Source organism: Methylobacterium sp. CM6247 (assembly GCF_054817925.1).
This window is the reverse complement of the sequence record NZ_JBTXKX010000003.1, coordinates 504290-560544: the sequence shown is the minus strand read 5'-3', so window position 1 is coordinate 560544 and position 56255 is coordinate 504290. Positions and strand designations below refer to the sequence as shown.

General features: G+C 65.8%; 51 protein-coding genes (2 of these 51 running past the window's edge). 25 read left to right on the top strand and 26 right to left on the bottom strand.

Translation table 11 applies throughout. From position 1 onward, the window contains the following. Positions 1–824 carry the 5' portion of a pyridoxal-phosphate-dependent aminotransferase family protein gene (locus ACYQOP_RS03480; RefSeq protein WP_461221158.1) on the bottom strand. Its footprint begins 352 nt before the window's first position, so only the first 824 of its 1176 coding nucleotides appear in the window; it begins with the start codon at positions 822–824; the stop codon falls past the left edge of the window. Between the two features lie 159 nt (positions 825–983). Between ACYQOP_RS03480 and ACYQOP_RS03475 the strand changes: the two genes are divergently transcribed. Then, on the top strand, positions 984–1742 hold the full coding sequence (locus ACYQOP_RS03475; protein WP_156467659.1) for a GntR family transcriptional regulator: 759 nt from the start codon (positions 984–986) through the stop codon (positions 1740–1742). Between the two features lie 7 nt (positions 1743–1749). Here ACYQOP_RS03475 and ACYQOP_RS03470 read toward each other — a convergent pair whose 3' ends face one another. Beyond that, on the bottom strand, positions 1750–2796 hold the full coding sequence (locus tag ACYQOP_RS03470; protein WP_461221156.1) for a threonine aldolase family protein: 1047 nt from the start codon (positions 2794–2796) through the stop codon (positions 1750–1752). A gap of 126 nt (positions 2797–2922) precedes the next feature. Here ACYQOP_RS03470 and ACYQOP_RS03465 point away from each other — a divergent pair, with 126 nt between their 5' ends. From ACYQOP_RS03465 to ACYQOP_RS03445, 5 genes are all read left to right on the top strand, one after another. After that, a complete protein-coding gene (locus ACYQOP_RS03465) occupies positions 2923–5925 on the top strand; it encodes an FAD-binding and (Fe-S)-binding domain-containing protein (protein WP_461221154.1) in 3003 nt (1000 codons plus the stop codon). Between the two features lie 109 nt (positions 5926–6034). Then, the gene (locus ACYQOP_RS03460; RefSeq protein ID WP_461221153.1) at positions 6035–6418 is read left to right on the top strand and encodes a nuclear transport factor 2 family protein; all 384 of its coding nucleotides are present in this window, start codon (positions 6035–6037) and stop codon (positions 6416–6418) included. Between the two features lie 649 nt (positions 6419–7067). After that, positions 7068–8753 carry a methyl-accepting chemotaxis protein gene (locus ACYQOP_RS03455; RefSeq protein ID WP_461221151.1) on the top strand — a complete coding sequence of 562 codons (1686 nt, stop codon included), beginning with the start codon at positions 7068–7070 and terminating at the stop codon, positions 8751–8753. Positions 8754–9050: 297 nt separating this feature from the next. Further along, a complete protein-coding gene (locus tag ACYQOP_RS03450) occupies positions 9051–9467 on the top strand; it encodes a YeeE/YedE family protein (protein WP_461221149.1) in 417 nt (138 codons plus the stop codon). After that, complete coding sequence (locus tag ACYQOP_RS03445) at positions 9467–9895, top strand: DUF6691 family protein (protein ID WP_461221147.1); 429 nt, start codon at positions 9467–9469, stop codon at positions 9893–9895. The genes ACYQOP_RS03450 and ACYQOP_RS03445 overlap by 1 nt, the downstream gene beginning before the upstream one ends. A 75-nt stretch (positions 9896–9970) precedes the next feature. Here the strand turns inward: ACYQOP_RS03445 and ACYQOP_RS03440 are convergent, their stop codons facing one another. The 9 genes from ACYQOP_RS03440 to ACYQOP_RS03400 all read right to left on the bottom strand — a co-directional run bounded on the left by ACYQOP_RS03440 (position 9971) and on the right by ACYQOP_RS03400 (position 19261). Continuing rightward, positions 9971–12025 carry a family 2A encapsulin nanocompartment cargo protein cysteine desulfurase gene (locus ACYQOP_RS03440; protein WP_461221145.1) on the bottom strand — a complete coding sequence of 685 codons (2055 nt, stop codon included), beginning with the start codon at positions 12023–12025 and terminating at the stop codon, positions 9971–9973. Continuing rightward, complete coding sequence (locus ACYQOP_RS03435; RefSeq protein ID WP_461221144.1) at positions 12012–13403, bottom strand: family 2B encapsulin nanocompartment shell protein; 1392 nt, start codon at positions 13401–13403, stop codon at positions 12012–12014. Before ACYQOP_RS03435 ends, ACYQOP_RS03440 begins: the two co-directional genes overlap by 14 nt. Positions 13404–13753: 350 nt before the next feature. Beyond that, positions 13754–14632, bottom strand: coding sequence for a serine O-acetyltransferase (cysE, locus tag ACYQOP_RS03430; protein ID WP_207409942.1), 879 nt, complete (start codon positions 14630–14632; stop codon positions 13754–13756). Between the two features lie 57 nt (positions 14633–14689). After that, a complete protein-coding gene (locus tag ACYQOP_RS03425) occupies positions 14690–14881 on the bottom strand; it encodes a hypothetical protein (protein WP_056423545.1) in 192 nt (63 codons plus the stop codon). Between the two features lie 494 nt (positions 14882–15375). Continuing rightward, positions 15376–16155, bottom strand: coding sequence for a molybdopterin-dependent oxidoreductase (locus ACYQOP_RS03420; RefSeq protein WP_461221143.1), 780 nt, complete (start codon positions 16153–16155; stop codon positions 15376–15378). After that, entirely contained in the window at positions 16152–16799 is a 648-nt protein-coding gene (locus ACYQOP_RS03415; protein WP_461221142.1) for a cytochrome b/b6 domain-containing protein, read from the bottom strand. Before ACYQOP_RS03415 ends, ACYQOP_RS03420 begins: the two co-directional genes overlap by 4 nt. Before the next feature lie 109 nt (positions 16800–16908). Next, the gene (locus tag ACYQOP_RS03410) at positions 16909–17508 is read right to left on the bottom strand and encodes a hypothetical protein (protein ID WP_461221141.1); all 600 of its coding nucleotides are present in this window, start codon (positions 17506–17508) and stop codon (positions 16909–16911) included. A 120-nt stretch (positions 17509–17628) separates the two neighbouring features. Continuing rightward, positions 17629–18249 (bottom strand): hypothetical protein, encoded by a 621-nt coding sequence (locus ACYQOP_RS03405; RefSeq protein ID WP_461221140.1) that lies wholly within the window; start codon positions 18247–18249, stop codon positions 17629–17631. Between the two features lie 151 nt (positions 18250–18400). Further along, the gene (locus tag ACYQOP_RS03400; RefSeq protein WP_461221139.1) at positions 18401–19261 is read right to left on the bottom strand and encodes a universal stress protein; all 861 of its coding nucleotides are present in this window, start codon (positions 19259–19261) and stop codon (positions 18401–18403) included. A gap of 364 nt (positions 19262–19625) precedes the next feature. Between ACYQOP_RS03400 and ACYQOP_RS03395 the strand changes: the two genes are divergently transcribed. Then, positions 19626–20327 carry a DUF4142 domain-containing protein gene (locus ACYQOP_RS03395; RefSeq protein WP_461225176.1) on the top strand — a complete coding sequence of 234 codons (702 nt, stop codon included), beginning with the start codon at positions 19626–19628 and terminating at the stop codon, positions 20325–20327. 162 nt (positions 20328–20489) lie between these two features. Here the strand turns inward: ACYQOP_RS03395 and ACYQOP_RS03390 are convergent, their stop codons facing one another. The 3 genes from ACYQOP_RS03390 to ACYQOP_RS03380 all read right to left on the bottom strand — a co-directional run bounded on the left by ACYQOP_RS03390 (position 20490) and on the right by ACYQOP_RS03380 (position 22658). Continuing rightward, the gene (locus ACYQOP_RS03390; protein WP_056423555.1) at positions 20490–21161 is read right to left on the bottom strand and encodes a carbonic anhydrase; all 672 of its coding nucleotides are present in this window, start codon (positions 21159–21161) and stop codon (positions 20490–20492) included. 144 nt (positions 21162–21305) lie between these two features. Beyond that, a complete protein-coding gene (locus ACYQOP_RS03385; RefSeq protein WP_461221137.1) occupies positions 21306–21896 on the bottom strand; it encodes an NUDIX hydrolase in 591 nt (196 codons plus the stop codon). 9 nt (positions 21897–21905) lie between these two features. After that, positions 21906–22658, bottom strand: a complete 753-nt coding sequence (locus ACYQOP_RS03380; protein WP_461221136.1) for a DUF429 domain-containing protein — start codon at positions 22656–22658, stop codon at positions 21906–21908. A 114-nt stretch (positions 22659–22772) separates the two neighbouring features. Here ACYQOP_RS03380 and ACYQOP_RS03375 point away from each other — a divergent pair, with 114 nt between their 5' ends. From ACYQOP_RS03375 to ACYQOP_RS03365, 3 genes are all read left to right on the top strand, one after another. Beyond that, entirely contained in the window at positions 22773–23171 is a 399-nt protein-coding gene (locus ACYQOP_RS03375; RefSeq protein WP_056423558.1) for a DUF3775 domain-containing protein, read from the top strand. Positions 23172–23385: 214 nt separating this feature from the next. Continuing rightward, the gene (locus ACYQOP_RS03370; protein ID WP_461221135.1) at positions 23386–24063 is read left to right on the top strand and encodes a transglutaminase-like cysteine peptidase; all 678 of its coding nucleotides are present in this window, start codon (positions 23386–23388) and stop codon (positions 24061–24063) included. A gap of 115 nt (positions 24064–24178) precedes the next feature. Then, positions 24179–24544, top strand: coding sequence for a hypothetical protein (locus tag ACYQOP_RS03365; protein WP_461221134.1), 366 nt, complete (start codon positions 24179–24181; stop codon positions 24542–24544). 69 nt (positions 24545–24613) lie between these two features. Here the strand turns inward: ACYQOP_RS03365 and ACYQOP_RS03360 are convergent, their stop codons facing one another. Further along, the gene (locus ACYQOP_RS03360) at positions 24614–26845 is read right to left on the bottom strand and encodes a putative bifunctional diguanylate cyclase/phosphodiesterase (RefSeq protein WP_461221133.1); all 2232 of its coding nucleotides are present in this window, start codon (positions 26843–26845) and stop codon (positions 24614–24616) included. A 745-nt stretch (positions 26846–27590) separates the two neighbouring features. On the opposite strand from ACYQOP_RS03360, the gene ACYQOP_RS03355 reads away from it, so the two are divergent. From ACYQOP_RS03355 to ACYQOP_RS03345, 3 genes are all read left to right on the top strand, one after another. Continuing rightward, positions 27591–28478, top strand: a complete 888-nt coding sequence (locus tag ACYQOP_RS03355; protein ID WP_461221132.1) for an HpcH/HpaI aldolase/citrate lyase family protein — start codon at positions 27591–27593, stop codon at positions 28476–28478. Continuing rightward, a complete protein-coding gene (gene dut, locus ACYQOP_RS03350; RefSeq protein WP_461221131.1) occupies positions 28475–28975 on the top strand; it encodes a dUTP diphosphatase in 501 nt (166 codons plus the stop codon). Before ACYQOP_RS03355 ends, dut begins: the two co-directional genes overlap by 4 nt. Before the next feature lie 307 nt (positions 28976–29282). Next, entirely contained in the window at positions 29283–30344 is a 1062-nt protein-coding gene (locus ACYQOP_RS03345; RefSeq protein WP_311274287.1) for an HD-GYP domain-containing protein, read from the top strand. 13 nt (positions 30345–30357) lie between these two features. Here ACYQOP_RS03345 and fabI read toward each other — a convergent pair whose 3' ends face one another. From fabI to fabA, 4 genes are all read right to left on the bottom strand, one after another. Beyond that, entirely contained in the window at positions 30358–31185 is an 828-nt protein-coding gene (fabI, locus tag ACYQOP_RS03340; RefSeq protein ID WP_461221130.1) for an enoyl-ACP reductase FabI, read from the bottom strand. A gap of 165 nt (positions 31186–31350) precedes the next feature. Then, on the bottom strand, positions 31351–31473 hold the full coding sequence (locus ACYQOP_RS03335) for a hypothetical protein (protein WP_280136531.1): 123 nt from the start codon (positions 31471–31473) through the stop codon (positions 31351–31353). A gap of 109 nt (positions 31474–31582) precedes the next feature. Next, positions 31583–32809 (bottom strand): beta-ketoacyl-ACP synthase I, encoded by a 1227-nt coding sequence (gene fabB, locus ACYQOP_RS03330; RefSeq protein ID WP_461221129.1) that lies wholly within the window; start codon positions 32807–32809, stop codon positions 31583–31585. A gap of 119 nt (positions 32810–32928) precedes the next feature. Further along, a complete protein-coding gene (gene fabA, locus ACYQOP_RS03325) occupies positions 32929–33486 on the bottom strand; it encodes a 3-hydroxyacyl-[acyl-carrier-protein] dehydratase FabA (RefSeq protein WP_056423573.1) in 558 nt (185 codons plus the stop codon). A 305-nt stretch (positions 33487–33791) separates the two neighbouring features. Here fabA and irr point away from each other — a divergent pair, with 305 nt between their 5' ends. Continuing rightward, positions 33792–34298 carry a Fur family transcriptional regulator Irr gene (irr, locus tag ACYQOP_RS03320; RefSeq protein WP_056423575.1) on the top strand — a complete coding sequence of 169 codons (507 nt, stop codon included), beginning with the start codon at positions 33792–33794 and terminating at the stop codon, positions 34296–34298. A gap of 85 nt (positions 34299–34383) precedes the next feature. Here irr and ACYQOP_RS03315 read toward each other — a convergent pair whose 3' ends face one another. Further along, positions 34384–34953, bottom strand: a complete 570-nt coding sequence (locus tag ACYQOP_RS03315; protein WP_461221128.1) for an SH3 domain-containing protein — start codon at positions 34951–34953, stop codon at positions 34384–34386. A gap of 295 nt (positions 34954–35248) precedes the next feature. On the opposite strand from ACYQOP_RS03315, the gene ACYQOP_RS03310 reads away from it, so the two are divergent. From ACYQOP_RS03310 to ACYQOP_RS03300, 3 genes are all read left to right on the top strand, one after another. Next, positions 35249–36253 carry a 2-hydroxyacid dehydrogenase gene (locus ACYQOP_RS03310; protein ID WP_056423577.1) on the top strand — a complete coding sequence of 335 codons (1005 nt, stop codon included), beginning with the start codon at positions 35249–35251 and terminating at the stop codon, positions 36251–36253. A gap of 167 nt (positions 36254–36420) precedes the next feature. Continuing rightward, entirely contained in the window at positions 36421–37461 is a 1041-nt protein-coding gene (locus ACYQOP_RS03305; protein ID WP_056423579.1) for a sensor histidine kinase, read from the top strand. A 115-nt stretch (positions 37462–37576) separates the two neighbouring features. Then, a complete protein-coding gene (locus ACYQOP_RS03300; protein WP_461221127.1) occupies positions 37577–37999 on the top strand; it encodes a SufE family protein in 423 nt (140 codons plus the stop codon). A gap of 5 nt (positions 38000–38004) precedes the next feature. On the opposite strand, the gene ACYQOP_RS03295 is transcribed toward ACYQOP_RS03300, so the two are convergent. Together ACYQOP_RS03295 and ACYQOP_RS03290 are read right to left on the bottom strand one after the other, a co-directional pair. After that, positions 38005–38859, bottom strand: coding sequence for a DUF6456 domain-containing protein (locus ACYQOP_RS03295; RefSeq protein ID WP_311274283.1), 855 nt, complete (start codon positions 38857–38859; stop codon positions 38005–38007). Between the two features lie 177 nt (positions 38860–39036). Continuing rightward, on the bottom strand, positions 39037–39471 hold the full coding sequence (locus ACYQOP_RS03290; RefSeq protein ID WP_056423588.1) for a Ros/MucR family transcriptional regulator: 435 nt from the start codon (positions 39469–39471) through the stop codon (positions 39037–39039). A 503-nt stretch (positions 39472–39974) separates the two neighbouring features. On the opposite strand from ACYQOP_RS03290, the gene ACYQOP_RS03285 reads away from it, so the two are divergent. Beyond that, the gene (locus ACYQOP_RS03285) at positions 39975–42143 is read left to right on the top strand and encodes a S9 family peptidase (protein ID WP_461221126.1); all 2169 of its coding nucleotides are present in this window, start codon (positions 39975–39977) and stop codon (positions 42141–42143) included. After that, positions 42140–42925 (top strand): polysaccharide deacetylase family protein, encoded by a 786-nt coding sequence (locus tag ACYQOP_RS03280; RefSeq protein ID WP_461221125.1) that lies wholly within the window; start codon positions 42140–42142, stop codon positions 42923–42925. Before ACYQOP_RS03285 ends, ACYQOP_RS03280 begins: the two co-directional genes overlap by 4 nt. Before the next feature lie 28 nt (positions 42926–42953). Here the strand turns inward: ACYQOP_RS03280 and ACYQOP_RS03275 are convergent, their stop codons facing one another. Both ACYQOP_RS03275 and ACYQOP_RS03270 read right to left on the bottom strand, forming a co-directional pair. Beyond that, on the bottom strand, positions 42954–46526 hold the full coding sequence (locus ACYQOP_RS03275; protein ID WP_461221124.1) for an AsmA family protein: 3573 nt from the start codon (positions 46524–46526) through the stop codon (positions 42954–42956). 187 nt (positions 46527–46713) lie between these two features. Continuing rightward, positions 46714–46989 carry a hypothetical protein gene (locus tag ACYQOP_RS03270; RefSeq protein ID WP_461221123.1) on the bottom strand — a complete coding sequence of 92 codons (276 nt, stop codon included), beginning with the start codon at positions 46987–46989 and terminating at the stop codon, positions 46714–46716. A gap of 116 nt (positions 46990–47105) precedes the next feature. Between ACYQOP_RS03270 and ACYQOP_RS03265 the strand changes: the two genes are divergently transcribed. The 3 genes from ACYQOP_RS03265 (at position 47106) to ACYQOP_RS03255 (ending at position 51049) form a co-directional block, all read left to right on the top strand. After that, positions 47106–49511, top strand: a complete 2406-nt coding sequence (locus tag ACYQOP_RS03265; protein ID WP_461221122.1) for an ATP-dependent helicase — start codon at positions 47106–47108, stop codon at positions 49509–49511. Between the two features lie 444 nt (positions 49512–49955). Beyond that, a complete protein-coding gene (locus ACYQOP_RS03260; protein WP_056423599.1) occupies positions 49956–50672 on the top strand; it encodes a PhoH family protein in 717 nt (238 codons plus the stop codon). A 131-nt stretch (positions 50673–50803) separates the two neighbouring features. Beyond that, positions 50804–51049 carry a hypothetical protein gene (locus ACYQOP_RS03255; RefSeq protein ID WP_461221121.1) on the top strand — a complete coding sequence of 82 codons (246 nt, stop codon included), beginning with the start codon at positions 50804–50806 and terminating at the stop codon, positions 51047–51049. A 79-nt stretch (positions 51050–51128) separates the two neighbouring features. On the opposite strand, the gene ACYQOP_RS03250 is transcribed toward ACYQOP_RS03255, so the two are convergent. Together ACYQOP_RS03250 and ACYQOP_RS03245 are read right to left on the bottom strand one after the other, a co-directional pair. Further along, positions 51129–52709, bottom strand: coding sequence for a L,D-transpeptidase family protein (locus ACYQOP_RS03250; protein ID WP_461221120.1), 1581 nt, complete (start codon positions 52707–52709; stop codon positions 51129–51131). A gap of 357 nt (positions 52710–53066) precedes the next feature. Beyond that, on the bottom strand, positions 53067–54029 hold the full coding sequence (locus ACYQOP_RS03245; protein ID WP_207410007.1) for an acetyl-CoA carboxylase carboxyltransferase subunit alpha: 963 nt from the start codon (positions 54027–54029) through the stop codon (positions 53067–53069). Positions 54030–54290: 261 nt separating this feature from the next. On the opposite strand from ACYQOP_RS03245, the gene ACYQOP_RS03240 reads away from it, so the two are divergent. The 3 genes in view from ACYQOP_RS03240 to ACYQOP_RS03230 are tightly spaced (at most 38 nt apart) and all read left to right on the top strand, a layout consistent with a single transcriptional unit that may run on beyond the window. Further along, positions 54291–55427, top strand: a complete 1137-nt coding sequence (locus ACYQOP_RS03240; RefSeq protein WP_461221119.1) for a patatin-like phospholipase family protein — start codon at positions 54291–54293, stop codon at positions 55425–55427. A gap of 38 nt (positions 55428–55465) precedes the next feature. Further along, positions 55466–56209, top strand: coding sequence for an acetoacetate decarboxylase (locus ACYQOP_RS03235; RefSeq protein ID WP_056423609.1), 744 nt, complete (start codon positions 55466–55468; stop codon positions 56207–56209). Positions 56210–56235: 26 nt separating this feature from the next. Then, positions 56236–56255: the 5' portion of a 3-hydroxybutyrate dehydrogenase gene (locus ACYQOP_RS03230; protein ID WP_461221118.1), read on the top strand. The gene runs 766 nt beyond the window's last position; 20 of the gene's 786 nt are visible here — the first part of the coding sequence; its start codon is at positions 56236–56238; its stop codon lies beyond the right edge, outside the window.

Sequence of the window (56255 nt, the reverse complement as noted above, 5' to 3'; positions counted from 1 at the left end):
TGATGGCGGGCGAAAACCTGGGCCAAGCCTTCCTCCATCAACATGGCGATGGCTTCGCGCAGGCCGTAGAGCAGGTTCGTGGCGGGCGTATAAGGGAAGTAACCGCCGGCATTCGGCTTCAGCATGTCCTCCCAATCCCAATAGGAGCGCGGTAGCGTCGCTGTCTTCGCTGCGGCCAGGGCCTTATCCGACACAGCGACGAGGCCGAGGCCCGGCGGCAGCATCAAGCCCTTCTGCGAGCAACTCACAGCGACGTCGACGCCCCATTCGTCATGGGCGTATTCGGCCGAGCCGAGCCCCGAGATCGTGTCGACGAGGAAGAGAGCAGAGTGGTTCGCCCGGTCGATGGCTTTGCGGATGTCCGCGATCCGGCTCGTGGCCCCAGTGGAGGTCTCGTTGTGGACCACCATCACCGCCTTGATCGACTTAGCGCGGTCCTCGGCCAGGATCGCCTCGACCCGCGCCGGATCGACCCCGCGGCGCCAGTCGCCGGGGACGAACTCCACTTCGATGCCCCAGCGCGCCGCCATCTGTTGCCATAGGGTGGCGAAATGGCCCGTCTCGAACATCAATACCCGGTCGCCCGTGGAGAGCGTATTGACGATGGCGGATTCCCAAGCGCCTGTGCCGGAACCCGGATAGATGATCACTGGCGAGCGCGTCTGGAAGACGGACTGGGCGCCTTCCAGCACCGCCTTGCCAAGCCCGGCGAAATCGGGGCCGCGATGGTCGATCACGGGCATGTCCATGGCCCGCAGGACGCGCTCGGGTACCGGACTGGGGCCCGGAATATGCAGGAAATGGCGTCCGGTCCGTGTCGTCATCGAGATCTCCGCGATGGCCCGTCGAGGGAAAGCTGTACCCCGGATCGATGCTTTAAGAGGTAACGGGGCGGAAAATTGCATTCATTTTTTGAGAGGGCAAGAACTATTATGCGGACATCCATCCTCGACCTCCGCGCTTTCGGCTGCTAAGTTCGCATTATGGTGCTTGACCCTGTCACAGAGCCGGAGGCCGATGCCGGCCTCGCCGCGATCGACGGAGCGCGTTTCCCCGCGTTCCCATCACTCGTGAAATCCCTCCACGGCGAGCTTCTGGCCCGCCTGCGGGACTACATCGTCGAGGGCAATCTCGCTGCTGGCGCACGGGTGCCGGAGCGCATGCTCTGCGAGCATTTCGGCATCTCGCGCACGCCCTTGCGAGAGGCGCTGAAGGTGCTGGCCTCCGAGGGGTTGATCGAGCTTCTGCCGAACCGGGGCGCGCGGGTGCGCCAGCTCGGCGCCGAGGAACTGGTGGACCTGTTCGACGTGATGGGTGGTCTCGAGGCCTTGGCCGGGCGCCTGGCCTGCGAAAAGATCACGCCGGAAGCCTATGCGGAGATCGAGCGTCTCCATCACGAGATGTACAGCAGCTACATGCGGCGCGATCTGCATGGCTATTTTGCCTGCAATCAGGCGATTCACGACCGGATCGTTCAGGCGGCCGATAACGAGCCGTTGCGGACGAGCTACGCCAACTTCGCGGGGCGCCTGCGCCGTGTGCGCTACTCCGCCAATCTGGACGAGAACCGAGACCGCTGGGGCGAGGCGATGCGCGAGCACGAGGAAATTCTCGATGCGTTGCGCCGGCGCGCCGGCAGCGAGCTCAGCGATATTTTGTTCAGGCACCTGCGAAATAAGCGCCGCGCGGCGGAAGGGCGGGAGACGGCGCCTCCGCCGGACGATGCCTCCGCCGCGTCGTGATGGCGGTTCAGCGGCGCTCGCCGTGAAATCGCTCGGCTTGGGCCTGGATCACTTCCGCCGCTTCCAGGATTCCGGCCCGATTGACGTCGAGATGGGTGGTCGCGCGGATCTGGTGCTGCCCGATGGCGCGGATGCGGATGCCCTCGGTGAGGCAGGCTTCGGCAAAGGCCGTTGCGGTGATGCCCAGCGGCTCCACCGAGAAGCACAGGATGTTGGACTGGGCCGCATCTGGCGCGATGGCGAGGCCGGGCGCGCCAGCGATGCGGGTCTTCAACTCACCGGCATTGGCATTGTCGAGTTCCAGCTGGTCCACATGGTGATCAAGAGCGTAGAGGCCGGCCGCAGCGAGGATGCCCGACTGACGCATGGCGCCACCGAGCCGGTACTTCCACCGCCACGCCTCGATGATAAAGTGCGACGAGCCGCACAGAACGGCGCCGACCGGGCAACCGAGGCCCTTGCTCAGGTCGATCCAGGCGCTGTCGAAGCCTTTGGCATAATCTCTGGCGGAGATGTCGGTGGCAGCCACCGCGTTGAGCAGGCGCGCCCCGTCGATATGCGCCTTCATGCCCTTGTGATGGGCGAGGTCGCGGATGCGGCGCATGTCGGTGAGCGGCCAGACCGAGCCGCCGGAAAAGCTCGTGGTCTGCTCCACCGAGACCAGGGCCGAGCGCGGCGCCGTGCGGGCGGGCGGGCGGATCGCCGCTTCGAACGCCTCGGGCGTGTAGATGCCGGCCGGGGTCGCCAAGGCCTTCACCGAGACGCCGCCGATGGCCGCCGAGCCGGCGGCCTCGGTGTTGTAGATATGGGACTGATCGTCGACCACGATCTCGTCGCCGGGCCGGGTCTGGACCAGGATCGAGACGAGGTTGCACATCGTGCCCGAGGGCATGAACACCCCCGCTTCCATCCCAAGCAGTGTTGCGACGCGCTCGCACAAGGCGAGGGTCGTCGGATCGGAATCGGATTGCTCGTCGCCGACCTCCGCGCGTGCCATGGCGTCGCGCATGCCGGGCGTTGGCCGCGTCTGCGTATCGCTATACAAATCGATCATCTGCCGGCCCTGTTTTGCATGCAATCCGTGCGGGCCATTCTAGCCGGTCGGGACGATCCCGCCACCCTACCGGAACCTGCATCGCTTTGAAGCCGGCCGACGGCACTCCCACGAGGACGATGGATCATGACCGCAACGGCTGAGCCCGCCACCGGCCCGAACCGCGCCCCTTCGCCCGTCGCGGGGCCGGGGCCGGTCAGTCCGCGCGCCGCCAACCGCCAGGGCGCCGGCCTTCCGCGCCGCCTCGCCGAAGCCCTCGCCGGCGAGGCGAAGTTCGATGCCTTCACCCGGGGGCGCTATTCCAACGACGCTTCGATTTACCAGATCATGCCGGCGGGGGTGGTCCTGCCCCGCAGCGCCGCCGACATTGCAGCGACCCTCAAGATCGCGGCCGAGCACGATGTGCCGGTGATCCTACGCGGCGGCGGCACCTCCCAGAACGGCCAGCCCATCGGGCGCGGCCTCGTGGTCGATTGCTCGCGCCATTTCAACGGGATCATTGCCTACGACGCGCAAGCCGGAACGATCACCGTCGAGCCCGGCATGGTGCTGGAACGGTTGAACACGCGGGTGAAGGCCGACGGCTGGTTCTTTCCCGTGGAACCCTCCACCGCTACCCGCTGCACCATCGGGGGCATGGCCGGCAACAATTCCTGCGGCGCCCGCTCCCTGCGCTTTGGCAAGATGAGCGACAACGTGCTCGGTATGGAAGCTCTGTTGCATGACGGCGAGCCCTTCGGCTTCGGTCTCACCGGCAACGAGGCGACGGGCGTCACCGGCTCGCGGCGGGCCGGCGAGCTCGCCGCCGCCATGCGGGCCCTGGCCGAATCCGAGCGCGACGAGATCCTGCGCATGTACCCGCGCGTGCAGCGCCGGGTCGGCGGCTACAATCTCGATGCGCTGATCGAGGCGAGGCCGAACCTCGCCCATCTCCTCGTCGGCTCGGAGGGCACGCTGGCAGCCACCACCAGCGTCACCCTGAAACTGTCGCGCCTGCCGACGCACCGGGTCATGGGCGTCTGCCACTTCCCCTCGTTCCGCTCCGCCATGGAGACGACGAAGGCCATCGTCGACCTCGATCCCGTGGCGGTTGAGCTCGTAGACAACAACGTGCTGGTGCTCGGGGCCGACATCCCGATGTTCCGGGCGACGCTGGCCGACATCACCCGTGGCACGCCGAACTGTCTGCTCCTGGTGGAATTCGCCGGCGACGACCGGGACGCCCTGATGCGCGACCTCAAGCGCCTCGATACCTGCATGGCCGATCATGGCTTCGCCGCCGCCGTGGTGGAGGTGCCGGAGCCGATCCGCCAGAAATCGGTCTGGGAGGTACGCGAGGCCTGCCTCAACATCATGATGTCGATGAAGGGGGATGCGAAGCCCGTCTCCTTCATCGAGGATTGCGCGGTGCCGCTGGAGCATCTCGCCGATTACACCGACGCGGTGACGGAGGTGTTCACCCGCCACGGCACGCGCGGCACCTGGTACGCCCATGCCTCCGTCGGCTGTCTGCATGTGCGCCCGATCCTCGACATGAAGCAGGGCGGGGACGTCGCCAAGATGCGCGCCATCGCGGAGGCCGCGAGCGAACAGGTCCGCCGCTTCAAGGGCTCCTATTCGGGCGAGCATGGCGACGGCATCTCGCGCTCGGAATACATCGCGCCGATGTTCGGCGAACGCCTGACCCGCGCCTTCGAACAGGTGAAGGACACGTTCGACCCGGAGAACCGGCTCAACCCCGGCAAGATCGTCCGGCCGCTTAAGATGGACGACCGTTCGCTGATGCGGTTCCAGCCGGGCTATTCCGTGAGCCAGCCGAAGAAGACCGCTCTCGACTGGTCGGAATGGGGCGGCTTCGGCGGCGCCGTCGAGATGTGCAACAACAACGGCACCTGCCGGAAGCTCGCGGGCGGGGCGATGTGCCCGTCCTACAGGGCGACGAAAGACGAGCAGCACCTCACTCGAGGCCGGGCGAACTCCCTGCGGCTGGCGATTTCGGGCCAACTCGGTAAGGACGCCTTTACCAGCCCCGAGATGAAGCGGACCCTGGATCTCTGCGTCTCGTGTAAGGCCTGCCGCCGCGAATGCCCCACCGGCATCGACATGGCGAAGATGAAGGTCGAGTTCCTGCACCATTACCATGCCCGCCACGGCCTACCCCTGAAGGAGCGGCTGGTGGCGGCCCTGCCGCTCTATGCCGGCACCGCCGCCTGGCTGGCACCGCTCCTCAACCTGCGCGATCGCCTTCCCGCATTGGCTAAACTGTCGGAGCGGGTGGCAGGGCTCTCGGCGCGCCGCACCCTGCCGCGCTGGCGCAGGCCCTGGGTCGAGCAGGGCGAGCCGGCGCATCCCGGCGACGTGACCGGGGATTTCCGCGACATCGTGCTGTTTGGCGACACCTTCAACCGCGCCTTCGAGCGGGAGAACCTGGAAGCGGCCGAGCGTGTGCTGATCGCCGCCGGTTACCGTCTGCATCGGGTCTTCCCCAACCGTGGACGCCGCCCCCTCTGCTGCGGCCGCACCTACCTTGCATCCGGTCAAACCGACCGGGCCCGCGAGGAGGCCCGTCGCACGCTCACCACTCTACTGCCCTTCATCCGGGCGGGCGCGCGGATCGTCGGGCTCGAACCCTCCTGCCTGCTGACCTTCCGGGACGAGTTCGCGTCCCTGCTTCCCGGCCCGGAGGCGGGGGAGCTGAGCAAGGCGAGCCTGCTATTCGAGGAGTTGCTCGCCGTCGATCTCGATGCCGGGCGGATCGCCCTGCCTCTGGCGGACCAGGGCGGACGCGTCGCTCATCTGCACGGCCATTGCCACCAGAAGGCTTTCGCCGCCATGGGCGCGGTGGAGACGGTGCTGCGCGCGGTGCCGGGGCTCGACGTGCGGGTCATCGAGTCGAGCTGCTGCGGCATGGCGGGCGTTTTCGGATACGGCGCGGAGACCATCGACGTGTCGCTCGCCATGGCCGAACTCTCGCTGTTCCCGGCCCTGCGCAAGGCCGGCCCGGACGATCTCGTCGTGGCCGACGGCACCAGCTGCCGCCACCAGATCCATGACGGTCTCGGGCTCGAAGCGCTCCATGTCGCGCGGGTCCTCGACCGGGCGATGGCGGCGTCGACCGAACGTCACTGACGGCCGGGCCGGGCCGGGTCGCTGGTCATGGTCGCGTGGGCGTGATGGATGGTATCGAGAAAGGCGGGTCGCCGTCACCTGGTGGAATCCGCCTCGCTCAGGGGACAACATGACCGACCTGAAGCAGAACAAAGCGAATGTGATCGCCTTCTATCGGTTGATGTTCGACGAGTGCCGGCCGCGAGAAGCCATCGAGCGTTATGCCGGGGACGACTACATCCAGCACAACCCGCATGTGGCGAATGGCAAGGACGGCTTCATCGCCTATTTCGAGCGCATGGCGCGCGAATGGCCGGGCAAGCGCGTGGAGGTGAAGCGGGCGGTCGCCGAGGGGGATCTCGTGGTGCTGCATTGCCTGCAACACTGGCCGGGCGACCACGATTATGCGGCCATCGATATCTTCCGGCTCGATGACGGCGGTAGGATCGTCGAGCACTGGGACGTGCTGCAGATCCTGCCGGATTCTTCCGCCAATCCGAACGGGATGTTCTGAGCGGCCGGATCGCTCACCTCCTCGGCTATGTCCCCATCCGGCCCCAATCGGCTGTCCGCGCAGCGAGGCCGCCTGACAGGCTCAACGAAATCCCGGTCGCCGCGAACGTGTCCCTACAGCGTTTGAGGGATGTGACAGCTTCGATCGCCCCCGGGATGAACGTCAGTGATTGGAGCCGGGCTGGCACGATCGAGCGATCGCCTTACGCGACCGGGCATTCCTGTCGGCGGGTGAGGTCTGACATGCGGCCTCCCGGCGAGGAGGAAGCGCACCGCCCCGCCGCATCGTCCGGTTCCTGACGACGAGTCCGTCAAGGTCAGTCATGTCCGGCTGCCTTGGCGCTGCACGTTCTGGACGGTGCGGAGGGGGCGAAGTGCCCACGATCGCTGTCCTATCCGCTCTCGCCGTGGCGCCATGTTCCTCTTCCGGAATGGCCGTCTTAGGGGCCTTGGCGGTATCGTCGCCGCGCCGATGGAGACCGCAGGATCAGCCTCCTCGCATCGGCCACCCCGCAGGGGCTGGCGGCGGATCAGCCGGCCAAGTGCGGAACTATATCACCTGAGAAAATGTAAGTCTTGTCTACTGGGTATAGTAATGAAATATCCATATTTTGGCTGATAGACATAATTTATCACTGATGGGTGTTGATATGAAACTTGGAAACTTCAAAATATTTCACAAGGTTTGCATGGTCATCGCACTCATCGGCGTGATCGTCGGCGGCTGCGTCTGGTACGCCCAGTCTCGCATGGCAGCAATCGATAATGCCTATAGCTCGTTCCTTGCACGCGAAACACGCGCCGTTGCAAACTTACGCCGGGTAAACCGGCTCATCGCCGAACTCAACTACAATGTCGTCAGGCTCATCGTCGAGACGGACGAAAAGCAGATGAACGTTGCGATAAACAACTTCGATGCTGCCAGCGCGAAGATCAAAACCGATTTAAAAGCCATTGCCGAGCAAGCACCCTCGTTTTCGGCGCGCGTATCAGAACAAGCGTCCATGGTTGAAGACTATGATCAGAAGATCATCCACGTGCGCGATTTGGCAAAAAACAATGAGAACGCAGAGGCTCTGGACGTTTTTCATGAGTCGATCGATCCCGTAAATAGTAAGATGATTGAATTCGGCGCTAAATTAGCCACCGACCTGGAGGATTTCGTTGCCACAGAAGCCGACGGTCTGACAGCGCAGACCAACACGACCCGCTACACCTTGATCTTTGCCAGTGCCTTTGGGGTGATCCTCGGGATGTTCGCGGCCATCGCCGTCGTGATCATCGGTGTCACCCGTCCGATCGGGCGCCTCACCGACATCATGGGCCGGCTGGCCTTGGGCGATGTCACCACGGAGGTCACCCTCCAGGACCGCCGCGACGAGGTGGGAACGATGGCCGGCGCGGTGCAGGTGTTCAAGGACGGCATGATCCAGGCGCGAGTCCTGGAAGCCGAGACCGTCCAGGCCCGTCTGGCGGCCGAAGAGCAGCGCAAGCTCGGGATGCTCCAGATGGCGGATTCCTTCGAGGCGGCGATCGGTGGGATCGTCGGGATGGTCTCGTCCTCGGCCACGGAATTGCAGGCGACGGCGCAGACCATGACCTCCACCGCCACCGAGACCGCGAGCCAATCCACCACCGTGGCCGCCGCCGCCGAGGAAGCCGCCACCAACGTCAACACGGTCGCCGCCGCCGCCGAGGAACTCGGCGTCTCGGTCCAGGAGATCGCCCGCCAGGTGAGCGGGTCGGCCGATCTCGCCCAGCGTGCCGTCGTGGAGGCCGATCAGAGCGGGGTCCTCGTCCAGACCCTGAGCCAGGCCGCTGCCCGCATCGGCGACGTCGTCGTCCTGATCTCGAACATCGCGAGCCAGACGAACCTGCTGGCGCTCAACGCCACGATCGAGGCGGCCCGCGCCGGAGAGGCCGGACGCGGCTTCGCGGTGGTGGCCACGGAGGTGAAGGAGCTGGCGGGCCAGACCGCGCGGGCGACGCAGGAGATCTCGGAGCAGATCACCCAGATGCAGGGGGCGACCGGGCAGGCGGTCTCGGCGATCGCCACCATCACCACGCGCATTCGCGACATCGACGCCGTGGCCACGACGATCGCCGCGGCGGTGGAGGAGCAGGGAGCCGCGACCCAGGAGATCGTCCGCAACGTGTCCCAGGCCGCGACGGGCACCAGCGAAGTGACGAGCAACATCTCGGGCGTGGCCAGCGCCGCCGAGGAGACCGGAGCCGCGGCCAACCAGGTCCTGGCCTCCGCATCGGAACTCTCGCATCAATCCGAGCACCTCACCGCCGAGGTCAAGCGGTTCCTGGCGACCGTCCGGGCCGCCTGAGGCCGGCACGACCAGCAGGGACGGTCCGGCGGGTGCGGGGCTCGGCGGACCATGAAACGGGGCTTCCGGAGATGAGGCTCCTGTATCTCCAGGCCTTGGGGGCGATCGGCAAGCGAGCCCGGGAATACTGTCTTGACAGCGGCGCTCGCCGGCTCGACCTCTCCTTGAGACGGCGAGCCGCCTCTCATCGAGTTTTCAACCCATGGCAACAGATCCGTCACCGGCCGGCGCCGGTCGTTCCAGGCCGGGATTGCGAGGTTCCCGCCAAATCGCCTCCGGGTGGGCCGGTGGCCGGGCATGAGTACCTTCCTATCTGCCTTAGCCGGTGGTGCCCTGATCGGGACCTCCGCCGCCCTGCTCCTCATCCTCAACGGTCGCATCGCCGGAATCAGCGGCATTACCGCCGGGGCAATGATGCCGTTGAGCCGGGACACGCCGTGGCGTTGGGCCTTTCTCGCCGGCCTGCTCCTCGGCCCGGTCCTGTATCGCCTCGCCTTCGGTGCATGGCCCGTCGTGCAGCTCGACGCGCCGTGGAGCCTGATCGTTCTCGGCGGCCTCCTCGTCGGCTACGGGACGCGGCTGGGCGGGGGCTGCACCAGCGGCCACGGCGTCTGCGGCCTCGCCCGGCTGTCGCCCCGCTCCATCGCGGCGGTGGCGACCTTCATGGCCGCCGCCGCCGGGACGGTGTTCCTCGTCCGACATGGAGGATGGTGATGGAAACCCTGCGCGCCTCGGTGGGGCTGCTCGCCGGCCTGCTGTTCGGTTTCGGCCTCGCGCTCTCGGGCATGATGGACCCGGCGCGCGTTCTCGGCTTCCTCGACGTGGTCGGCGCCTGGGATCCGAGCCTCGCCTTCGTGCTGGCCGGCGCGGTCGCCGTCTCGGCGCTCGGCTACCTGCTCGTGTCGCGGATGCGCAAACCCGTTCTCGCGCAGCATTTCGAGATTCCCCGCAACCGCCCGATCACGGCGAGCCTCATCGCGGGCGCCGTTCTGTTCGGCATCGGCTGGGGCCTCGTCGGTCTCTGCCCCGGCCCGGCGCTGGCGGGCCTGACGCTGGGCCTGCCTCAGGTCATTGGGTTCGTTGCCGCGATGGTTGTGGGGATGCTGCTCCACCGCTTCACCGCTGCGGCATCCGGCAGGTGAGACGCACATGCATTCGGCCCGGTCGGAGAACCGACCGGGCCGAATGATGTCGCATCGCGTTCTCGGATCCCGACGCTATCGGCGCGGCAGGCTGTGGAGCCCCTTCAGGAAGGCGTCGACGTCCGCGCGGGTGTTGTAGAAGGCCAGCGAGGCGCGCACCGACTGGTCGACGCCGAAGCGGCGCAGGGCCGGCAGGGCGCAATGGTGGCCCGAGCGCACGGCGATGCCGCGGGCGTCGAGGTGCTTGGCCACCGCTTCGTTGTCATGCCCGTCGACGACGAAGGACATGACGCTGGCTTTCTGTCGCGCGGTTCCGATCAGGCGCAGGCCCTTCACCTCGGCAAGCCCGGCTTGCGCGTATTCGAGCAGGTCATGCTCGTAGGCCGCGATGCCGGGAAGGCCGACGCTCTCGAGGTAGTCCAGAGCCGCGCCGAGCCCGACCGCTCCCGCGATGTCCGGCGTGCCCGCCTCGAACTTCTCGGGAACGCCCTTGTAGACCGTCTTCGAGAAAGTGACGTCCTCGATCATGTGGCCGCCGCCCTGCCACGGGGGCATCGCCTCCAGCAGCGCGCGCTTGCCGTAGAGGGCGCCGATGCCCGTCGGCCCGAACACCTTGTGCCCGGAGAAGACGAGGAAGTCGGCGTCCAGCGCCTGCACGTCCAGGGGGATGTGCGGCGATGATTGCGCCGCATCCACCAGCACAGGCACCCCGTAGGCATGCGACAGGGCGATGATCTCACGGACCGGGTTGATGGTGCCCAGAGCGTTGGCCACATGGGTGACCGAGACGATCTTGGTGCGGCCCGACAGGAGGGTCGCGAACTGCTCGAAGATGATCTCGCCGCGATCGTCCACGGGAATCACGCGCAGGGTCGCCCCTGTCGCCTGGGTGAGGAGCTGCCAGGGGACGATGTTGGCGTGATGCTCGATGGTCGAGATGATGATCTCGTCGCCCGGGCCGATATTGGCGCGACCGTAGGAGTTGGCGACGAGGTTGATCGCTTCCGTGGTGCCCCGGAGGAAGATGATCTCGTCCGTCGAGGCGGCGTTGATGAAGCGACGCACCTTCTCGCGCCCGCCCTCGAACAGGTCCGTGGAGCGCGCCGCAAGGGTGTGCGCGGCCCGGTGAATGTTCGAGTTGTGGCGGGCGTAGAACTCGGACGTCGCGTCGATGACGCTCTGCGGCTTGTGGGTGGTGGCCGCATTGTCGAGCCAGACCAGCGGATGCCCGTTGATGCTCTGGTGCAGGGCCGGGAAGTCCTTGCGCACCCGCTCCACGTCGAAGGGGGCCGCCACGGGGCTGGAGCCCTGTGACGAGACATGGGGCGCATGGCCGGGGCGAGGCTTGTGGCGAGTCGACGGGGCGGGCGCGGCGTTGCCCGTCCGGCTGCGGTCGGTCAGGAAGTAGTACTCGCCCGACGAGAACGGCTCGTCGGCGATCTCCACCTTCCCACCTGCATTCGGAGAAGTCCGGCCGGCGCGAGAGACCGTCTCCTGCGAGGCGTCCTGATGCGAGGCGTTCTGGCCCCGATGAACGTGCGCTTCCGGCACCAGGGACGGCGCGAACCCATGCGCGAAGGCATTGGCGCGCGGGTGGTCCTTGGCGATCGTGGCGTGGAGATCGTGGCCGCCGGGGAGGAAGGCGGCGGCATCGGCGACGCTCGGCACGAAGAATTCGGGCAGGCCCCCACGGGGAGCCTGCGCCTCGGGATGGACCGAGGGAAACGCCGAAGGCTGCGCGAAGCCCGGACCGGTTAGGCCGGGAAGGCCGACCGGAGGTGCACCGAACGAGCGGGCGGCCAGCGCCGAGGCGTCGGGCTGAAGGCCCGACGGCGCGGAGCCCGAGGGGATCGACGGCGTGCCGAGATCCGCCTTGGGGGCGAAGGCCTGGGGGGCGATCGGGTGGCCGAAGCCCTGGGGCGCATTCTCCAGGGCCTGCGGCAGCTGTGGGGTGGCCTGCGGCGCTTGCGGCGTCTGCGGCAGGGTGGGGGTCAGGGGCGCGGACGCCGCCTGACCCTGACCGTAGATCTCGCGGGCGAGGCGCCCGACGAGATCCGCATGCGCCGTGTCGCCGAACACCCCCGTAGGGAGACTGCCCGTGGGGAGGCCCGGCGCGTTAGGCGTAGTCATGGTAGTTGCCCAGCAGCACGTTATCGAGGCGTGCGATGGCGTCTTCCACCAGCACCGCGGCCGAGAAGTAGCGGGTCACGAGGTGCGAGGCGATGGAATGGTCGTTGGTGCCCATGTAGCGCACCGACAGGCCGGTCTCGATCTCGCCGGTGACGCCGGACTTCTGCAGGCCGACCACGCCCTGTTCGCCTTCGCCGACGCGGAGCAGCAGGATCGAGGTGGTCTGGGCGCCGGTCACCGGGTCGATGTCGATGGGCAGCTTGTCGCTCGGCACGATCGGAACGCCGCGCCAGGTGAGGAAGGGCGAGCCGAACAGGTGGATCACCACCGGGGGCACGCCGCGACGGGTGGCTTCACGACCGAAGGCCGCGATGGCGCGAGGGTGGGCCACGAAGAAGGCGGGCTTCTTCCAGACCAGGGTCAGCAACTCGTCGAGATCGTCCGGGGTGGGCGGGCCGCCACGGGTGGGGATGCGCTGGCGCTGGCTGACTTCGTGGAGGAGGCCGAACTCGGAATTGTTGAAGAGCTCCCACTCTTCCCGCTCTTTCACGGCATCGACCGTGAGGCGGATCTGCTCGCGCAGCTGGTCGATCTCGTTGGAGTAGAGATCGGTGACGCGGGTATGGGTGTGGAGGATCGTCTGGATCGTGGAGAGGTGGTACTCGCGCGGGTTCACTTCGTAATCGACGAAGGTCGTGGGCAGGCGCGGCTCGCCGGTATGGACCGCCAGAAGCTCGATGCCCTGCTCGCCCTCGCTGTTGGTGTGGCCCTTGAGGCGGTCACGCTCTTCCACGAACTGGGAGATGCGCGAGCGGATGCCCTCGTCCTCGATGGCGGAGCGGTCGAGGGTGAGGAGCGTCACCGCCGAGAGCGCCTTCACGGCGGGGGCGGGGGCGTTCTCGCTCACAAGGTCGCTGTCGCCGAAATAGTCGCCACCGGTGGCGAGGCCCTGGCGCAGGCGGTTCTTGAACGGGCCCGACAGGGTCAGCTCGACCGTACCCTCGGCCACGACGGTGAGGCTGCGGCCGGTAGAGCCCTCCTCGGCGATGACGTCGCCCGCCTTGTGCTGGGAGACGCTGAACTTGGAGGCGAGGGCCGACAACTCGTTGTCGCCGAGACGGCTGAACAGCGGGACGCTGCGCAGGGAGGCCGGGCGGACGGTGCGGGTGCCGCCGTCAGTGGCGAGTTCGATGCGGCCGGGCTTGGCCAGCACCACCGCGCGGCGGTTGACCCGGTAGACACCGCCGGCGACGTCGACGAAGGGCAGCAGGCGATGGAACCAGCGTGGCGTATTGGCCGCGTTCTGGACCGAAGTGACGGTCGCCGTCGCGAGATTGCGTGCCGCCGAGGCGCTCACGCTCAGACCGGGTCCACTCATCGGGGTTTATCTCCGTATTCCGGCAGGAGGCAGCGATCAGCCGCGACGCGGCAAGACCGCATCGGAACCGCACCAGTCGCGCGTCCGCTTTCGCCATTGAATGATCTTGGGCTGATCTTGCCCATAATCCGCTGCATCAGACAAAGCGTCGCTGCAGGGATGGGCTGTGTCTAACTCTTGTTACAGAAACGGGTCAACGGAATTAATTTCTATATTTTTTGGGTATCATAGATCGGATATTCTATTCGCTGACTTATATGACAATGCTGATCTCTCGTTCGCCAAATCGAGAGATTTTTAATCCACCCCGAGGGGGTTCGGCGAAAACCAAGAGCTGAAAAATCGTTTCGCTAGATCCCGTCGCCGAAGAACTGATCCATGCTTTGTGCGGGATCTTCGGCCGTGACGATCCGTGAGACGACGCGGGCCGGCACGCCCGCCACAGTGGTGTGGGCGGGAACGTCGTGCAGCACCACAGCAGCGGCGGCGACCTTCGCGCCTTCGCCGACGCGGATGTTGCCCAGCACCTTGGCTCCGACGCTGAGCAGAACCCCGCGTTCGATCTTGGGGTGCCGGTCGCCGCTTTCCTTGCCGTTGCCCCCGAGGGTGACCGATTGCAGGATCGAGACGTCATCGGCGATCACCGTGGTCTCGCCGATGACGACCCCGGTGGCGTGGTCGATGAACACCCCCGAGCCGATTCGCGCGGCCGGGTGGATATCGGCTCCGAACACCTCGGAGATTCGGCTCTGGATATGCAGCGCGAGGGTGACGCGGCCCTGGTGCCAGAGCCAATGGGCGACGCGGTAGCCCTCCAGGGCGGCAAGGCCCTTGTAGAACAGAAAGGGGTCGAGGTAGCGCCGGCAGGTGGGGTCGCGCTCGCGGATGGCGACGAGGTCGCGCACCGCATGGTCGCCCGCGTAAGGATCGGCCTGGAAAGCCGAGAGGCAGAGGTCGCGGGTGGAAAGGCGGGCGAGATCACCGTCGCCGAGACGGTGGGCGAGCCTGTAGGCGAAGGCATGGATCAGGCTCGGCTGGTCGAGGACCGTGGCCTGGATGATCCCGGCATAGAGCGGCTCCTCGATCAGCGCGGCCTCGGCTTCGGCGCGCATGGCGCTCCAGACGTCGGATTCGGCCGTGGTCCGGCTCACATTGCGCAGAGGCGGGCGCAGGATGTTGCTGTTCGGATGATCGCCGGAACGGCGCGAGGCTTGGGCACCGGCAGTCATATGTCTCGCGTCCTGGGCGGGCTCGGACGAGCCCTGTCGTGATCGAAGAGTTAGAGATCAGCCGACGCGCTGGAACAGCGTCGCGATGTAGCCCACGAGCAGGCCGTGGCCTTCGAAGTGGACGTCCACGGCCTGGGCGCCACCGGCGGCGGGAAAGACATCGACGATGCGTCCGGTGGCATGGCGCCAGATTCCGAGTGCTTCGGCGACATCGAGCCTCGCAAACACGACCTGATCTCCGAGAACCATCACTCGCTCCTACGGGCGTCGTCTTCTATGTGGGAGGACCGTCATCCGGCCGGCCTCGGCCTCGAGGGGGCGGCGGCAGGGACGGGATCTGGATTTATGGACCGCTAGCAGCGCCCGCGACGCTGCCGTAGTTTCGCTCCGTCCGGCGCCCGCCTTGCCGGCCGCTCTGCAGCGGCGGCGACGTTCATCGCTGCCGGACAGGCGTTGATATCGGCGGGGGGCGACTCGAAGTGGCTCGGCACGGATATCCCATCGAAGCTCAGCGCCCGGACACGATAGTCCTGGCAAGCATTTCGCGGAGAAACGATGTTCTCTACGGCTTGGATGTAGTGTGCCTATTCTGACCCGTCCGGGTCAACGAGAGGGATTTTCAAAGTCCAGGTGCTTCTGGAAAGATCCTCCCCCATCCTCATCAAGCTGGAGCAGGCTTGTGCTTTTAGAGCCCGAGACGAAGTCTGGACCAACCGCCGGCCCCAGCGCGCCGGGCCCCGGGGTCAGATGCCGCTGAACCAATTGTAGCCCTGATCCTCCCAATAGCCGCCGGGATCATCATTGGTCGCGAAGACCGATACGATGTGTTTGGGGCTCTTGAAGCCGAGCTTCGTCGGCACGCGCACGCGGAGGGGATAGCCATATTCGAGGGGCAGCGGCACACCGCCGAAATCCAGTGCCAGGATGGTCTGCGGGTGGAGGGCGCTCGGCATGTCGAGGCTGCCGTAATAGCGGTCGGCACATTTGAAGCCGACATACTTCGCAGTGAGGTCGGCACCGACCCGTTCGAGAAAATACCTCAAAGGTACGCCGCTCCACTGGCCGATCTGGCTCCAGCCCTCAATGCAGATATGCCGGGTGATCTGGCTCTCCTGCGGCAGGGCGCGCAGCCTTTGTAGAGTCCAGGGTGTCTTGTCGGCCACGAGGCCGCCGACATCGAGCTTCCACGTCGCCTCGTCGATCTCGGGTATATTGTCGGGTGGGTAGTAGGCGTTGAAGCGGAACGGCGTGTCGATCATGCTCGCCGGATAGGTCGGCGCGAGGGTGTTCGGATCGAACAGCCAGGCCTGGACCCGATCGTTGGCCCGCGACATCGCCCAGAGCGCCCGGTCGATCACCGTGCCGTTTGCGCCGGTGGAGAGGTCGCAGCCCGAGAGCAGCGACAGGGCGCCGAGCGACAGGCCGGAGCGTAGGAACAGGCGGCGCTCCAGCTTCACCAGTTCCGGCTGGATCTCGCGGCGGAGCCCGCTCAGGCGTTTCGCCTCGTTCTCATCACGGCTCATGAGCGTGCCTCCACCGGATCGACGGGGATACGGGCGCGGCCGATGATCATTGCCACGAGGGTCCGCGGCACCAGGATCACCAGTGCGAGATGGAGCAGGATGAAGCCGACGAGGCCGGACATGGCGAGGAAATGGACGCGCCGTGCCGCTTCATAGCCGCCGAAGAGATTGGCCAGCCCCTGCAGTTGGACCGGCTTCCATAAGGCGAGCCCCGAGGCGAGGAGCAGGATGCCGAGGAGGAACGCCACCAGATAGGCGAGCCTTTGCACTGCGTTGTACTGGCCGATCCGGTGGGTCAGGCGCAGCTTCAGGGCGGCCGTGGCATCGCGCCAGAACGCCGCCGGGCTCACCGGCAGGAACGAACGCGCGAAGTGACGGGAGAGTAGGCCGTAGAGCGCGTAGATGAGGCCGTTCAGGGCGAACAGCCACATGGCGGCGAAGTGCCAGGCGAGCGCCCCGCCGAGCCATCCGCCGAGCGTCGCCCATTTCGGGAATACGAAGGGGAAGAGCGGAGAGGCATTATAGATCGCCCACCCGCTGAACAGCATACAGAACACCGCGATCGCGTTGATCCAATGTGTCACGCGCACAAGGAGGGGGTGGATCACCACAACGCGCGAGTGGCCAGCGGCAGACGGTGACATCGCGTGTTCGACCTTTGACATGCATCTCGAACGGCGTTTCGCGTACCCCGCCCACTCCCATTTGCTCCGCCGGTACCGTCTCCCAAAGAGAGGGGAGGGCACAACGCCGTCACATCGATGGAACGGTCCCGTTGCGGCCGACGATCAGGATCACGGCGGAGGGCTTTCCATCGGCGCCCTTCTTGGTGAAGGCGACGACCTTCGCCCCGTCGACGACGATGGATTTGTCGCCCGGATCGACCTGGGTCACCGGCACGTCTTCCGGTACGGTCACCTTCTTCTCCCCGCCCTGATACTTGACCAGCAGGCTACGACCCTCGGTGCCGGAGATCGTTCCGATGGCGCCGTTGGTCATGGTTGAGTTGGAGCCGAGATCCCACGGATAATGGCCGTCGGCCGTGCCGCGCAGGGACGAGGCGAAGACGGTGACCTGCAGCGCCTTCTGCGTTCCATCCGGCTGCGGGATCGCCGCCGTGCCGATGTAACTATCGGGCTTGATGTCGGAGAGTCTACCGGTGGAAGCCGCCAGCACCTTCACATCCGGCGCCATGCTCACCGTCAGCGTCTCCCCGACGCGCGGCTTGATGGTGACGACCGCCCCGTCGACCTTCTCGATGGTCCCGCGATAGCGCGTGATGTCACCGGCCCGCGCGGCGGTGGCCGTCATGGCGAGCGTCAAGGTGAGCGTCGTCAGAAAGGACTTGAGCATGGCGTGCCCTCAGGCGTGGGAGTTCGGCGTCGTTGTACCCGAGGCAGGCGGCAGGAATCACACCTCGGTGCCGGGGCTGCGCCGATGCCCCGGACGATCAAAGTCGCGCCGAGGCGCGGGTCACATCGGCGGGACGGTACCGTTCTCGCCGACGATCAACCGGTCGGCCACGACCGCGCCGGTTGCATCCGCCTTGGTGATCGCCACCACGCGGGCGCCGACCTTGATGACGGACTTGTCCGACGGGTTCAGGGCGACGATCGGTACGTCCTCGGGGACAGTGATGGTCTTCTCGCCGCCCTTATAGGTCACGGTGATCGTGCGGCCGGCAGTGCCTGTGAGCGCGCCCACTGCGCCGTTTGTCATCGTGTTTTCCTTCTCGAGATCCCACGGATAATGACCGTCGCCGGTCCCGCGCATGCTCGGAGCGAAGACCGCGACTTCGAGGGCCTTGAGGGTCCCGTCGGCCTGAGGCGTCGCGGCGGTGCCGACATAGCTGTCGGGCTTGATGTCGCCGATCTCGGCCTTGCTGGCGGCCGCTACCTTCATCGCATCGGCGAACTTGACCGATACGGATTGTCCGATCCGGGGCTTGATCGTCACGTGGTCGCCCTCGACGGACTCGATCGTGCCCCGTACGCGAACCACCGCGGGATCGGCGAGGACGGAGGAAGTCGTTGCCGGCAGGCCCGAGAGGAGGCCGAGGCACAGTGTGCCGACCGTGATGATCCGTCGTGTCATGAAATGCCTCGCGGTGGAGCCGTCCCGGTTCTCTGAACCGGGCCGAACGCTTCCCCCATTGCGGCGGAAAGCGCTTCGACAACGCGCAGGGTGGCATCGGGTTCGTATGCGCACAAATCAATTGCGCGCTATCAGGGAGCGACCGATGCTGTCAGTGCGCCATCAGCATCGGCATGGTGGCATGGGCGAGGACATGGCTGGTTGCCCCCCCGAAGATCATCTGGCGCAGGCGGCTCTGCGTGTAGGCGCCCTTGATCAGAAGATCGCAGCCGAAATCCCGAGCCTCATTGAGAAAGATCTCTCCGGGTGTGCGCCGACCCTCGGAGAAGGCCTTGTGGTCTGCGAAGATTCCCTCGCAGGCGAGCGCCTTGGCCAGATCCTCCGCGCTCGGACCCGGTACCATGCCGCCCTCCGCGCTGATGATACGGATGCGGGACGCCTTCCGCAGTAATGGCATGGCGAAGGCCACCGCCCGGGCGGTCTCGCTCGACCCGTTCCAGGCGATGAGGATCGCGTCGCCGACACTCGTCGGAGGAGTGGGCGGCGCCAGCAGGATCGGCCGGCCGCTCTCGAACAACGCCGTTTCGAACGTCGTCATGCGCGGCGCGCCGTCGCCCGTGCCCGGGCGCCCGACCACGGTGGCGGTGAACAAACGGGCGTGATGGCCGAGGAATGCATCGCCCGCCGGTACGTCCGGCCGCCAGCGGTAGCGTGTTCCGGCGCTGGCCACGAATTCCGGGGTGCACGGACCCTCGATAGCGACGGGAACACCGGCGTCGACGAGGAAATCGACGAAGCGCTTCCCGGCGGCCTCGGCCTCGGCCTTGTCGGCTTCTTCGTCGCGCAGCCATGTCATGCCGCCGACCATGTCCACCGGCACATATTCGGCGAGCGCCGGCCGCAGGGAAATTCCCTCGATCAAGCTGCCGAATCGACGTCCGACCAGAAGCGTCGTGGCGAATACCGAGGGCAGGGCGTCATGGAGCGCCACCGGAACGAGCAGGGTCTTCATCGCCGGGAGCCTCCATCCACATCAACGTCGTCGGGGCGGCAGGCTAAAGCGGTTTCGCGTTCGGGAAAACTCCGCCTCCCCGTGAACCCCCGCTTTTTCTGCGGCGTAGGGGAAGATGGCGCGCCGTGGGGGGCTCATCGTAGGTGCCGGATGTATCGATAAAGCTTGGCTATAAGACGGTGTGCATCTTGGGTCTATGATGATGAACGTCAGTAGAATGCCCGCATGCGGAACGACATTTGTTTGGAACCCAACGGTTGACGTATCGTTGTCCGCCAAACGTGGCGTTGTTGGTCATGCCGATCTGCATAACTGCGATCCTGACCGCCGCCCAGACGTTTTCAGATCCTATCCAGAGGTTCTCATCATGAACAAGTACGTTGCGTTCTCCGCTATTGCCGTCGCCATGGCGACCCCCGCCGCCGCACAGACCATGTCCGGTGATTTCCGCCTGCAGGCGATGCAGGCCAATGCGTTCGAGGTTCAGTCCAGCCAGATCGCGCTGTCGAAGAGCCGCAACCCTCAGGTGATCCGTTTCGCCCGTGACGCCGTGCGCGACCACCGCGCCGCCAACGTGGCCCTGGCCGGCGGCGAGCGCACCTTTGCCGGTAACGGCGGCCCCGGTGGTCTGATCGGCGCCCCGCTGGCGATTGCCGGCGGTGCAGTCGGCGCGGCCACGGGCGCTGCCACCGGCGTCGTCGCCGGTACGCTGAGCGGTGGCCCGGTCGGTGCCGTCGAGGGAATCGGTAGCGGCGCGAGCCGTGGCGCTGCCGCTGGTAGCCAGGCTTTCAACGGCGACGTCGACACCACCGCCGGCACCACCATGGTCCCGGTCAGCCCCGAGCAGCAGGCCATGCTCGCGGAACTCGCCGCTGCCCCGGCCGGCCCGCGCTTCGACCGCCTCTACGGCCAGGTCCAGGTAAAGTCGCACGAGATGTCGATCGGCATGTACCAGTCCTATGCCCAGACCGGCACGAACCCTGCGCTTCGCGCCCATGCCGAGCAGGCGCTTCCGGTGCTGCAGCAGCATTACCAGATGGTGCAGCGTCTTCCCGGCGCTCGCTGAAGTCTCGGGACCCATCGCCGTTCTTCGGGGCGGCGGCGCTATCCTTTGCAACGAGAAACGCCGGGCTGGCGAGGCCCGGCGTTTCTTCGTGAATCGACTTGGCTGATCGACTTGGCTGAAACGACCGCCCCCGTATCCATTCAGATACGGGGGCGAATCTGCTCAGACTTCGCTGCTATGCATCAGGGAGGCGGGCGTCATCGGCTTCCCCCCACCATCGACGGCGGGCTCGAAATCCCCCGTCTCGGGATTGCGCAGGCGAAGCTCGCCATGAGCGATGCCGAAATGTGCGCCATGAAGCGCCAAGCGGCCGTCGGCGACCCGCTCGCGGACGAAGGGGAACGTCAGCAGATTCTCGAGGCTCTGAGCCACGGTCGCGTATTCGAGGCGGGTCAGGTGATCCGGCCCCTTCTGAACCTTCAGCTTCTCCTCGGCTCCCTTCACCAGGGATACCCATTTGCCGATGAAGTCGCTCGTGGATAGCGGGCCCGGCGGGTTGGCATAGGCCTTGATGCCGCCGCAGGTGGCGTGGCCCAGCACGACGATGTGCTTCACTTCCAGAGCCTGTACGGCGAATTCGATGGCCGCCGATGTGCCATGATACTCGCCGCCCTCCTCGAAGGGGGGAACGAGGTTCGCCACGTTGCGGATGATGAAGAGTTCGCCCGGTCCGGTATCGAAGATGACTTCCGGCGAAACGCGGCTGTCACAGCAGCCGATCAGCAGGACTTCCGGATTCTGGCCTTTGGCCAGTGCGGCGTAGCGTTTGGCCTCGTCCGACAAGCGTCCATCGAGGAACGACCGGTATCCTGTGGTCAGCTTTTCTGGAAACATGCGTTTGCCTTCCTTGAGCGTTGTTGTTGAGGGCAGCCGTAGCGGCCCGGTTATCGACACGTAGCTTTGGCAGCCACGGCCCGTGCCATACTTGGTTCCGACGCCTGGCCTAGCCCAGCTTCCGGTGGATGGCCCGGTGCGGGTTCACACCTTATGCCAAGCCAGCATGACAGGTGGATCGGGCCGCTCACCGTTCGCGATGCGTCTGGCGATGCGAGCGAGGCCCGCCGGCTCGATCCGTTCGCCGGTGGCGTCCAACTCGTCGAGCGTCCACCAGCGCGTACCGAGGACCGTGCTGTCCTCGGTTTCGGCGAGGCGTGTGGTATCGACTTCGTCATTCGGCAGACGCACCACGAAATAGCGTTCGCGGGCATCGCGCAGCAGCGGGAACAGCAAGAACGGCCCATTACAGGCGGCAACCTGTGGGCCGATCTCGGCATCGAAAACCCCGATTTCCTCGCCCAGTTCCCGGAGACAGGCTTCCGCGTGGCTTTCGCCGGGTTCCAAACCCCCACCCGGCATGAACCAGAAGGTTCGATCCTCCGGCTTCGAGGGATCGATCGGCCGTTGCGCCTCATACGCGATCAGGAGCAGCCGGTCCCGCGGGTCGAAGACCAGGGCACGTGCCGCGTCGCGAAGGGGAGCGGCGAGAATCTCCTCCCTGCGAAACCCATGAATGAGAGTCTCTTCGTTTGAGGAGCGTCCGGGTATTTCGGTCGTCGGAAGGTGAATCATGGTCAAGGTTTAACAGGGAATCGGACCATGACCAACGGGAGCCCAGATCACCACGGGCAGACCGTGCCGGTCGCGTCCCGGCGGATCGGGCAGGGGGATGGCGCGTCCGAGAAAGATGTCGCGGGCCACCACCAAAGCGGCGAGGGCGTCGAGGTGGTCGTCGGCCCCTACGCCCCGTGGTCGCGCCGCATCGACCAGCGGGGCGGGAAGGCCGGCGTTTCGCAAAAGCGCGCGGCGTTCCGCCAGCCCCACCTGCCGCTCGGGTCCCTTCTTGGCGGATGTGAGGGGCCGGTCACCGTTGAGGCGGCGAAACGCCACCTCTGGGTGAACCTCGTGGATCACGAGGCGGGCTTCAGGTCGCGAGAGAAGAAGGTCATCGACCTCGCGGATGTAGCGGGTGATGTTCCAGCATTGGATGGAGGGCGCGAAGGGCGGTGTGCTGGCGGCGCGGGACAGGGCCTTGGCCTCCTCGTAGCTGCCGGCATGAACCGCCGCACGCGGCGGCACCGGGAAGACGCTAGATCTCCCGCCCGCGAGATAGGCCCTGGCTGCGCTGTCGGCCACGCGACCCCCACCTTCAATATGGTCGGGCAGGCCGATCGGCACGTCGATCCCGATGCAGACCGGCGCCTCCGGACCGTCGAGGAGGTCGGCGACGCGGGCGAACCGCATCGCGCGGTAGCGGCTGGGATCATCCAGATCGAGGAGGACGCCCGCCCAGGCGCCTCGGCAGCCATCGAGCCCGGCGATCCAGCGCGTCACGCGAACCGTGGCGGCTCTGGCGGGTTGACGCTGCTCAAGGACGGCGCCCCACAAGGGCCGTCGCGTCCGGCCAGGAAACGCCGCCGCCGGCGGTGCGCATCACAGGATCGTCTCATGGATATCGCCGTCGACAAGGTCACCGAGATCATTCTCCGGGTCAGGGCGCTGGACGTGAAGGAAGGACCGACCGATCCCGATTCGGGGTCCAACCCGATCGATGACGGCGCCACCGACGTCCTCACGTCGAGCGCCGACGATGCCACGGAATCGGAGATACGCTCCATGATCAACGGCCTCAACGACGACGAACGGGCCAACCTCCTGGCTCTTCTCTATGTCGGGCGTGGCGACATGGAAGCCGAGGAATGGGGGGAGGCGGTCCGCTTCGCCCGCGAACGCGAAGCCGTTGGCGAAGGCGCCCTGCGCGAGATCATGGGCTCGCCCGATGCCGGTGACCTCCTCGACGAAGGCCTCGCTGCCCTCGGCATCAGCCAGGACATCCCCGACGCGTAGGGCGTCCCCGGCCGCCGCACTCTGCCACGGCTCAGCCGGGTAGTGTGCGGCGCGCAGTCGGTGCGGGCCTTCGTGGCGCCCGCGCAACGTCCCCCGGCTTTCGCCACGATACCCTGAAATCCACAGCGTTAACCTTTTCTTAACCCGCCGATTGCCGTTCCCCCGTGGCCGTGAGACTTTCGTTAACAGCAGATTAACGGGACGAGCGGCGGCCATGCGGATCGCGATTTCGAAGTTCCACGATGCGGTCGCCTCCCTTAGGCGGACGATCGGGCGTTTGAGCCTGGTTTCGGGTGTCGCGTTCGCGTCCCTCGCCGCCGTGCCGGACGTCGCTTCCGCTCAGACGCTGGCCTCTCTCCCCAATGTGCCGAGCGCCATCTCGACCGCCGGCGCAGCCCGCCCCATCAGCGCCTGGGTCACGTTCTGCGAGACTTATACCGCTGAATGCGCGGTCAATGCCGCCGAGCCGGCCACGATCACCCTGACACCCGGAATCTGGAACACCATCGTCTCGGTGAACCGCCGCGTGAACAAGTCCATCCGCGCCGTCACCGACATGGAGCAACTCGGCGTCGCCGACCGCTGGGACCTCGCGGAATCCGGCGCTGGCGATTGCGAGGATTTTCAGCTTCTGAAGCGTAAGTTTCTCGCCGAGGCCGGCCTGCCGCGCCGGGCCATGCGGATGACCGTGGTCATCGACGAGAAGGGGGAGGGACATGCCGTCCTGACCTTGATCACCGACCGCGGCGATCTCGTCCTCGACAACAAGACCAACAATGTCCTTCCCTGGCGCCAGACCGGCTACACCTTCATCAAGCGCGAAAGCCAGAGCTCCATGGCCTGGGTTTCCCTCGGCCGCGCTGCGTCGCCGGTGACGACGGCCAACAGATAGAGAGCATGGTCCCGGATGCGGCAGCATCCCGTCGAGGGATCGCTTCAAAGGCGATGAATTAGCGACTTGTTAAGCTTGGATGGGCGAGGGTGACCGGGTTCGGGAAACTCTCCTCATGACAAAGCTGAGCCGCGTGTCCGCAGTCATCCTGCTGGCTGCCCTGGTCCCGTTGTCCTGCATATCCCAGGCGTTGGCCGAGAATCCTCATGTCTCAACTCAGGATTCCGAAGTCGCCACCCTGCATTCGTCCTGGCGCGGATGCCTTCAACGCCATTTCGGCCTGCAAGCCGTCCTGACGAGCCGGACATTCGCCGCTGAATCCGCCGTGAAATCCTGCCGCGGCAGTGAAGCGGCGTATCTCGCCGCCCTGTCCACCTCTCCCCTGCTGGACGACGAGGATGTGTCGCGGGTCCGCCCGGCCCTGATCCAGCGCGCCAAGGGCTGGCTTCTCCAGAAGGCCAGCGCGACTCGCCCCCTCTGAGCCCGAGCCGCGCGATCGCCGCCTCTCCGCGTGACCGCTGGGTCCACTGCGGGTTGATACAAGGTTCCGTCAGGCCGCTTTCGGTCCGGTTCTTCCTTCCATCCCCGTGTTCGTGACGAGGGCGGCCAGCGCCTCGGCTGACATGGACCGGCCATAGAGATAGCCTTGCCCCTCGCGGCAGCCCATCATGCGCAGCATCATATCCTGCTCGATCGTCTCGATTCCCTCGGCGATGACGTCGAGGCCAAAACTCTGAGCCATGCCGAGTACCGCCCGCACGATCTCGGCGTCATGGCGGTCGGTGAGGATGTCGCGGATGAAGCCACGGTCGATCTTCAGCCGTGTCAGCGGGAAGCGCTTGAGCGAGCTGAGCGAGGCATACCCGGTGCCGAAATCGTCGAACGCGATGGAGACCCCGTGACGGTGCAAGTCGCGCAACGGGTTCAGCAGGGTGTCGTCGGCCTGCAGGGCGATCCGTTCCGTCACCTCGATCTCGAGGAGGCTCGGTGGCACGGCGTGACGCTCGAGCGCAGCGATCACCTCGCCCGCCAGCCGGCCTTTCCTCAATTGAGCGCCGAACAGGTTCACGGCGATCCGCAGGGGCGGGAGGCCGAGAGAGCGCCAGATGGCGGATTGCCGGCACACATCGTCGACGATCCAGTGGCCGACGGAGGCCGCGAGGGGATGGGCTTCGAGGGCGTCGATGAAGGTGGCAGGTAACAGCAGGCCGCGGCTGGGATGCGCCCACCGCAGCAGGGCTTCCGCACCGATGATCCGACCGGAATCCAGATCGACCTGCGGCTGGTAGTGCAGCACCAGTTCGGAATGCTCCACCGCCCGGGTCAGTTCGTCGTGCAGCGCCCGGCGGGCGACGACCGCGCTACGCATGGATTGTTCGAACAGACGGAAGCAGCGGCGCCCGTCCCGCTTGGCCTGATAGAGCGCCAGATCCGCATCGGCGATCAACTCGTCGCGGGCGGCGCCGGGACCGCCAATCGCCGCGCCGATGCTGAGGCCTACATGGAAGACGTGTCCCGCCACAGGGAACGGGGTCTGGAAGATCTCGAGGATTCTCGCGGAGAGGGTTTCCGCTTTCAGCGGGTTGCCCTGTCCCGGCAGGAGAAGAGCGAATTCGTCCCCGCCGAAACGCGCCACCGTGATTTCGGGCGTGACGCAGGACGACAGCCGTATCGCGACAGCCTGGAGCAACGCGTCTCCGACGGCGTGCCCAAGACTGTCGTTGACTTCCTTGAAGCCGTCGAGATCGAGCAGCATCACCGTGGCGTAGCGGTCCGTCGAAAGGCTTCCATCCAGGCGCTCATCGAAAAGAGCACGGTTGGTAAGGCCGGTCAGCTTATCGTGATGGGCCAGCTGGAGCAGTTTGGCGTCGCGGGCGCGCCACTCGCTGATGTCGCGGATGAGCGCTCCCATCCCGATCCCGCCGGGCTCCTGCCAGAGCGACATCGAGAATTCGATGGGGAACGTGCTGCCATCGCGATGAAGGGCCATCAACTCGATGGTGCGGCCAGCGAGATGTGACGCGTTCCCGGCGGCGATCCGTCGAAATCCCGCCGCGTGAGCAGCCCGGAGCGGTTCGGGAATGATGATTTCGATGGGCCGCCCGAGCATCTCGCCCGCACCATGCCCGAACAGGATCTCAGCCGCGGGATTGCAGAAGGCGATCGTACCCGCGCCATCGACGACCAACAGGGCATATTCGGCAGCCTTGGCGAACCCGAACACCGCGGCGTTGGCCGATTGCGTCCGATGGTTTTCCAGTCTGTCCATCACGAGGCCGGCGAAGTCCGCGAGCCTGTCCCGGTCTGCTTCGTCGAACTCTGCATGCGGCTCGGTATCGAGCACGCAGAGTGAGCCGATCCGGTGGCCGTCGCCTGTAATCAGAGGGGCGCCCGCGTGGAAGCGGACATCCGGCAGATCGCGAAAGAGGCCGCCATCCCGGTGGCCCGGCGTGCCGTCGCCCTCGTTGACGACCACGACATCGGAACGCGCGATGATCCGTTCGCAGGGAAGGCCATGCCGCGGCATCCGCTGCAGGTCGACGCCGATCCGGGCTACGAGCCACGAGAACTCCTCGTCAATGAGAGAAACCCAAGCGATCGGCATCCTGAGGCTCGACGCGGTCAATCTGACGATGCGGTCGAGGCCGGCATCGGAGCCCGCGCCGATCATGCCGCAGGAGCGCAGGGCGGCGAGCCTCGCGGCTTCCTGTGTCGGGCAGTGTCGGTCATCGATTGCGGCGGGTGCCGATGGTCTCGGTAACATGGCGTCGGCACCGATCATGAGCGGTTTCCACCAGCGTACGCTATCAAATGCTAACGGACCTTCCAACGCATCGGGTGGTATCGACGTCGGCGGCCTCGTCAAAGAGCAGTTTCGAGAGATCGGGTGAGGATGACGGGAAGTTTTCGCGCACGGGTCTTTTCGCCTGGCCCACATGACCCCCCAGGTCGAAACGGACCACGCGATATGAACTTAAATGCCGAACCCGATGACGGTTCCGCCGGAGCTTGGCTTTGTGTTCGACCCACCGCTAATGCGCTGACACCATTGCTCTAGCGCTTTTCGCCCGTGGTGGGGCGGGGCTAAAAATAACTGAGATTATATTAAAATCTGTTAACCTTCGAGGAATTTGGCGTCACCACAATCCGCCGGGGCGACTTGAATGATAACTATTGTTCATCCAGTTTTCGTTCAGCGGAGGTCAATCATGGCGCATTCGATCTACGTCCGAAGAATTGGCAGTGACGGCGAAAGCTCCTGGAAGACGCTGGCCCATGCCATTCAGACCCGGAGCGAAGCGGTTTTGCTCGCTCGAAGATTGGCATCCTCGTATCCGGAATCCGGGGCGAATCCGTTCAAGCGGGTGTTCTGGTTTCGAGACCGGACCGGCCTGCACGAAATCCGAGCGGCGCCCGAGCATCGGGTCTCGGACGGTCCCGTCACAGTGTGAGAGCTTGAAACCGGAGAGGGCGAGCGGTATCGCCGGCCGTGCATCACGCCACGGCTTCAGGGAAATCGACGCCCCATGACCGACATCCGTCCGCGTCGCAGCGTCCTTGCCATGCCCGGTTCCAATCCGCGGGTTCTGGAAAAGGCGCGCGGCCTGCCCACCGACGTCGTGATGATCGACCTCGAAGACGGCGTCGCACCCGAGATGAAGGCGGAGGGACGGGACGCCGTCGCCGCCACCGTGGCCTCCCAGCCCTATGGCCGGCGCGAGGTCGCGGTGCGGATCAACAGCCTCGACACCCAATGGGGCGAGGCCGACCTCGCCCGCATCGCGCCGGCGGGACCGGACGCGATCGTGATTCCGAAAGTCTCCGGCCCCGATGCCCTCGTGTCGATCGGCTCTCGCCTGCGCCGGCTCGGAGCGCCGGACCATACCCGCGTCTGGGCCATGATCGAGACGCCTCTGGCCATCCTGCACATCAACGAGATCGCCAGCGCCGCCCGCGACGTGGATACGCGGCTGTCATGCCTGCTCGTCGGGCCGAACGATCTCGCCAAGACCAGTCGAGTCCGGCTCGGAGTGCCGGGCCGTCCGGCCCTGATGCCCTGGCTGATGAACGTGGTCATGGCGGCACGGGCCTACGAAATCGACGTGATCGACGGCATCTACAATGCCTTCCGAGACGAGAGCGGATTCCGGATCGAGTGCGAGCAGGGCCGCGATAGCGGGTTCGACGGCAAGATGCTGATCCATCCCGGCCAGATCGCCACCGCCAACGAACTGTTCGGCCCCTCGGAGGCTGAGATCGAGGAGGCGCGCGCGATCATCGCTGTCTTCGCTGAGCCGGAGAACCGGACGCGCGGGGCCATCGCGTTCCGTGGCCGGATGATCGAGCGGCTCCATGCGGTAGAGGCGTCCCGCATCGTCGCGCTCGCCGACGTCATCGCGGCACGGGCGGCGTGAGCGGCGAGTCCGCCGCCCCGACAGTCGGTCTGCGCATCCGCGACAACCGCCTGCGGGAATGGGGTTTTCCGCGCTGGGGGTCGTCAGTGGCGGCGGGGCTCGACCTCCATGCCTGTCTCGAGGAGCCCCTGCTCCTTACCCCTCAGGCTCCCCCCGTGCTGATCGCTGCGGGGTTCAGCGTACTGATCCGCGACCCGAACTGGTGCGGCCTCGTCTTCCCGCGCTCCGGGCTCGGTCATCGCGAGGGGCTGGTGCTGGGCAACGGGACCGGCGTCATCGACGCGGATTACGAGGGGCCTCTGATGGTCTCGGCCTGGAACCGCAACGCCGACCCGAGGGCGACCATCGTCATCCATCCCGGCGACAGGATCGCGCAACTGGTCTTCACCCGCGTGACACGGCCGGACTTCACTATCGTCGACGCGCTCGATCCAGACGAATCCGAACCCCCATCCGGGCGCGGAGAAAGTGGATTCGGATCGACCGGCCGGCGCTAGAGCTGCGCCCGACCACGTTGGGTCGGGGCACATCTCCAGGCCTTTGTTCTGCCGCGCTCTTTTTCGCCGAACCGGCACCCACTTCGGCGGAGAGCGCTCTAGAAGCGACACGGCAGGCGGGCCGCGAAGTCAGAGAACTGAGGCGCGATCCTCAGCCGCAATTTCCGTCTATGAGCCTTGTATCCGTGCTTCCGGCGATGGAACGTGCGTCCGTCGCGGACTCGCCCGCGTGCGTTCCGTCTTCCGGATCGTCCGGCAGCCGCCGCTGCTTTCGAAGGTCGGGAGAGACCGTGTTCTGATGCCTGCCATGCCCGCATCCGTAGAGACGGCTTCGGCCCTTATCGCCATCGTCTGCGCCTCTGCGCCGGTCCATCTCGTCCTGAACCTGCGAAGTCTCGATTGCGCCATCCGGCTGGTCACCGGGGCGAAGGCCGCCGCGAGCGACGAGCTGTTCCAACCGGCCGATCTCGTCATCGTGATGCACGATCCCGACAGCGGGATCGATGGTTCGGCCGTGATCCGGGACCTGCGCGCCTACGGGGGGCACGCCCGCACGGCAATCCTGTTTCTCGGGTCTTCCCCCGCCCTGCGGCGCCCGGCTGTCGAGGCCGGCGCCACTGACGTGATGACCGGATCGATCGATCCACTCGACCTTCAGATCCGGGTCTGCAACCTGCTCGAACTCGCGCTGGCTCGCCAGGTCCTCGACCGGCAATCGGATGCGATGAGCCGTGACGTCGACCGTGCCGGCGCCGAGGCTGCCTCACGGGAACGCGAGATCATCCGCCGCCTGATGCTGGCGGCCGAGTTCCGCGACGATCAGGCGGGGGACCACCTCACGCGGGTCGCCGGCTGCGCTATCGCCATCGCCGAGGGCCTCGGATTGTCGGAGGGGGACGCCAACGATATCGCCCTGGCCTCGACCATGCACGACATCGGCAAGATCAGCATCCCCGACAGCATCCTGATGAAGCCGGGACCGCTGAGCCACAGCGAGCGCGAGGAGATGAAGCACCACGCGATCCGCGGCTATCGCATGCTGTACGACAGCCCCTCGCATCTGCTGCAACTCGCCTCCGACATCGCCTTGACCCATCACGAGCGCTGGGATGGCGGGGGTTATCCGCAGGGGCTCAGCACGACGCAGATCCCCCTGGCAGGCCGCATCGTCGCCGTCGCCGACGTGTTCGACGCGCTGATTTCGGAGCGGGTCTACAAGAAGGCCTGGACCCCCGAGGCGGCGCGCCGGCACCTCGAAGAGCATGCCGGAACCCATTTCGATCCGGATTGCGTCGCCGCCTTCGTGTCCCGCTGGGAGGACATTCTCGGGCTGGTGGAGAGCAACCCGCCCGAACCGGCCAGCGCCTGAGCCGGGTGGAGGATCAGGCGTCGGCGACGCCGGCCTCGTCTTGTGCCTGAAGCACGTCGGGCCGGGGCATCGAGATGATGTTGTAGCCGGAATCGACGAAATGGACCTCGCCGGTGACGCCACCGGAAAGGTCCGAGAGCAGATACACCGCTGATCCACCCACTTCCTCGAGGGTCACGGTGCGCCGCAGGGGAGCGTGGGCGCGCTGGTGATTGAACATCAGGCGCGCATCGGCGATGCCGGCGCCGGCCAGAGTCCGCATCGGGCCGGCCGAGAGGGCGTTGACGCGGATTCCCTCCGGGCCGAGATCGCCCGCGAGATAGCGCACGGACGCTTCCAGTGCGGCCTTGGCGACCCCCATGACGTTGTAGTTCGGCATGATCCGGGTCGAACCGCCATAGGTCAGCGTCAGCATCGCGCCACCCTTGCGCATCCGCTTGGCCGCACGCTGCGCGATCTCCGTGAATGAGAAACAGGAGATGACCATGGTCCGCGAGAAATTCTCGCGGCTGGTCACGTCGACATAGCGGCCCTTGAGCTGGCCCTTGTCGGAAAAGCCGATGGCGTGGACCACGAAATCGATCCCGTCGGTGAAGCGTTCGTCCAGGGTAGCGAACAGCGCGTCCACACTGGCGACGTCCTCCACGTCACAGGGGACCACGATATCGGAGCCGAGGGAGGCGGCCAGCGGCTTCACGCGGCGGCCGAGAGCTTCCCCCTGATAGGTGAACGCGAGTTGGGCCCCGTGCTCATGCAGGGACTTGGCGATGCCCCAGGCGATGGAATGATCGTTGGCGACCCCTAGAATCAGGCCGCGCTTGCCTGCCATCAAACCCGTCATCCGTATCCTCGCATCCCTCGCGCCGAAATGTCAGACAGTTCCGGCCATTGCGAGGACGCTTAGCGCGGGCATCGATGAACTGTCCAATCCCACAGCGAACCGGGACTCGGGTGCCGGCCTCGTACGGACCGACTATCGCGTTGGACTTGTGAGGAGGGCGAGCGATCAGAAATAGCCGCGCGTCTCGTCGAGTGCGGTGTCGAAGAGCGCCTGCTTAGCCCGAATGCAGGCCGTGGCCGCGACACCGAGGCCAGCCAGCGCACTCAAGGAAATCAGGATCATCACCATCACAGACTCTCGGCTCCATCCCGGAAACGCGAAGTCGAATTCGCGGTTCCGAGAAAATGGCCGATATATGGACAGTATGACCCAAGTAGAGCTCGATAAGCTTAGCCGTTCAAGCGTCGATATGCTTCAGGACCAGTGTGGAATTGGTTCCACCGAAGCCGAAGGAATTCGACACGACGTGACCGAGCTGAACGTTGTCGCGGCGCTGCCTGAGGATCGGCATGTCGGCGAAAGCCGGATCGAGTTCGTCGATATGGGCGCTCTCGCAGATGAAGCCGTTCTGCATCATCAAGAGAGAATAGATCGCCTCATGAACGCCGGTGGCTCCCAGCGAATGACCGGTCAGCGACTTGGTGCCCGAGATCGGTGGGCAATCGTCGCCGCGCCCGAAGACCTCGCGGATCGCTTCGATCTCCTTGAGATCGCCCACCGGCGTCGCGGTGGCATGGGGGTTGATGTAGTCGATCTTCGCGCCCCTGAGCCCTTCCATCGCCTGCCTCATGCAGCGCACGGCGCCTTCGCCGGAGGGGGCCACCATATCGTGGCCGTCGGAGGTCGCCCCGTAGCCCGCGAGCTCGCCGTAGATGCGAGCGCCGCGTGCCTTGGCATGCTCCAGTTCTTCCAGAACAAGGACGCCGGCACCACCCGCGATCACGAAACCGTCGCGGTTGACATCATAGGCACGGGAGGCGCGGGCAGGGGTGTCGTTGTAGCGCGAGGACATGGCGCCCATGGCGTCGAACAGGACGGAAAGCGTCCAGTCCAGATCCTCGCAGCCGCCGGCGAAAATAATGTCCTGACGCCCGCCCTGAATCACCTCGGCGGCGTTGCCGATGCAGTGGTTGGACGTCGCGCAGGCGGACGAAATCGAATAGTTCACGCCCTTGATCTTGAAGAAGGTCGCCAGCGTCGCCGAAGCGGTCGAGCACATCGCCTTCGGCACTGCAAAGGGGCCGACGCGCTTGGGGCCCTTTTCCCGGGCGAGGTTGGCGGATTCGACGATCGCCTTCGTCGAGGGCCCGCCGGAGCCCATGATGATTCCGGTGCGGTCGTTGGAAATGTCACCGGTCTCGAGGCCGGCGTCGCTGATCGCCTGATCCATGGCGATGTGGTTCCAGGCCGTGCCGCCGCCATGGAAGCGCATGGCGCGCCGGTCGACGATCCCCTCAGGATCGATGCTCGGTCGTCCCTCGACCTGGCTGCGGAAGCCGAGTTCGGCATAGGAGGCCGAGTGGCCGATGCCCGACTTGGCCTCGCGCAGGGAGGCAAGGACTTCCTGGGTGTTGTTGCCGATGGACGAGACGATGCCCATCCCGGTGATCACGACACGCCGCATGGAAACGCTCTTCTCTTTCGCCGAAGCGCCGTCGCACCGACGCGTGTCAGGTAGGATGATGTCGGGGCATTCTCAACCACCGCGATGGCGGCCGGCCCCGAGATGCACCGGCAGCGGGGTTAGCTTTGTGCCTGGAACAGGGCAACCCTCAGATCCTTGGCGTCGTAGATCCGGGCGCCGTCCGCCTCCAGCCAGCCATCGGCGATGCCGAGAACGAGCTTGCCCTGGCGCACGCGCTTGATGTCGATGCCGTAGACGACCTTGCTCACGGTGGGCAGCACCTGGTCGCTGAACTTCACTTCTCCGACGCCGAGCGCCCGGCCGCGCCCCGGGGCGCCGAGCCATCCGAGATGGAAGCCCACGAGCTGCCAGAGAGCATCGAGGCCAAGACAGCCGGGCATGACCGGGTCGTTCTTGAAGTGACAACCGAAGAACCAGAGGTCCGGCCGCACGTCGAATTCCGCCAGGACATGACCCTTGCCGAAGGCGCCGCCCTCGGTCCCGATCGAGGTGATGCGGTCGAACATCAGCATTGGCGGCAAGGGAAGCTGCGCGTTTCCGGCACCGAACAGCTCGCCCCGACCGCAGGCCAGCAACTCCTCATGGGAGTAGTGGGAGGCGCGGGGGGCGGTCTGTGCTGAACCGGCGGCGGCGGACGATTCGGGATCGGAAGACATGATCGGTGTGTCGGTCCTTGGTGGAGGGCGCGCTCGAAACGCCGGACATCGCCCTCGAAACATCGGACGCGCATGGCCATCCAGGGCCACGACACGATCCGAGCTCGCGAGCGGCGCTTCGTTAACACAGCGGCTTTGCGCCTCAAAACACCTCGTTTTCGTCGTGTTCAATGGAATGACTTTAAACAAGCCTCATGTTCACACCGCGTGGCCACCCATCAACCAGCTCGGGTTGCGACGAGGGGGGAGGTTCGTATAGAGTTCCCGCTGTATTGTGTTATTTACGTGAGATGTCAGTACCGCCGATGTCCAACTCGCTGCCGCTGCAAGCCATGCTGAACGCTCGTGGCGCTCCCCTCGATGCCGCTTCGGCTGCCGGTCGTCGGGGATGTCCCCTGTCCGACCTGCGCGACCGTTTGCGCCGCTCCGGTCTCCGTCCGACCCGCCAGCGGCTCTCGCTCGGCTGGCTCCTGTTCGGGCGCGGCGACCGCCATCTCACGGCGGAAATGCTCTATGACGAGGCCATGCGCGCCAAGGTGCCGGTCTCGCTGGCAACGGTCTACAATACGCTGCACCAGTTCACCGAGGCTGGCCTGCTACGCCAGTTGGCTCTCGATGGGTCGAAGGCCTATTTCGACACCAACCCGAGTGAGCACCACCACTTCTTCCTGGAAGACGAGGGACAGGTGCTGGACATGCCCGATTGCGGCATCACCGTCGATTCGCTCCCGGATGCGCCCGAAGGCATGGAGATCGCCGGGGTCGAGGTTATCGTCCGCCTGCGCCGCCGGCACGGTGCGCGTCAGTCCTGAACCTCTACGACCTCCTGCCCGCCATCATGAAAAAGGCCCGGCTCAGCCGGGCCTTTTTCATATTCGCCGAACTGCGCGTTCCCGCTCAGTCAATCTTCTCGTTGGGGTAGACCCCCCAGAGGCGGTCCTGGCGGATATAGCCGTCCACGTCGCCGCTCTTCTGGGGCAGCGCGACGATGACCCGGCACCAGCTTCCGGTGCAGCTCTTGACGCTGCCGATGACGCCGGGCTGGAGCTTCGCCTCTACGCTCGCCCCTTCTTCCGCCCGCGCATGGAGCGGGATCGCAGAATCTCCTCCCTTGGCTGCCATGACGATGGAGGTGCGCCGGCCGGAAAGGAGGGAGTGCAGCACCCAGCCCTCGGTCCCCTCGGAATCCCGGATACGGCGCCAGGTCTCGAACTCGGCGACGATCTCAATGGGCAGGCCTGCACGCTGGAACACCCACAGCGTGCGGTGATCCTTCGAAGGTCCCTCGCGCAGGTTGACGCGATCCGTCTTGAGGCTCGCGTAGCGGGGTAGGGGCAGGCCCGTCGCGGGGCCGCGATTCGCATCGCCCGCGCCTGCAGGGGCTGCGATCGCCCTCGAAGGCAGCGCCGCCCATGAGGAGGCCAGCGTCATGCAGGTGAAGAACAGGAATCCAGGCAGGCGCATCATCGGTCTTCCCAAAGGTTCGCGATCGTCATTTTCCCGGACGGCCATGTCTCCATGATCGTCATGGCCACGATCGGCATCGTGAATCCTCGTCTAGCGATCCCCGCGCGATGCTTCGGGCGCGGGGGTACGTTGTGTTCCGTGCCCTCTCTGGTAGAGAAGCCTCGGGAACCGGCAGCCAAGGCGTCGGAGCTATGGGACCTGTCTGGCCGATGCGTGGTTAATGCGAGGTCAAGCCTCGGCATGAACTCCGGCTCACGGCGGAGACCGGCCTAGCAGAAACGTTCGCGGAGGGTGCATGTCGTCGTTGAAGCGCAAGCCACTCGTTGTGGTCACGCGTCGCCTGCCTGAGGTGGTCGAGGCACGCATGCGCGAATTGTTCGATATTCGCCTCAGCCCCGATGACAAGCCGATGAGCAGCGAGGCGCTGGCCGCCGCTTTGCGCGAAGCCGATGTCCTCGTTCCCACCGTCACGGACAAGATCGATTCCGGTCTCCTCGCCCAGGCCGGCCCGAACCTTCGCCTGATCGCGAATTTCGGCAATGGCGTCGACCATATCGACGTGGCGGTTGCACTGGAGCGCGGCATCACCGTCACCAATACCCCCGGCGTCCTCACCGAGGACACGGCCGACATGACGATGGCGCTGATCCTCGCCGTGGCGCGCCGCGTGGCCGAAGGCGCCCGGATCATTCCGGACGACAATTGGGACGAAGGCTGGTCCCCGACCTGGATGCTCGGCCGCCGCATCACCGGCAAGCGCCTCGGTATCGTCGGCATGGGGCGGATCGGTCAGGCCCTCGCTCGCCGCGCGAAGGCGTTCGGCCTGCAGATCCATTATCACAACCGGCGCAAGGCACCGGCGCAGATCGAGCGAGAGCTCGACGCGACCTATTGGGAATCGCTCGACCAGATGCTGGCGCGGGTGGACATCGTCTCGGTGAATTGCCCCCACACGCCCGCGACCTACCACCTTCTCTCGGCCCGCCGTTTGAAGCTGCTGAAGCCGGAGGCGATCGTGGTGAACACGGCCCGCGGCGAGGTGATCGACGAGACGGCCCTCGCGCGCCTGATCGAAGCGGGCGAGATATCCGCCGCCGGCCTCGACGTGTTCGAGCAGGAGCCGGCCGTGAGCCCGCGCCTCGTCAAGCTGGCGCGTTCCGGCAAGGTCGTGCTCCTGCCTCACATGGGCTCGGCGACGCATGAGAGCCGGACCGATATGGGCGAGAAGGTCATCATCAACATCAAGACCTTCATGGATGGACATCGTCCGCCGGACCGGATTCTGCCCAGCATGCTCTGAAGTCGCCGCCTCCGGCCCGGAGTCGGGTTTGCACGAGGCTTGCTAGTTTATCGATCTATGTGCATCGGCAGACCCAAGCCGTAGGAACGGTGCCATGTCCGATACGTTGACCGGCGCCGATAGATATCGTCGGGCGAGCGTCGCGCAGCGGTTAGAGTAGGAGCACCATGGCCGCGGAGACACAGTCGACCGAGGCAAACATCGACGAGGCCGTGCCGTGCGACGATTTCCGTCGCTTCGCGGATTTCGTGCCTCTGATGATGTGGCGCTCCGATACCGAGGGCGGGGCGATCCATCACAACGAATGCTGGCTCGACTTCACCGGCCGGTCCCGCGACGACGAGCTCGGTCATGGCTGGCGACGTGGCTTGCATCCGGACGATTTCGACCGGCACGCGGCGCTGGTCGAAGAGGCCTTTGCATCGCGCGCGCCATACTCCATCGAGTTTCGCCTGCGCCGCCATGATGGCGCCTATCGCTGGCTGCTGAACAACGCCCGACCCCTTACCGAGAACGGGACGTTCCAGGGCTACCTCGCCTCGTGCTTCGACATCACCGACCGCAAGCGCGCCGAGGAGCATGCCGAACACGCGCTCGTCGAGAAGGAGGCCCTTCTCGCGGAAGTGTATCACCGCGTCAGAAACAACCTTCAGGTGATGGTGAGCCTGATCGGCCTTTACGGCCGCGCCGCGCCGGCACCTTGCCGCGGCAGCTTCGAGGCGCTCGGCCAGCGCGTCCGCGCGATCGCCCTCGTCCAGCAGCATCTGCATGAGGCGCCACATATCGCCTCTATCGACCTGCGCGATTACCTCCACCGGCTCGCCTCCGGCCTCGGCCAGTTGCGGCGGGCCGGGCGGATCAGCGTGACGGTGGGAGGGCGCGGCACCAGCCTCGTCGAGCCAAGGACAGCCAACGCATTGGGCATGATCGTCGCCGAGGTCGTCGCCGAATGCCTCGACGCCACGTCCGATTCCGTATCCTGCACGATCTCGATCACCATTGATGCCACGGCTGGCGCTCCGGTTCGACTCACCATCGTTTCCGGCGGCGATCAGCCGGCGGCCAGCGTGGCGGATGTGCCCAATCTTGGCCCCCGGCTGGTGGCGGCCTATGCCGCACAGGCCGAGATCGCGGTGCGAGGCACCGGAACGCATTCGGATCCGATGGAGCTTCAACTGCCGGAAGCGCTGGTCCATCCCTCGGAATAACGGACTTTCGCACCAGCGAGGGTCGCTTGGGTGGCCCCCGCTTCCTATATGGTTGCAACGGGCCGCGCCTTCACAGCGCGCCGTGTCGGCATTCGTAAGAGTTCAGCCCGCCATTATGCTTCCGCCCATCGAAACGATCATCGACAATTTTGAAATCCTCGACGACGGGCCGGACCAGCTCGAGTATCTGATGGAACTCGGCCGTGCCTTGCCGCCCTTCCCGGATGAACTGCTCACCGAGCAGAATCGCGTCCATGGTTGCGAAAGCCAGGTTTGGGTCGATTCTAACATCGATCATTCGCAGCAGCCTCCGCGTCTGTATTTGAGAGGAACCAGTGACTCGTTCATCACCAAGGGATTGATTGCCCTGGTGATGGCCTTGCACGATGGAAAGACGCCGAAAGAGATCGCCCAAGTCGACGTTTTCCAGGTCTTCAAGCAGATCGGCCTTGGCGCCCACCTGACGTCGAAGCGCTCTAACGGAGTTCGGGCCATGGCCGAGCGTATTCACCGGGATGCCGCGCAACTGGCCGCCTGAGCCCTTCAGGCGCGGTCACGCCATAGGCGCAGGCGTGACTGGCTAGGCCCTACTGCTTCCCGCTCCAGCCCGTAATGCTCCGCCAGCCGCGCCAGGGCGATACGGATGACGACCTTGGCCGAACGCGCCGGCCAACGGCGCTCGGCTTCAATCATCTCCAGGCCTTTCACGAAGCCGCAGAGATCGATCAATAATCCGGACAGGTCGCTGCCTACCGCACTGAGTGCCGCGCGGACTCGCTGCCGGGCCGCCAGCATGGCGTCCGACCCAGCCGAGGGATCGCGCGGGCCCCCACCATCCACCTTGACCCCGCTCCAGTCCGAACCCATCCGGGGCATCAATGCCCCCATGGTCATGTCGCGTCGCAGCCGCTCGCCCGCCTCGAAACAGGCGGCGTCGATCAGGGGCGTCCCGTCCCGATCCCGCCGCCGGGCCATCCAGGCAAGTGGACTTTCCGATGTGTCGCGAACCGGTCGGCTCGGTTCCCCGCGGCCTTCGAGATCGAGATGCTGTGCGAGATAGGGGGTGTCCCGGCCGGCCCGTTCCCGCCGTAGCCTGGCCCGGCCCGCGGCGCTGATGGTCAGCCTGGCACGACGCCCGTCCGCCTGTTCGGCGAGATCGCAGGACAGGAGGGTCTGACCGGCCTGCGCGAGGTAGCGCCCGCGACTTACCGAGATCCCGTCACCACCGTTGCGGACGATGATGTCTCCCTCGGTCAAAGGGTCCGCCAACGCGTAGGCCCCCTCCGCGTCGAGGGCCGTGAGAAGGCGGGCCGCGTCGCGGCCGAGTTCCGTCGGAACACTGACCGACACTGGTCGCCGGCTGGTGCTGCGAGTTTGGCCGATCCGGGATATGTTCATGATATGTTCCCTAGCGCGTGACATCGGGTGTCGCGTTGGCTCAGGGAAGAGTAAAGGAAAAATATCCTAGCGCAAGCGACTTTTGTTCAGCGTCGCTCACGGGCACGAACGATCCCCGCTCCTGCGGAACGGGAAAAGGCCGGGCTGCGAGATTTCGCGAATGCCCGGCCAATCGATTTACGCTGCTTCGTCGTAGGTCCCGTTGCGGGTCTGGCCGAGACCGATCGCCTTGGCGAGGTCCGAACGAGCCTTGGCGTAGTTCGGGGCGACCATCGGGTAGTCCGACGGCAAGCCCCACTTCGCACGGTACTGTTCCGGGCTCATATCGTACTTCGCGCGAAGGTGGCGCTTGAGCGATTTGAATACGCGGCCGTCCTCGAGGCAGATGATGTGGTCGGCAGTCACCGACTTCTTGACGGGAACGGCAGGCTGCTGCGGGGCGGCTGCGACTTTGGCCTCGGTTTCACCGCTCGCGACCTGGGTCAGCGAGGCGTGGATCTTGGTAATGAGCTGTGCGAGCTCACCGACAGGCACAGGATTGTTGCTCACATAGGCCGAGACGATGTCGACCGTCAGTTCAACGAAGTCGGCCGAATTCTCAATGTCGCTCATTGTCTAAACGGTTCCCTTAAGCACGATGCCGGTAACAGTCTGTTAAGTATGCGGGCGAGGAGCCAAGAGGCGTTTTGGCAAACCACGGCATTGACTTTCGGCATCGTGGCGTCACGCAGCGGTGTTCCATGATGATGGGCGATGGTAATCGCCATGTCAGTCATTTTATGATATTCAAGTTGGCCCTGCAAGACATAAGTCAAACCTCTGGATATGCCGAATCAAGATTTTTGAACAATAGTTCAATTCAGCGTGATCATGCATTGGCGAAAGTTTGACGTCACTTATGCATGCATGATCGGACGCATTCTGATTCTGCGCATTCCCGATCGGTTGACCGGTCTGGCACAGTTCGGCCGAAGACGGCAGGAAAAGACTTTCCGCTCCACCTTGCCCACAGCGTTCAGCTGGGACACATGCAGACATCGAAGGCGATCACAAGCCGAATTGATCGCCGCTACGCTATTCAGCCGACGATGTTTGGCAACCTTGCAGGTGTATCCATGGACGATCTTTTCCACCTGGAAAGCAAGTCGCCTGTCCCTGACGTGCGCCCGCACACATTCACGGTGCATGGCCGATCAATTTCCGACAATTATGCTTGGCTAAAAGCCGAGAACTGGCGCGACGTCCTGAAGGATCCTACTGCCCTTCCATCGGATATCCGCGAACATCTCAATGCTGAGAATGCTTATACGGAAGCCGCGCTCGGCGATCTCGAGCCCTTGCGGAAGACGCTGGTAGCGGAGATGCGCGGGCGCATCCGCGAGGACGATAGCGGTGTACCCGAGCCGGACGGTGCATTCGCCTATTACACCCGGCATCGCGAGGGTGGGCAGCATCCCCTCGTCTGCCGCCGGCCGCGCACGGTGGTGGTGATCCCCGGTCATGGGGCGGAGACGGCCGGTACGGGTGGGGTTGAGGAGGGCGAAGTCGTCCTGCTCGATGGTGACGAGGAGGGCAGGGGACTCGCCTTCTTCGAGCTCGCGGCGGCGGTGCATTCGGACGACCATGCTCGCCTCGCCTGGAGCGCGGATTCCAAGGGGTCCGAGCTTCACACGATCCGCGTCCGCGATCTCGGCACGGGACAGGATCTTCCGGACCGCGTCGAATCGACCACCGGCGAGGTGGTCTGGGCAGCGAATGGTCTGTCGTTCCATTACGTGGCCGTGGACGAGAACCATCGTCCCGCCCGCGTCATGCATCACGTGGTCGGGACGGACCAGTCCGCCGACAGCATGCTCTATGAGGAGCGCGATTCTGGCTTCTTCGTCCATATCGAGACGACCCAATCGCGCGATTACCTGGCCATCACGGCAAGTGACCACGAAACCTCGGAAGTGCATCTCCTCGATCGCCGGTCGCCGGATGCAACACTGCTATGCGTTCAGCCGCGGGAGCCGCTGCTCATCTACTCCGTGGAGAATTGGGGGAACCACCTCTTCATTCTAACCAATGCGGACGGGGCTGAGGACTTCAAGATCGTCACCACCCGCATCGGTGCGTCGGGCCGCGCCAATTGGACCGATCTGATTCCGTACCGGCGCGGTGTGATGATCCGCCACCAGCATGTCATCGCCCAGCATCTCGTGCGTCTCGAGATCGAGAATGCCCGGCCCCGCATCGTCGTCCGCGATACGCAGGGCAACGAGCACATCGTGGCCTTCGCCGAGGAAGCCTATTCCCTCGGCCTCCAGCCGGGCCATGAATTCGAGACGGCGGTGATCCGGTTCACCTATTCGTCGATGACGACGCCGGCCGAGACCTACGACTACGATTGTTCGACCCGCGCCCGTCAGTTGCGCAAGCGCCAGACCATCCCCAGTGGGCACGATCCCGCCGCCTATGTGACACGTCGGATTTTCGCCACGGCACCTGACGGAGAGAGCGTGCCGATCTCGCTCCTCCACCGTCGTGACCTCGTCCTCGACGGCTCGTCTCCGCTGCTGCTCTATGGCTATGGCTCCTATGGCACCCTGATGCCGGCCGCGTTCCGCACCAACCTGCTGTCGCTGGTGGATCGCGGCTTCGTCTACGCCATCGCCCATGTGCGCGGCGGAACGGAGAAGGGCTGGCACTGGTACATGGACGGCAAGCGGGCCAAGAAGCCCAACACCTTCTCGGATTTCGTCGCCTGCGGTCGCGCCCTGGCGGACGCCGGATACACGACGTCGGGGCGCATCGTCGCCCATGGCGGATCGGCTGGGGGGATGCTGATGGGGGCTGTGGCCAACCTCGCGCCGGACCTCTTCGCCGGGATCGTCGCCGACGTGCCGTTCGTCGACGTGCTCAACACCATGCTCGACGGCGACCTGCCGCTGACCCCGCCGGAATGGCCGGAATGGGGCAATCCGGGCGCGAGCGTCGAGGATTTCGAGAGCATCCTGTCCTACTCGCCCTACGACAACGTCTCGGCGCAGAACTACCCGGCGATCCTGGCGCTCGGCGGACTCACCGACCCGCGCGTGACCTATTGGGAGCCGGCGAAATGGGTGGCGCGCCTGCGCGCCACGATGATTGGCGGAGGCCCCGTCCTGATGCGGATCAACATGGAAGCCGGCCATGGCGGGGCGGCGGGACGCTTCGACCGGCTGGAAGAAGTGGCGCTGATCTATGCCTTCGCCCTCCGGGCGGTGGGGCTGGCTGGTGGCAGCGAGAAACCGCAGCCGTGACGGCCTTCGTCCGAACCGCTGCCGCCGCCGGGTGCCTCCTGGCGACGCTGGTGCCGGGCGCGGCAGCGGACAGGGCGGTGGCCCTCGAGGTTCCCCCCGATCTCGCCAAGGATCTGTCGGCGATGCCGCGGATCGCCAACCCCGTCGACGACGCCGAGCGGCGGATCAACGCCGCCGTTCAGCGCCTAGACGGAGCGGCGCGTAAAGCCGCGGCCGAGTGTCTGGCGCAGGGAGGCAAACATGCCGATTACGGCCGGCATATCGACGTGACGATGCGGGGCCCCCGCTTCCTCAGCTACACGATGACGGACAGCGCCTTCTGCGGCGGCGCACATCCCAATACCGGCACCTCGGCAATCGTCTACGACCTCGTTTCCGGTGCTCCCGTCGATTGGACCGCGCTGCTTCCGCCCGCTCTCACCGGCAAGGTCGCGCTCCAGACCGAGATGGATGGAAGCAGGATGGTGTCCCTGTCCTCCAAGCGGCTCTTCGACCTCTACCTCAAGGCTTATCGCCCCAGGACCGGTCAGGCGAAGGCGGATGCCGACGACGACGAGTGCCGGGAGGCGGTATCGACGCCAGATGGCGATGGGCCGCCTGCGATGACTGTCTGGCTCGATGCGAAGGCGGGCGGCCTCGCAGTCCAGTTCGACCTCGCCCATGTCGTCCAGGCCTGCGCCGACGTGGTGGTCGTTCCGGTGGCGACCCTCAAAGCCGAGGGCGCCAATGCCGTGCTGACCGACGCAATCGTGGCGGCCCGGGCCGCGCTGCCGGTTCCCTGATCGTCTTCGTTCCTGAAACCGGCCGCTATTAGGGCTGCGGTGCGGGCGGTTCGACCGCCCGGCCTGGAAGGACATCCGGGGCCGGGACGCCATCGGCGGCGCGGCGAGCGGCATCGTCTTGGCTCGGTGCAAGTGCGCGAATGCGCGCCTGACGGGCGGCCTCCTCGGCGGCCGCCTTCTCCGCTGCGGCTTTGTCGGCCGCCGCCTTGATGGCAGCGGCTCGGACCTTGTCCATCTCGATCCTGGCGCGACGCCGCTGGCGCTCGATTTGATCGGCCTCGAACACTTCGATCTTATCGAGTTCGCGCTGCAGGACTACGGCGGCGAGGCCGGTGGTCAGGGGCCCGGTATCGACACTGCGGTCGGGCTTCGCGAGCGGGCCGGAATAGGCGAGCTGTATCGAGGGAATCCCTCCGGTCCAGCCCTTCGGAGCGCCGCCACCCGTCAATGTCCCGCGTGCATCGAACCGCCCCGTCGTCAGGTCGACGGAGAGGGTGCCGGCCCAGCGCGGTCCGCCGAGATCGAAGGTGAGAGGCGCGGCGCGCAGTGAGCCGCCCGAGAGGGTCGCGGATGCCTTCACCGTTCCCTTCACTGCCATCGGCGCGGCGGCGAGTTCCTCGGCCACCAGGGCCTGGAGCCGTCCCTCCCGGAGCGGATCGTCTTCCGCGAGCGCCTTGGCCAAAGCGCGCTCGATCCCGCCCGGATCGCCGCCGGGAAGCACCAGATCGGTAAGGCGGAGATCGCCGCTTCCGCCCAGATTGTTCGCCATGTTCGCGAGGCTCTGGCCCGAAGCGCCGAAGCGAAGGGTCGCGCTGGCCCGGCCGGAGATCGGTCCCGGACCGACGAGGTCCGCGATGGAGGCGTCGCTCAGGCTGCCTTCCCCGGAGATCGCTGCCGCGCCACCCTGCCGGGACAACGTGATGTTGCCGACGAGGCGTCCCCCGGCGAGACGTCCGTTGACGTCGCGAATCGTGAGGACGCCGTTGTCGAGCCGGGCACCGAAAGCCGCCCCTTCGGCGGTGAAGCGCCGGCCGAGATCGAGCTTATCCACCCTGACGTCGAGGTCGATGGGCGGTCTGACAGCTGGCGCTGCGCCGAACCGTGCGCCGTCTCCGGCTTCCGGTTTCTTCGCGTCGGGCGGGACGATCAGGGAAGCGGCGAGCCAGGGCAGCGAGAGCCGGCCGAGCGCGATGCTGCCGAAGATGTCGCCGGCGGGCGATCGGTTGACATTGGCGAGAACCGTGGCCCCCGCGATCCGCCCGGTGACGTCGGCATGGGCATCGCGTCCGGCCCGCGACAGACCGACAAGCAGTTCCGCCGGCATCGGCGAGGGTAGGGCATCCGTGCTTCCGGCGAGAATGAGGAAGGGCGCGAGATCCGGCGTCTTCAAAAGGATCTCGCCGGCTTCCGGCGGGGTCTGGCCCGGACCGGGCACGACCGGCTTCACCGTTGCGAGCGTGAGGTCGGCGATGGTGCCGGAGATATCGAGGCCGAGGGCCGGAACCGAGCCGTCGGGCGCGGGCTGACCGCGTGCTCCGCTGATGTGCAGGGCCGCCGGCTTGCGCAGGGCGGCCATGTCCTCGCGCTCGAACCAACGTCCGGCGAGCGGCGTCGTCAGATCGAGGGACAGGCTGTCGATACGCCCGCCCCGCGAGAGCAGGTCGAGTCCGAGACTGCCGCCTGCGGCTGTTCCGCTGGCGCTGGTGCGCAGGGTGTCGGCGGCTCCTGCCTCGCGCTCCAGGGTCACGGCGAGATCGAGGCTGCCCGCCCGCAGGAAACCGGGGATCATCCGAGCCTCGGCGATCCACGTCCGGTCGAGAAGGGCGATGAGGGGGGCGGCCACCGGCGCCCACATCCGGCCCGCGATACGGCCTGACCCGTCCGGCGCGATCCGGCCCGACAGCTTGGCGTTGGCGCCGGCGAGGTCGGTGACGTCGAGGCTGCCGACGTTCAGGCTCGCTCCGTCCGACTGGATGCTGGCGGCGATGGTTCCGTTGCCCGAATGGGCCCCGGCCGGCCCGTAGCGCACGTCCCGCGCTTGGATCGTCAGGCCGAGGTCGTGGTCGTGAAGGCCGGACAAGGCGCTGCCGAAGGAAGGCAGAGCGGCGACATCGATGCCCTGCGCCGAAAGCTGAGCATCGAAGCGCCCGCGCCCGCCCGATTCGGCATGGGTATAGCGGGCGTTGCCGGTGATTCGCGCCTCGCCGAGGGAGAGCCGGAGGTTTCGCAGTGACGAGGACGGGCTCGCCGTCGAGACGTCCGCGGATGCCTGAATCGGGCGCCCGTCCATCACCGCGACAGCCGGGCCGCCGAGGCCGAACTTGAGCAGGTACCGCCCGAACCCGTCGGAGGCGGCGGCGTCCAGGGAGACGTTGCCCGTGAAGCGCAGGGCCGGTTGCGTATCGACCTCTCCGGATGCGGTGAGGGCGGTGTTGCCCGGCGCCGTCACCGAGAAGCGCCGAAGCGCGAGGCCTCCCGTCCGGTCGAACGTGCCGGACAGCTGGAGATTCGTCCATTCGTCGAGGCCGAGGCCGATGCTTTCGAGGGCGAGGTCGAGATCGACCATCATCGGAAGTTCGGATCCGGCGCGGGGCATCCCGCGCGCCAGCATGGCCTGACCGGCCGTTGAAATCAGGAAGGCATCGAGGTCGAGGCGGCGCGCCTCCAAGGTCAGTGCTGCCCGCCAGGAGCGCAGATCGATTCGTCCGGTTCCGGCCAGTCGCATGGCCTGACCGCCAGGATCGATTTCGGCCTTCACGTCGGAGAACCGCACCACCGGTCCCCGCGCCTTGAACGTGCCGCCCAGGGAGAACGGCAGGTAGGCGCCCGCCACCTGAACCGGCGGCCCGACCACGACCCGCGCCGATCCTTCCGCCTTCGGAATCATCGCACGCAGCTGGCCACCCTGTGCGGGAGCCTCGCCGGGCACAGGTTCGAGTCGGATACGAGTGTCGGCCTCGAAGCGCGGACGGGTATCGCCGCCGCCGGAGAATTTCACGGCGACGCTGCCGTCCTCGGCGGGTTCGCCGGTGGCGATCCGGAAGGCGACCGCGCCGCTCGTCCCCTCGATCCGCCAGGGGCCCAGAAGCCGGGGCGCCGAGAGATGCACGGTCTCGGCCCGCACCTGATCGGTGCGGCCGCTCTGCGGGACGACGGTCGTGAGGATGACTTGTCCGATGGACAGGTCCTCAATGGCGAGATCCTGATCGGCGAGCGTCTGATAGAGATCGGCGGGAAGGCGGATCGCGTCGTCGTCGCTGATCGGGAGCTTGATTTCCGCTCGCCCGATCCGCGTCTCGGTGAAGCGGACCTCCCCCGTCAGCAGCGGCGTGAGACCGATTTCGGCCTTGACGAGCGAAAGGTCCAACGCCGGCTTGTCGACCTGTCCGCCGATGCGCAGCCGATCGACGCTCAGTTGCGGCGAGGGGAGAAGCCTGACGGCGATCCGTCCTTCGGTCCGCGCGTCGAGACCGAGCGACCTGCCGATCGTCCGGTCCACCAATGTGCGGTAGCTCTCCCAAGCCACGAGGGGCGGGACCGCCAGGGCCGCGACGAGGATCAGGATGACGGCGCCCGCCAGCGCGGTCAGGATGTCTCGCACCGTCTTGGTTTCCGCCTCGCTCCGGCCCGGTCTCCGGGACTGCCATGGGGCGGGCACTTCGTCTCACCGGACGTCATGCCCGGTCGTGCCCCCACCCTGTGCGGCATAGCACAAGGTGACCGGTTCCGCGCCAGAGGCGTTTCTCGCGGTCAACAGCTGCCGGGCATGCCCTCCGGAGCCGATCTGGTCAGCGACGCGGCGTCAGTCCCGAGCCGATCGGGGCCGGACGGGTGACTTCGTTGCGCTGCATCTGCATGCGGATCTGATTGTTCTCGAATTGCTGCTGATGCCGGACGCCGCGAATCTCGCTTTGGGTCGCGAGTCGGTCGTTGGTTTCGTTCAGCGATCGCGTGCCGGGTGACTGGGCCAGGGCGGGGGATAGGCCAAGGCCGGCGACAACGGTCAGCATCGAGATGGCGGATAGAGCGGTACGCATGGAACGTCCTCTGGTGATGATGTTCACGGTATGGTGAGACGACGCCCGAGAGGAAACCGTGGTTCCCCTCCCGGCTACCCATCTGGGGCCGACCTTTTGTCCCAACCCTCGACGTCGTTCGCGTTTTGGTCCAGGGAAGCAACATGAAACAGCATCCCGACGCGACGACGGCCCCTGTGCCGGCGCCGGCCTCCGGCGTGGCGGCCGAGGCCGCGCAGACCTCTATCGCCGCGCGCGCCATGGCCTCCCTCAGGCCACAGGGTTCGCCTTATCTCGAAGGGCTGAATCCCGAGCAGCGCCGCGCAGTCGAGACGACGGAAGGGCCGGTCCTCGTCCTCGCTGGTGCAGGCACCGGCAAGACGCGGGTGCTCACCACGCGAATCGCCCATCTGGTCTCGACCGGCAAGGCGCGGCCTTACGACATCCTGTCGGTGACCTTCACCAACAAGGCCGCCCGCGAGATGAAGCACCGGATCGGTGCCCTCATCGGCCCGGCCGGCGAGGGGATGCCCTGGCTCGGCACCTTCCATTCCATCGGCACCAAGATCCTGCGCCGGCACGCCGAGATGGTGGGGCTGAAATCGGATTTCACCATCCTGGGGATGGACGACCAGCTGCGCCTGATGAAGCAGGTCATCGTCGACCAGAACATCGACGAGAAGCGCTGGCCCGCCCGCGCCCTGTCCTCGGCCATCGACGGGTGGAAGAACCGCGGCCTCCTGCCGGAGCAGGTCCCCCCCGGCGAGGCGGGGGCCTTCGCCTTCGGCAAGGGCGGCGCGCTCTACACCGCCTATCAGGCCCGGCTCCTGACGTTGAACGCCGCCGATTTCGGCGACTTGCTGCTGCTCTGCCTCAAGCTGTGGCGCGAGAACCCGGACGTGCTGGCGAATTACCAGCAGCGCTTCCGCTACATCCTGGTCGACGAGTACCAGGACACCAACGTCGCCCAGTATCTCTGGCTGCGCCTGCTGGCGCAGGGGCACCGCAACGTCGCCTGCGTGGGCGACGACGACCAGTCGATCTATGGCTGGCGCGGGGCGGAGGTCGACAACATCCTGCGCTTCGAACACGATTTCCCCGGTGCGGCCGTGGTGCGGCTCGAGCGCAACTACCGCTCCACCGGTCATATTCTCTCCGCCGCATCCGGGCTCATCGCCAAGAACGAAGGCCGCCTCGGCAAGACCCTGCGCACCGAAGACGTGGCCGGCGAGAAGGTGACTGTGTCGGGCGCCTGGGATTCGGAGGAAGAGGCGCGCCAACTCGGCGAATCGATCGAGAGCCTGCAGGCCAAGCAGCATCCGCTCTCGGAGATCGCCGTGCTCGTGCGCATCTCGGCCCAGATGCGCGAAATCGAGGACCGCTTCGTTCAGCTCGGTCTGCCCTACCGCGTCATCGGTGGACCGCGATTCTACGAACGTGCCGAAATTCGCGATGCGCTGGCCTATCTGCGCGTCACCATGAACCCAGCCGACGACCTCGCTTTCGAGCGCATCTTCAACACCCCGAAGAGGGGCCTGGGCGACGCCACCCTGCAGATCCTCCACGGCTATTCGCGTTCGCAGCGCGTGCCGCTGCTCCAGGCCGCCCGCAGCCTGATCGAGACCGACGAGTTGAAGCCGCGCGCCCGCTCGGGCGTCCGCGCTTTGGTCGAGAGCTTTTCGCGATGGGCGCGGATGGTCGGCACCCAGCCCCATTCCGAGGTGGCCCAGACCATTCTGGAGGAATCCGGCTACACCGAGATGTGGCAGAAGGACAAATCCGCCGATGCTGCCGGGCGCCTGGAGAACCTCAAGGAGTTCGTGCGCTCCATGGAGGAATTCCCCGACATGGCTGCCTTCCTCGAACACGTCTCCCTCGTGATGGAGGCGAGCGAGCAGGAAGGGGCGGACCGGGTCTCCTTGATGACCCTGCATGCGGCCAAGGGGCTCGAATTCGACACCGTGTTCCTGCCCGGCTGGGAGGACGGATTGTTCCCGAACCAGCGGGCGCTCGACGAGAGCGGCCGCGCCGGGCTGGAGGAGGAGCGCCGTCTCGCCCATGTGGGCCTGACCCGTGCCCGAAAACGCGCCAAGCTGTCCTTCGCGGTGAACCGGCGCATCCATGGGCTGTGGTCCTCGACGGTGCCGAGCCGGTTCATCGACGAGTTGCCCGCCGACGCCGTCGACGTGGTCGACGCCCCGGCGCATTTCTCCGCCGGCGCCTCGCGCTTCGACCGCAACCCGGCGCCGTTCGGTTCCTCCTACGCGACACCGGGCTGGCAGCGGGCGCAAGCCAACACTGCCGGCAACCAGGAGTTCGGAGGCGGGAATCGGCAAGCTTTCGGACGGTCCTCGCCGCCCGGACGAGGCAATGCTGGCCCTCGCCAGATCGAAGGCGAGCTCGTCGCGAAGTCGACGGGTGCGCCCTCCGCGTTTTCGGATGGTATGCGAGTCTTCCACACCAAGTTCGGCCCCGGCAGCGTGGCGGCTGTCGACGGCAACAAGCTGACCGTTGACTTCGATAAGGCCGGCCGCAAGATGGTTCTCGACAGCTTCATCCAGCGCGGCTGAAGCACCCTGCCGGCTCCACGCTCGATAAGCGATGTGGTCCGGCCGGTTCAGCCCTTCAGCAGGGCAGGAGTGTCATGGTCGAGATGGATGCGCCGACATCCCGCCTTCTCCATCCGCATGACCCGCTTCAACTGTCGCCGCCGAGTCTTCCGAGAGATATTCGGCCACACACTCAAGAATTCGCGCTGTCACGCCCCTGTCGCGACGGGAGCGGCATGGTGCGTGCGTAGGTGATTCGTGGGTCGCGCATGCGGGGCCCGCATCATCTTCGAGGCCAGTCGTCCACAGGCGTCGTGGCGACATCCGGAACTGAAAGACCTGCTCTCGAATTGGCGTAGTGTTGATAAAAGTAGCCGTGCAGGAAAAGTTATCGAGGTTAAAAGACGTCAGCAGGTCGAAGATCAGTTAAACCCTAGTTGGCAAGTCCAGTTGGAGTGTTGATCGATGAAAAGACGGCGCACGCGACTTGAGCTGGTAGAAGACCGCCCGGTGCGGCTGCACCGCACCCGGTTCGACGACGAGCGTAACCTGGCCCCGATCCAACCGCTCACGGAGCGACAGGCAGAGTATTTGGACGCTCTCGCCGTCAACAAGCAGGTCATCGTTCTCGGCCCGGCCGGTACCGGTAAGACCTACATTGCTGGAACCCGCGCCGCGGATCAGCTTCGCCAGCGCCGCATCTCCAAGGTCATCATCACCCGCCCCAACGTCCCCGCTGGCCGCTCGCTCGGGTTCTTCCCAGGCAGCTTAGAGGAAAAAATCGCGCCTTGGGTGACCCCGCTCACCGAGACCATGAAGGAGCGAATGGGCGACGCCGCCTACGAGATCGCCATGAAGACCGGCGACATCGAGGTGGTCCCCTTCGAAGTGATGCGCGGACGCACCTTCAAGAACTGCCTCGTGATCCTCGACGAGGCGCAGAACACCACCACCGCCGAAATCAAGATGTTCCTCACCCGGATCGGCGACGATTGCCAGGTCATTATTAATGGCGACGTGTCCCAGACCGACCTGCGCGAGACGTCGGGCCTCAGAACCGTGATCCATCTCGTCAAAAGCCGCATGATGCCGATCCCGATCGTCGAATTCACCCTCGACGATATCGTCCGTTCGGGCATTTGCGCGGAATGGGTACGGGCCTTCGAGGAAACGAAACTCTGACTTGAGTGTTATCAGCGGCGGGTCGAACCGGACCCGCCGCACGTCTCGGCGTGCGGCAATCATCTCCCCGGCGCCAGCGGGGGAGATCAATCCGAGCGCGGAGCTCGGGTCAAAGAGAACGGAAACGCCCGATGAGAAAATTGATCTTCGCGCTCGCCATGGTCGGAAGCCTCGGCGCAGCCGGCCTCGCCACGAGCGCTTCGGCCGCCCCCGGCGCCCCGATGGGTGTGGCCTCCTCCGAGACCGTCACTCCCGTGCGTATGCACCATGCTGAGCGCCGCATGCATCGTCGGATGCACCGCCGTCACCACATGCGCATGCACCGCCACCACATGCGTCACCGGATGATGCATCACCGCCGCATGCACCGGATGTGATTGCAGGAGCGATGTGAATCTGAAAGGGCCCCGATCGGGGCCCTTTTTTGTGCGACGATCGCTTGGAGAGTGCTGCCGTTCAGAGCTTCGGTGTGGCCGCCGTGGCTTTCACCGATGTTTCCTTGAGCGCGGCATCCTTGGCCGGAGGCGTCTTGGCAACAGGTGACGGCGCACCGCTCGTCGTGGCCTTGCCGGTTTTCACGGGGTCGGCGGCGATCTTGGCCTTCTGTCCCACGGCGCCGGTCACTGTCGGCACCGCGATCGCATGGCCAGTATGGGGCCCCTTGCCGGTCTTCGGTGCCGTCTGGATCGTTTCCGGCGCGGATGCGACAGCCGGGATCGTGGCGGCATTGGCCGATGGGGTTGCGGGCGTCGGTGAAGCCTTCGCGGTGAAGAGGCTGCCGAGAACCTTTGTGTAGGCAGGTGAATCCGCGTCGGCATCGGCCACCATGATGCGCGCCGTCGCCGCCGGCTTCTGCGGTTCGGGCGCCGCATCCGTCTTCGCTATGATGCTGCCGGGCTTGGTCTTGTCGGCCCCTGGCTTGAGGGCGGCCGCAGCGGCCTTGGTCGGGATCGGAGCTTCGGCGGCGGCAAGCATCACCGGCCGTCCCTTGGCATCCACCTCGACCTCGCGCTCGCCGGCCGCCAGGCTCTCGGGCCGGCTCACCTCACCGAGATGATGGCGCGCATATTCCTTGGGGTCGTAGGGGGCCTCCGGCTCTTCCTTCTTCGTCAAATTCGCGAAGGCCATCGTCGAGGCGGGCGGCTGCGGCCGGAAGACCGGATTCTGGCCACCATCGTCATAGACGACACGCGTCGCGGGCGTGCCTTTGGCGACGAGCTCGGCAATGTCGTGGTTGTCCCGCGCCCGTTTCTCGGCAACGAGCGTATCCACCTTCGGCGAGCACGAGCCGGCCGCCACATCCTGTCCGCCGAAGACGTAGCGTGTGCCGCAGACGTTCACGCGCGGCTCTTCGCGCAGAGCCTCGAAATAATCCGAGCCTTCCTTCAGGTTCTTCCAGAACGGCGCATTCGGGTCGTTGCGGTACTTGGCGAAATTCGTCGCCGTCATCCGGAACGGGTAGGATTGGAACTGGAACGCGCGCTGCCCGCCGGCGAAGGAATCGCGGGCCAAGGCGTAGATCTCGCCCATCGATTCGTCGGTCATGGCGAAACAGCCCGAGGACGAGCAGGTGCCGTGCACCATGATGTAGTTGCCCGTCCGCCCGTTGGCCCGGTCGTACGTGTTCGGGTAGCCGGTATCGAAAGAGAGATAATAGGACGAGTTCGGGTTCATCTGCCCCGGTGTCACCGTGTAGAAACCCTCAGGGGCCTGCCGGTCTCCCTGCTTGGTCTTGGGGCCGAGCTGGCCCGACCAGCGGCAGATCGGGAAGGTCTTGAGCAGCGCGTATTGGCCATTCGCGCCACGCTTCCACACCTCCATCTCCGCTTCCTTCTTGAAGGCGCGGATCAGGATGGGGTCGTTCGTCGCCATGCCCTTCTGCGCCATGAGCGCCAAGGTTTTCGCGGGGACGGGAGTCAGGGCCCGCAACGGGACGCCGCCGCCCATCGAGCCGTCCTGGCAAGCGGTGAGGGAGAGAGCGAGCGCAACGATACCGGCAGCCGTAGCCAGGCGTAGAGCCAGCGGGCGCAAAGCCATGGGGAACCCCGTCCTCATTCATGCGCTCGCGGGATCTCGCCCGTCGAACGCCACTCCCCAACCCAATAGCGTCGTTAAACTTACCCGGTTGTTACCGCAAGAAGACGCAAATGGCCGGCTCGTGAGGATGTGGATTTCGGTGGCTTCCTCATTGTGGGCAACACCTTGCCGCAAAGTGTCGTCGAGCCTCGACTTTCAGGCATGCCAGTCGGAGAGCAATCGACTTGATTCCGCTGGTATTTCTCTGTGCGATGCGCCCTAAGCCCGTCGTCATAGCGGGGCTTCACGAACAGTCCCGAGGCGGGATTTAACAAACTCTTCAACGGTTCCGCATGAGGGATGCGCTAAAACGACGCATCAGAGTTTGCGGCCGATATCGAGGAACTTCGCGGCCCGGCGGTCGCGAATCTCGTCGGGGCTCAGACCATCGAATTCGGCCAGGGCCTTGGCCACGGCCTTGCCCGTATTGGCGATGGCTGCCTCGCGGCCGCGATGGGCGCCGCCGGTCGCCTCAGGGATGATGCCATCGATGATGCCAAGGCGCAGCAAGTCCTGCGCAGTGATCTTCATGGCGGTGGCCGCATCCGCTGCACGGCCCTGATCGCGCCAGAGGATCGAGGCCGCACCCTCGGGCGAAATCACACCGTAGATCGCATGTTCGAGCATGAGTACGCGGTTGGCGGTGGCAAGCGCGATGGCACCGCCTGAGCCGCCTTCGCCGATGACGACGGCGACATTGGGCACGCCGAGGGCGAGACAGGCCTCGGTGGAACTGGCGATGGCCTCGGCCTGCCCACGCTCCTCCGCCTCGATGCCGGGGAACGCGCCGGCCGTGTCGACGAAGGCGAGGACGGGAAGGCCGAACCGATCGGCCAATTCCATCAGCCGCACCGCCTTGCGGTAACCTTCGGGCTTGGCCATCCCGAAATTGTGGCGCAGGCGGCTCTCGGTGGTGGAGCCCTTCTCCTGGCCCAGCACACAGACGGCACGGCCCTCGAAACGGCCGAAGCCGGCGACGATGGCCTGGTCTTCGCCGAAGGTACGGTCGCCTGCTAGGGGAGTAAACTCGGTGATCAGCCCGGCGCAGTAGTCGATGAAATGCGGCCGCTGCGGGTGGCGTGCTACCTGCGTCTTCTGCCAGGGCGTCAGCGTGGCGTAGATGTCCGACAGGGCGGCGGCGGCCTTGCCTTCGAGTCGGCCGACCTCTTCGCTGATGGAGACCGCACCGTCGCGGGCGGCCATGGTCCTCAGCTCCTCCAGCTTGGATTCGAGCTCGGCCACCGGCTTCTCGAAATCGAGATAGGAGCGCGTCACCGACATCGGTCAGAGATCCTTGTTCGTCGCCATTGGTACGCCGGGATGCCGTGTCGGAGACAACGGCGACGGAAGGCGTCCGGGGCGGGCGGGAAAAGCCGCGATTGGCCGGGGGTGTTGGCGAAGGAACACCGCCTGTCAACCATCCTGGCTCTCAGAGCCGGCCTTCGCCCTACACGACGATAGCCTTAAGCTTGGCCTTGGGTCATGGTGCCGTCATCGTTCGGCGTCCACTCTCCAGCCTCTGTGTATGGCGTCTGGGACGCTATGGAGAGGTCCGCGCCCGTGATAGCGTTTCCCAGCGGCGAATCCCACGTCCTCGTACTCCAGGGCGGTGGCGCACTCGGCTCCTACCAGGCCGGCATCTACGAGACGCTGGCGGCCGAGAGCATCCTGCCCGACTGGGTGGCGGGCATCTCCATCGGCGCGATCAACGCGGCCCTGATCGTCGGTAATCCGCCCGAGCGCCGCGTCGAGCGGCTGAGGGCGTTCTGGGAGCAGGTCTCGTCCGGCGTGATGGGTTCACCCTGGTTTCCCGGCGAGAAGGCGCGTGCGGCCTTCAACGAGGCCAGCGCCAACTGGATCGCCACTTTCGGCGTGCCCGGTTTCTTCACGCCACGCGTTCCCCCGGCGACGTTCTATCCGCCGGGCGCCCCGGAGGCGCTGAGCTATTACGACACCGCTCCGCTCAGGGCGACGCTGGAGCGGCTGGTTGATTTCGACCTCATCAACGAGGGGCGCACCCGGCTCAGCATCGGAGCCGTCAACGTGCGCACCGGCAATTTCGTTTATTTCGACAATCGCTGCGACCGCATCACGCCCGAGCACATCATGGCGTCGGGGGCATTGCCGCCGGGTTTCCCGCCTGTGACCATCGACGGCGAGCAATATTGGGACGGCGGCATCGTCTCGAACACGCCGCTGCAATACATCCTCGACGAGGAGCGCAGCCGTGACCTCGTGGTCTATCAGGTCGATCTCTTCGCCGCGCGCGGGCCGATGCCCCGCACCCTGGTCGAATCGGCCGAGCGCGAGAAGGACATCCGCTTCTCGAGCCGCACGCGGCTCAACACCGACAAGAACCTCGAAGCCCGCCGCGCGAAAGCCGCGTTCCGGCGGCTGGCCGAGAAGCTGCCGCCCGAGCTGATGAGCGACGAGGACGTCGCCTACCTGCGCCAGGTCTCCCACGCCAACTTCACGACCGTGATGCAGCTGATCTACCGGCGGAAAGCCTATGAGGGAAACTCGAAGGATTACGAGTTCTCTCGCGCCACCATGCTGGAGCATTGGGCGGCGGGTGCCGGTGACATGCGCCGCTCTCTGCGCTCTCCAGCCTGGTGCGACCGAGTGCACGACGAAACCGGCGTCGCCGTGTTCGACCTGACGCGGGACGCCCGCGACTGACGTCATCCCGACCGCTTCATCCCGGAGGCCTACACGCCATGACCCGTGACGAGATCCTGCAAGTTCCCTCGATGCCCGCCTTCAGTCCGAGCTATCCGCGCGGGCCGTATCGGTTCCTCAGGCGCGAATACCTCATCATCACCTACGAGACCGATGCCGAGGCCCTGCGCCGGGCGTTACCCGAGCCGCTGGAGCCCCACCCCGAGAACCTCGTCTATTACGAGTGGATGAAGATGCCGGATTCCTCCGGGTTCGGCGATTACGAGGAGAGCGGATCGGGCGCCGTCGCCACCTATAACGGCGAGGCCTGCAACTTCTCGATCCAGATGTATCTCGACGACGAGCCGCCGATCACCGCTGGCCGCGAGATCTGGGGCTTCCCGAAGAAATGGGGCGTGCCTCGCCTCAAGGTGATGAAGGACACGCTCACCGGCACGCTCCATTACGACGAGGAGCGCGTTGCGATGGGCACCATGACCTACAAGCACAAGAGCCTGGAGAACGAGCTCGACACGGTGAAGGCCGGCCTCGGCCGCCTCAACGTCAACCTCAAGCTCCTTCCCGACGTGACCGGCGCGCCGAAAGTGGCCCAACTCGTCGGCTATCGCTTGGAGAACATCACCGTTCACGGTGCCTGGGACGGCGAGGCGCGCCTCGACCTGATCCCGCACGTGAATTGTCGGGTCGCCGACCTGCCGGTGAAGCGCATCGTCGGCGGCCGGCACATGATCGTCGACTTCACCTTGCCCTACGGGCAGGTGCTGCACGACTATCTCGCCTGATCGCCCAGATGACCCGAGAGGCTTCCATGATCCTGACATCCAAGAC

Bases quoted from the DNA above. Each gene is read 5' to 3' on its own strand.
- ACYQOP_RS03475 (WP_156467659.1), top strand. From the start codon at position 984: ATGGTGCTTGACCCTGTCACAGAGCCGGAGGCCGATGCCGGCCTCGCC.
- ACYQOP_RS03470 (WP_461221156.1), bottom strand. From the start codon at position 2,796: ATGATCGATTTGTATAGCGATACGCAGACGCGGCCAACGCCCGGCATG.
- ACYQOP_RS03465 (WP_461221154.1), top strand. From the start codon at position 2,923: ATGACCGCAACGGCTGAGCCCGCCACCGGCCCGAACCGCGCCCCTTCG.
- ACYQOP_RS03460 (WP_461221153.1), top strand. From the start codon at position 6,035: ATGACCGACCTGAAGCAGAACAAAGCGAATGTGATCGCCTTCTATCGG.
- ACYQOP_RS03455 (WP_461221151.1), top strand. From the start codon at position 7,068: ATGAAACTTGGAAACTTCAAAATATTTCACAAGGTTTGCATGGTCATC.
- ACYQOP_RS03450 (WP_461221149.1), top strand. From the start codon at position 9,051: ATGAGTACCTTCCTATCTGCCTTAGCCGGTGGTGCCCTGATCGGGACC.
- ACYQOP_RS03445 (WP_461221147.1), top strand. From the start codon at position 9,467: ATGGAAACCCTGCGCGCCTCGGTGGGGCTGCTCGCCGGCCTGCTGTTC.
- ACYQOP_RS03440 (WP_461221145.1), bottom strand. From the start codon at position 12,025: ATGACTACGCCTAACGCGCCGGGCCTCCCCACGGGCAGTCTCCCTACG.
- ACYQOP_RS03435 (WP_461221144.1), bottom strand. From the start codon at position 13,403: ATGAGTGGACCCGGTCTGAGCGTGAGCGCCTCGGCGGCACGCAATCTC.
- cysE (WP_207409942.1), bottom strand. From the start codon at position 14,632: ATGACTGCCGGTGCCCAAGCCTCGCGCCGTTCCGGCGATCATCCGAAC.
- ACYQOP_RS03425 (WP_056423545.1), bottom strand. From the start codon at position 14,881: ATGGTTCTCGGAGATCAGGTCGTGTTTGCGAGGCTCGATGTCGCCGAA.
- ACYQOP_RS03420 (WP_461221143.1), bottom strand. From the start codon at position 16,155: ATGAGCCGTGATGAGAACGAGGCGAAACGCCTGAGCGGGCTCCGCCGC.
- ACYQOP_RS03415 (WP_461221142.1), bottom strand. From the start codon at position 16,799: ATGTCACCGTCTGCCGCTGGCCACTCGCGCGTTGTGGTGATCCACCCC.
- ACYQOP_RS03410 (WP_461221141.1), bottom strand. From the start codon at position 17,508: ATGCTCAAGTCCTTTCTGACGACGCTCACCTTGACGCTCGCCATGACG.
- ACYQOP_RS03405 (WP_461221140.1), bottom strand. From the start codon at position 18,249: ATGACACGACGGATCATCACGGTCGGCACACTGTGCCTCGGCCTCCTC.
- ACYQOP_RS03400 (WP_461221139.1), bottom strand. From the start codon at position 19,261: ATGAAGACCCTGCTCGTTCCGGTGGCGCTCCATGACGCCCTGCCCTCG.
- ACYQOP_RS03390 (WP_056423555.1), bottom strand. From the start codon at position 21,161: ATGTTTCCAGAAAAGCTGACCACAGGATACCGGTCGTTCCTCGATGGA.
- ACYQOP_RS03385 (WP_461221137.1), bottom strand. From the start codon at position 21,896: ATGATTCACCTTCCGACGACCGAAATACCCGGACGCTCCTCAAACGAA.
- ACYQOP_RS03375 (WP_056423558.1), top strand. From the start codon at position 22,773: ATGGATATCGCCGTCGACAAGGTCACCGAGATCATTCTCCGGGTCAGG.
- ACYQOP_RS03370 (WP_461221135.1), top strand. From the start codon at position 23,386: ATGCGGATCGCGATTTCGAAGTTCCACGATGCGGTCGCCTCCCTTAGG.
- ACYQOP_RS03365 (WP_461221134.1), top strand. From the start codon at position 24,179: ATGACAAAGCTGAGCCGCGTGTCCGCAGTCATCCTGCTGGCTGCCCTG.
- ACYQOP_RS03360 (WP_461221133.1), bottom strand. From the start codon at position 26,845: ATGATCGGTGCCGACGCCATGTTACCGAGACCATCGGCACCCGCCGCA.
- ACYQOP_RS03355 (WP_461221132.1), top strand. From the start codon at position 27,591: ATGACCGACATCCGTCCGCGTCGCAGCGTCCTTGCCATGCCCGGTTCC.
- ACYQOP_RS03345 (WP_311274287.1), top strand. From the start codon at position 29,283: ATGCCCGCATCCGTAGAGACGGCTTCGGCCCTTATCGCCATCGTCTGC.
- fabI (WP_461221130.1), bottom strand. From the start codon at position 31,185: ATGACGGGTTTGATGGCAGGCAAGCGCGGCCTGATTCTAGGGGTCGCC.
- ACYQOP_RS03335 (WP_280136531.1), bottom strand. From the start codon at position 31,473: ATGGTGATGATCCTGATTTCCTTGAGTGCGCTGGCTGGCCTCGGTGTC.
- fabB (WP_461221129.1), bottom strand. From the start codon at position 32,809: ATGCGGCGTGTCGTGATCACCGGGATGGGCATCGTCTCGTCCATCGGC.
- fabA (WP_056423573.1), bottom strand. From the start codon at position 33,486: ATGTCTTCCGATCCCGAATCGTCCGCCGCCGCCGGTTCAGCACAGACC.
- irr (WP_056423575.1), top strand. From the start codon at position 33,792: ATGTCCAACTCGCTGCCGCTGCAAGCCATGCTGAACGCTCGTGGCGCT.
- ACYQOP_RS03315 (WP_461221128.1), bottom strand. From the start codon at position 34,953: ATGATGCGCCTGCCTGGATTCCTGTTCTTCACCTGCATGACGCTGGCC.
- ACYQOP_RS03310 (WP_056423577.1), top strand. From the start codon at position 35,249: ATGTCGTCGTTGAAGCGCAAGCCACTCGTTGTGGTCACGCGTCGCCTG.
- ACYQOP_RS03305 (WP_056423579.1), top strand. From the start codon at position 36,421: ATGGCCGCGGAGACACAGTCGACCGAGGCAAACATCGACGAGGCCGTG.
- ACYQOP_RS03300 (WP_461221127.1), top strand. From the start codon at position 37,577: ATGCTTCCGCCCATCGAAACGATCATCGACAATTTTGAAATCCTCGAC.
- ACYQOP_RS03295 (WP_311274283.1), bottom strand. From the start codon at position 38,859: ATGAACATATCCCGGATCGGCCAAACTCGCAGCACCAGCCGGCGACCA.
- ACYQOP_RS03290 (WP_056423588.1), bottom strand. From the start codon at position 39,471: ATGAGCGACATTGAGAATTCGGCCGACTTCGTTGAACTGACGGTCGAC.
- ACYQOP_RS03285 (WP_461221126.1), top strand. From the start codon at position 39,975: ATGGACGATCTTTTCCACCTGGAAAGCAAGTCGCCTGTCCCTGACGTG.
- ACYQOP_RS03265 (WP_461221122.1), top strand. From the start codon at position 47,106: ATGAAACAGCATCCCGACGCGACGACGGCCCCTGTGCCGGCGCCGGCC.
- ACYQOP_RS03260 (WP_056423599.1), top strand. From the start codon at position 49,956: ATGAAAAGACGGCGCACGCGACTTGAGCTGGTAGAAGACCGCCCGGTG.
- ACYQOP_RS03255 (WP_461221121.1), top strand. From the start codon at position 50,804: ATGAGAAAATTGATCTTCGCGCTCGCCATGGTCGGAAGCCTCGGCGCA.
- ACYQOP_RS03250 (WP_461221120.1), bottom strand. From the start codon at position 52,709: ATGGCTTTGCGCCCGCTGGCTCTACGCCTGGCTACGGCTGCCGGTATC.
- ACYQOP_RS03245 (WP_207410007.1), bottom strand. From the start codon at position 54,029: ATGTCGGTGACGCGCTCCTATCTCGATTTCGAGAAGCCGGTGGCCGAG.
- ACYQOP_RS03240 (WP_461221119.1), top strand. From the start codon at position 54,291: ATGGAGAGGTCCGCGCCCGTGATAGCGTTTCCCAGCGGCGAATCCCAC.
- ACYQOP_RS03235 (WP_056423609.1), top strand. From the start codon at position 55,466: ATGACCCGTGACGAGATCCTGCAAGTTCCCTCGATGCCCGCCTTCAGT.